The 57,671-nt window shown below is 34.6% G+C and carries 56 protein-coding genes and 2 pseudogenes; 35 read left to right on the plus strand and 23 right to left on the minus strand.

The window, feature by feature from the left end; genetic code table 11:
- Window positions 1-337: 337 nt before the first annotated feature.
- The 7 genes from OO775_RS12585 to OO775_RS12615 form a co-directional block, all read right to left on the minus strand.
- Window positions 338-562 (minus strand): hypothetical protein, encoded by a 225-nt coding sequence (locus OO775_RS12585; RefSeq protein WP_264847558.1) that lies wholly within the window; start codon window positions 560-562, stop codon window positions 338-340.
- Between the two features lie 73 nt (window positions 563-635).
- Window positions 636-1,949: an NADH:ubiquinone reductase (Na(+)-transporting) subunit F gene (gene nqrF, locus OO775_RS12590; protein ID WP_264847559.1), complete on the minus strand. Its 1,314-nt coding sequence runs from the start codon at window positions 1,947-1,949 to the stop codon at window positions 636-638.
- On the minus strand, window positions 1,949-2,662 hold the full coding sequence (gene nqrE / locus OO775_RS12595) for an NADH:ubiquinone reductase (Na(+)-transporting) subunit E (protein ID WP_264847560.1): 714 nt from the start codon (window positions 2,660-2,662) through the stop codon (window positions 1,949-1,951). The genes nqrF and nqrE overlap by 1 nt, the downstream gene beginning before the upstream one ends.
- A gap of 25 nt (window positions 2,663-2,687) precedes the next feature.
- On the minus strand, window positions 2,688-3,329 hold the full coding sequence (locus tag OO775_RS12600; RefSeq protein ID WP_264847561.1) for an NADH:ubiquinone reductase (Na(+)-transporting) subunit D: 642 nt from the start codon (window positions 3,327-3,329) through the stop codon (window positions 2,688-2,690).
- A 4-nt stretch (window positions 3,330-3,333) separates the two neighbouring features.
- Window positions 3,334-4,068 (minus strand): Na(+)-translocating NADH-quinone reductase subunit C, encoded by a 735-nt coding sequence (locus OO775_RS12605; RefSeq protein ID WP_264847562.1) that lies wholly within the window; start codon window positions 4,066-4,068, stop codon window positions 3,334-3,336.
- Window positions 4,069-4,070: 2 nt separating this feature from the next.
- Window positions 4,071-5,291: an NADH:ubiquinone reductase (Na(+)-transporting) subunit B gene (locus OO775_RS12610; protein WP_264847563.1), complete on the minus strand. Its 1,221-nt coding sequence runs from the start codon at window positions 5,289-5,291 to the stop codon at window positions 4,071-4,073.
- A 122-nt stretch (window positions 5,292-5,413) separates the two neighbouring features.
- Window positions 5,414-6,145, minus strand: a complete 732-nt coding sequence (locus OO775_RS12615; protein ID WP_264847564.1) for a DUF6261 family protein — start codon at window positions 6,143-6,145, stop codon at window positions 5,414-5,416.
- 117 nt (window positions 6,146-6,262) lie between these two features.
- Between OO775_RS12615 and OO775_RS12620 the strand changes: the two genes are divergently transcribed.
- Window positions 6,263-6,457: a hypothetical protein gene (locus tag OO775_RS12620; protein ID WP_264847565.1), complete on the plus strand. Its 195-nt coding sequence runs from the start codon at window positions 6,263-6,265 to the stop codon at window positions 6,455-6,457.
- Between the two features lie 143 nt (window positions 6,458-6,600).
- On the opposite strand, the gene OO775_RS12625 is transcribed toward OO775_RS12620, so the two are convergent.
- Both OO775_RS12625 and OO775_RS12630 read right to left on the minus strand, forming a co-directional pair.
- Window positions 6,601-7,950 carry a Na(+)-translocating NADH-quinone reductase subunit A gene (locus OO775_RS12625; RefSeq protein ID WP_264847567.1) on the minus strand — a complete coding sequence of 450 codons (1,350 nt, stop codon included), beginning with the start codon at window positions 7,948-7,950 and terminating at the stop codon, window positions 6,601-6,603.
- 265 nt (window positions 7,951-8,215) lie between these two features.
- Window positions 8,216-8,794: a DUF3109 family protein gene (locus OO775_RS12630; protein ID WP_264847568.1), complete on the minus strand. Its 579-nt coding sequence runs from the start codon at window positions 8,792-8,794 to the stop codon at window positions 8,216-8,218.
- A 250-nt stretch (window positions 8,795-9,044) separates the two neighbouring features.
- Between OO775_RS12630 and OO775_RS12635 the strand changes: the two genes are divergently transcribed.
- The 10 genes from OO775_RS12635 to OO775_RS12680 all read left to right on the plus strand — a co-directional run bounded on the left by OO775_RS12635 (window position 9,045) and on the right by OO775_RS12680 (window position 16,548).
- Entirely contained in the window at window positions 9,045-9,551 is a 507-nt protein-coding gene (locus OO775_RS12635; RefSeq protein WP_264847569.1) for a hypothetical protein, read from the plus strand.
- Between the two features lie 179 nt (window positions 9,552-9,730).
- Entirely contained in the window at window positions 9,731-10,006 is a 276-nt protein-coding gene (locus tag OO775_RS12640) for a hypothetical protein (protein WP_264847570.1), read from the plus strand.
- A 17-nt stretch (window positions 10,007-10,023) separates the two neighbouring features.
- Window positions 10,024-11,280: a sigma-54 interaction domain-containing protein gene (locus OO775_RS12645; RefSeq protein WP_373874584.1), complete on the plus strand. Its 1,257-nt coding sequence runs from the start codon at window positions 10,024-10,026 to the stop codon at window positions 11,278-11,280.
- A 48-nt stretch (window positions 11,281-11,328) separates the two neighbouring features.
- Entirely contained in the window at window positions 11,329-12,327 is a 999-nt protein-coding gene (locus OO775_RS12650; protein ID WP_264847572.1) for a vWA domain-containing protein, read from the plus strand.
- A 160-nt stretch (window positions 12,328-12,487) separates the two neighbouring features.
- Entirely contained in the window at window positions 12,488-13,039 is a 552-nt protein-coding gene (locus OO775_RS12655; RefSeq protein WP_264847573.1) for a YceD family protein, read from the plus strand.
- 3 nt (window positions 13,040-13,042) lie between these two features.
- Window positions 13,043-13,237: a 50S ribosomal protein L32 gene (gene rpmF, locus OO775_RS12660; protein ID WP_264847574.1), complete on the plus strand. Its 195-nt coding sequence runs from the start codon at window positions 13,043-13,045 to the stop codon at window positions 13,235-13,237.
- Window positions 13,238-13,378: 141 nt separating this feature from the next.
- Window positions 13,379-14,368 carry a beta-ketoacyl-ACP synthase III gene (locus OO775_RS12665; protein WP_264847575.1) on the plus strand — a complete coding sequence of 330 codons (990 nt, stop codon included), beginning with the start codon at window positions 13,379-13,381 and terminating at the stop codon, window positions 14,366-14,368.
- 62 nt (window positions 14,369-14,430) lie between these two features.
- Entirely contained in the window at window positions 14,431-14,922 is a 492-nt protein-coding gene (gene accB / locus OO775_RS12670; RefSeq protein WP_264847576.1) for an acetyl-CoA carboxylase biotin carboxyl carrier protein, read from the plus strand.
- 41 nt (window positions 14,923-14,963) lie between these two features.
- Window positions 14,964-16,322 carry an acetyl-CoA carboxylase biotin carboxylase subunit gene (gene accC, locus OO775_RS12675; RefSeq protein ID WP_264847577.1) on the plus strand — a complete coding sequence of 453 codons (1,359 nt, stop codon included), beginning with the start codon at window positions 14,964-14,966 and terminating at the stop codon, window positions 16,320-16,322.
- 52 nt (window positions 16,323-16,374) lie between these two features.
- Window positions 16,375-16,548: a TonB-dependent receptor gene (locus tag OO775_RS12680; RefSeq protein ID WP_264847578.1), complete on the plus strand. Its 174-nt coding sequence runs from the start codon at window positions 16,375-16,377 to the stop codon at window positions 16,546-16,548.
- Window positions 16,549-16,551: 3 nt separating this feature from the next.
- On the opposite strand, the gene OO775_RS12685 is transcribed toward OO775_RS12680, so the two are convergent.
- The 8 genes from OO775_RS12685 to dnaG form a co-directional block, all read right to left on the minus strand.
- The gene (locus OO775_RS12685; RefSeq protein WP_264847580.1) at window positions 16,552-16,890 is read right to left on the minus strand and encodes a DUF2149 domain-containing protein; all 339 of its coding nucleotides are present in this window, start codon (window positions 16,888-16,890) and stop codon (window positions 16,552-16,554) included.
- A complete protein-coding gene (locus tag OO775_RS12690; RefSeq protein ID WP_264847581.1) occupies window positions 16,887-17,489 on the minus strand; it encodes a MotA/TolQ/ExbB proton channel family protein in 603 nt (200 codons plus the stop codon). The genes OO775_RS12685 and OO775_RS12690 overlap by 4 nt, the downstream gene beginning before the upstream one ends.
- A gap of 22 nt (window positions 17,490-17,511) precedes the next feature.
- Window positions 17,512-18,210: a hypothetical protein gene (locus OO775_RS12695; RefSeq protein ID WP_264847582.1), complete on the minus strand. Its 699-nt coding sequence runs from the start codon at window positions 18,208-18,210 to the stop codon at window positions 17,512-17,514.
- A gap of 6 nt (window positions 18,211-18,216) precedes the next feature.
- Window positions 18,217-18,939, minus strand: a complete 723-nt coding sequence (locus OO775_RS12700) for a cobaltochelatase subunit CobN (RefSeq protein ID WP_264847584.1) — start codon at window positions 18,937-18,939, stop codon at window positions 18,217-18,219.
- Window positions 18,899-22,606, minus strand: a complete 3,708-nt coding sequence (locus OO775_RS12705) for a cobaltochelatase subunit CobN (protein WP_264847585.1) — start codon at window positions 22,604-22,606, stop codon at window positions 18,899-18,901. The genes OO775_RS12700 and OO775_RS12705 overlap by 41 nt, the downstream gene beginning before the upstream one ends.
- A gap of 82 nt (window positions 22,607-22,688) precedes the next feature.
- Complete coding sequence (locus tag OO775_RS12710; protein ID WP_264847586.1) at window positions 22,689-24,860, minus strand: TonB-dependent receptor; 2,172 nt, start codon at window positions 24,858-24,860, stop codon at window positions 22,689-22,691.
- A gap of 74 nt (window positions 24,861-24,934) precedes the next feature.
- The gene (locus tag OO775_RS12715; protein ID WP_264847588.1) at window positions 24,935-25,570 is read right to left on the minus strand and encodes an HmuY family protein; all 636 of its coding nucleotides are present in this window, start codon (window positions 25,568-25,570) and stop codon (window positions 24,935-24,937) included.
- Between the two features lie 137 nt (window positions 25,571-25,707).
- Window positions 25,708-27,678, minus strand: a complete 1,971-nt coding sequence (dnaG, locus tag OO775_RS12720; protein WP_264847589.1) for a DNA primase — start codon at window positions 27,676-27,678, stop codon at window positions 25,708-25,710.
- Window positions 27,679-27,795: 117 nt separating this feature from the next.
- On the opposite strand from dnaG, the gene OO775_RS12725 reads away from it, so the two are divergent.
- The 20 genes and pseudogenes from OO775_RS12725 to OO775_RS12815 all read left to right on the plus strand — a co-directional run bounded on the left by OO775_RS12725 (window position 27,796) and on the right by OO775_RS12815 (window position 45,482).
- Window positions 27,796-28,641: a DUF2911 domain-containing protein gene (locus OO775_RS12725; protein WP_264847591.1), complete on the plus strand. Its 846-nt coding sequence runs from the start codon at window positions 27,796-27,798 to the stop codon at window positions 28,639-28,641.
- A gap of 40 nt (window positions 28,642-28,681) precedes the next feature.
- A complete protein-coding gene (gene ypfJ / locus OO775_RS12730) occupies window positions 28,682-29,545 on the plus strand; it encodes a KPN_02809 family neutral zinc metallopeptidase (RefSeq protein WP_264847592.1) in 864 nt (287 codons plus the stop codon).
- Between the two features lie 215 nt (window positions 29,546-29,760).
- Window positions 29,761-31,278 (plus strand): F0F1 ATP synthase subunit beta, encoded by a 1,518-nt coding sequence (gene atpD, locus OO775_RS12735; protein ID WP_264847593.1) that lies wholly within the window; start codon window positions 29,761-29,763, stop codon window positions 31,276-31,278.
- 12 nt (window positions 31,279-31,290) lie between these two features.
- Window positions 31,291-31,569, plus strand: a complete 279-nt coding sequence (locus OO775_RS12740; RefSeq protein ID WP_264847594.1) for a FoF1 ATP synthase subunit delta/epsilon — start codon at window positions 31,291-31,293, stop codon at window positions 31,567-31,569.
- A 105-nt stretch (window positions 31,570-31,674) separates the two neighbouring features.
- Window positions 31,675-32,838 carry a glycosyltransferase family 87 protein gene (locus OO775_RS12745; RefSeq protein ID WP_264847595.1) on the plus strand — a complete coding sequence of 388 codons (1,164 nt, stop codon included), beginning with the start codon at window positions 31,675-31,677 and terminating at the stop codon, window positions 32,836-32,838.
- A gap of 4 nt (window positions 32,839-32,842) precedes the next feature.
- The gene (locus OO775_RS12750) at window positions 32,843-33,778 is read left to right on the plus strand and encodes a glycosyltransferase family 2 protein (protein ID WP_264847596.1); all 936 of its coding nucleotides are present in this window, start codon (window positions 32,843-32,845) and stop codon (window positions 33,776-33,778) included.
- Window positions 33,779-34,117: 339 nt separating this feature from the next.
- Window positions 34,118-34,810, plus strand: a complete 693-nt coding sequence (locus OO775_RS12755; protein WP_264847597.1) for a hypothetical protein — start codon at window positions 34,118-34,120, stop codon at window positions 34,808-34,810.
- Window positions 34,811-34,916: 106 nt separating this feature from the next.
- Entirely contained in the window at window positions 34,917-35,687 is a 771-nt protein-coding gene (locus OO775_RS12760; protein WP_264847598.1) for a polysaccharide deacetylase family protein, read from the plus strand.
- 53 nt (window positions 35,688-35,740) lie between these two features.
- Window positions 35,741-36,346 carry a Uma2 family endonuclease gene (locus OO775_RS12765; RefSeq protein ID WP_264847605.1) on the plus strand — a complete coding sequence of 202 codons (606 nt, stop codon included), beginning with the start codon at window positions 35,741-35,743 and terminating at the stop codon, window positions 36,344-36,346.
- Window positions 36,347-36,406: 60 nt separating this feature from the next.
- Window positions 36,407-37,363, plus strand: coding sequence for a signal recognition particle-docking protein FtsY (gene ftsY / locus OO775_RS12770; protein WP_264847606.1), 957 nt, complete (start codon window positions 36,407-36,409; stop codon window positions 37,361-37,363).
- 66 nt (window positions 37,364-37,429) lie between these two features.
- Window positions 37,430-39,214, plus strand: a complete 1,785-nt coding sequence (gene sppA, locus OO775_RS12775; protein WP_264847607.1) for a signal peptide peptidase SppA — start codon at window positions 37,430-37,432, stop codon at window positions 39,212-39,214.
- Window positions 39,215-39,259: 45 nt separating this feature from the next.
- Window positions 39,260-40,213 (plus strand): ribosome small subunit-dependent GTPase A, encoded by a 954-nt coding sequence (gene rsgA, locus OO775_RS12780; RefSeq protein WP_264847609.1) that lies wholly within the window; start codon window positions 39,260-39,262, stop codon window positions 40,211-40,213.
- Between the two features lie 173 nt (window positions 40,214-40,386).
- Window positions 40,387-40,977 carry a bifunctional nuclease family protein gene (locus OO775_RS12785; RefSeq protein WP_264847610.1) on the plus strand — a complete coding sequence of 197 codons (591 nt, stop codon included), beginning with the start codon at window positions 40,387-40,389 and terminating at the stop codon, window positions 40,975-40,977.
- A gap of 4 nt (window positions 40,978-40,981) precedes the next feature.
- Window positions 40,982-42,637, plus strand: a complete 1,656-nt coding sequence (locus OO775_RS12790; RefSeq protein WP_264847612.1) for a NupC/NupG family nucleoside CNT transporter — start codon at window positions 40,982-40,984, stop codon at window positions 42,635-42,637.
- 75 nt (window positions 42,638-42,712) lie between these two features.
- Window positions 42,713-43,363 (plus strand): HAD family hydrolase, encoded by a 651-nt coding sequence (locus tag OO775_RS12795; RefSeq protein ID WP_264847614.1) that lies wholly within the window; start codon window positions 42,713-42,715, stop codon window positions 43,361-43,363.
- 110 nt (window positions 43,364-43,473) lie between these two features.
- Window positions 43,474-43,584, plus strand: a pseudogene (locus OO775_RS14215) (RHS repeat-associated core domain-containing protein); the annotation flags it as partial.
- The gene (locus tag OO775_RS12800; RefSeq protein WP_507762580.1) at window positions 43,579-43,974 is read left to right on the plus strand and encodes a hypothetical protein; all 396 of its coding nucleotides are present in this window, start codon (window positions 43,579-43,581) and stop codon (window positions 43,972-43,974) included. The pseudogene OO775_RS14215 and the gene OO775_RS12800, both read left to right, overlap by 6 nt.
- Window positions 43,975-43,984: 10 nt before the next feature.
- Window positions 43,985-44,326 carry a DUF7668 domain-containing protein gene (locus OO775_RS12805; RefSeq protein WP_264847616.1) on the plus strand — a complete coding sequence of 114 codons (342 nt, stop codon included), beginning with the start codon at window positions 43,985-43,987 and terminating at the stop codon, window positions 44,324-44,326.
- An 83-nt stretch (window positions 44,327-44,409) separates the two neighbouring features.
- Window positions 44,410-45,135, plus strand: a pseudogene (locus OO775_RS12810) (RHS repeat domain-containing protein); the annotation flags it as partial.
- 221 nt (window positions 45,136-45,356) lie between these two features.
- Window positions 45,357-45,482 carry a hypothetical protein gene (locus OO775_RS12815; RefSeq protein WP_264847619.1) on the plus strand — a complete coding sequence of 42 codons (126 nt, stop codon included), beginning with the start codon at window positions 45,357-45,359 and terminating at the stop codon, window positions 45,480-45,482.
- Between the two features lie 28 nt (window positions 45,483-45,510).
- On the opposite strand, the gene OO775_RS12820 is transcribed toward OO775_RS12815, so the two are convergent.
- The gene (locus tag OO775_RS12820; RefSeq protein ID WP_264847621.1) at window positions 45,511-45,717 is read right to left on the minus strand and encodes a hypothetical protein; all 207 of its coding nucleotides are present in this window, start codon (window positions 45,715-45,717) and stop codon (window positions 45,511-45,513) included.
- 365 nt (window positions 45,718-46,082) lie between these two features.
- Between OO775_RS12820 and OO775_RS12825 the strand changes: the two genes are divergently transcribed.
- Window positions 46,083-47,105, plus strand: a complete 1,023-nt coding sequence (locus tag OO775_RS12825) for a glutaminyl-peptide cyclotransferase (RefSeq protein WP_264847623.1) — start codon at window positions 46,083-46,085, stop codon at window positions 47,103-47,105.
- Window positions 47,106-47,216: 111 nt separating this feature from the next.
- Window positions 47,217-48,524 carry a 4Fe-4S dicluster domain-containing protein gene (locus tag OO775_RS12830; RefSeq protein ID WP_264847624.1) on the plus strand — a complete coding sequence of 436 codons (1,308 nt, stop codon included), beginning with the start codon at window positions 47,217-47,219 and terminating at the stop codon, window positions 48,522-48,524.
- A 10-nt stretch (window positions 48,525-48,534) separates the two neighbouring features.
- On the opposite strand, the gene OO775_RS12835 is transcribed toward OO775_RS12830, so the two are convergent.
- Window positions 48,535-48,810, minus strand: coding sequence for an ATP-dependent Clp protease adaptor ClpS (locus OO775_RS12835; protein WP_264847625.1), 276 nt, complete (start codon window positions 48,808-48,810; stop codon window positions 48,535-48,537).
- Between the two features lie 92 nt (window positions 48,811-48,902).
- Between OO775_RS12835 and OO775_RS12840 the strand changes: the two genes are divergently transcribed.
- Window positions 48,903-50,918 (plus strand): ComEC/Rec2 family competence protein, encoded by a 2,016-nt coding sequence (locus OO775_RS12840; RefSeq protein ID WP_264847626.1) that lies wholly within the window; start codon window positions 48,903-48,905, stop codon window positions 50,916-50,918.
- Here OO775_RS12840 and OO775_RS12845 read toward each other — a convergent pair.
- From OO775_RS12845 to rsfS, 4 genes are all read right to left on the minus strand, one after another.
- Window positions 50,915-51,457 carry a thioredoxin family protein gene (locus OO775_RS12845; protein WP_264847628.1) on the minus strand — a complete coding sequence of 181 codons (543 nt, stop codon included), beginning with the start codon at window positions 51,455-51,457 and terminating at the stop codon, window positions 50,915-50,917. The genes OO775_RS12840 and OO775_RS12845 overlap by 4 nt on opposite strands.
- An 89-nt stretch (window positions 51,458-51,546) precedes the next feature.
- A complete protein-coding gene (locus OO775_RS12850) occupies window positions 51,547-54,279 on the minus strand; it encodes a PD-(D/E)XK nuclease family protein (protein ID WP_264847629.1) in 2,733 nt (910 codons plus the stop codon).
- A gap of 217 nt (window positions 54,280-54,496) precedes the next feature.
- A complete protein-coding gene (gene ftsH / locus OO775_RS12855; RefSeq protein WP_264847631.1) occupies window positions 54,497-56,467 on the minus strand; it encodes an ATP-dependent zinc metalloprotease FtsH in 1,971 nt (656 codons plus the stop codon).
- Window positions 56,468-56,469: 2 nt separating this feature from the next.
- The gene (rsfS, locus tag OO775_RS12860; RefSeq protein WP_264847633.1) at window positions 56,470-56,844 is read right to left on the minus strand and encodes a ribosome silencing factor; all 375 of its coding nucleotides are present in this window, start codon (window positions 56,842-56,844) and stop codon (window positions 56,470-56,472) included.
- A 77-nt stretch (window positions 56,845-56,921) separates the two neighbouring features.
- Here rsfS and OO775_RS12865 point away from each other — a divergent pair, with 77 nt between their 5' ends.
- The gene (locus tag OO775_RS12865; protein WP_264847635.1) at window positions 56,922-57,653 is read left to right on the plus strand and encodes a biotin--[acetyl-CoA-carboxylase] ligase; all 732 of its coding nucleotides are present in this window, start codon (window positions 56,922-56,924) and stop codon (window positions 57,651-57,653) included.
- Window positions 57,654-57,671 lie beyond the last annotated feature (18 nt).

Here is a 57,671-nt window from a genome sequence, read left to right on the forward strand (position 1 = left end):
TTTTTAATGGTGTGTATTCTTTCTTACTTTCTATTTCGAATAGGAGTAAGTTTTTCTATAACAGAGCGTTATTCGGTTGTTGAGTCTTTTTTATTTTTGATAAAATCAATAACATTATAAATTAGTTTTACTTTAAATTTTTTCGAATTGCAATAATATATTAGTATTATTATTTCCATCTACTGTTATTATAACATTTGATTTTGCTGGAATTTTTAACAAATTATCGATTCTAAGAAGAAAAATTTTTTAAAATTTGAGCGTATCCGATGGAAGTATCTGTTAATAAATAAACTCCTTTTTGATTTTGTAAAGCCGTTTTCCAAGTTAAATCTTCCTACGATAAATCTATTTTATCATAGCCAGAGAAAAAGTCATTGTCTTCGGCAGGTTTAAAAATGGTAATCGCTTCATTTGATTTATTTTTAACCATTACTTTTAGGATAACAACTCCATATCTATCAACTTTTGTTTTATCTTTCAATATCATAAAACTAACATTCTGACCAAAAGTTATTGCTGTAAATAAAAGAAAAGCCACTTGTAAAATTATATATTTCATCTTTATATAAATTAAATTTTTTATTATTAAAAAAATCCTCTCTATTATAGAAAGGATTTTTTGAGTTTTATTACTATCCTCCGAAGTCATCGAAGCGAATATTTTCATCTGGCAGACCGAAGTCTTGACCCATTTTCTGAACTGCTTTATTCATCATCGGTGGCCCACAGAAGTAAAGTTCGATATCCTCAGGAGCGTCGTGTTTTTTCAGGTATTGCTCAATCACTGCGTTGTGAACGAATCCTGTGAATCCGTCGCCCTCAGTATCGTGAATATCTTTCTTCTCTTTCCAATTGTCCTCAGGAAGCGGCTCTGAAAGTACCACGAAGAACTTAAAGTTCGGGAACTCACGCTCCAATTCACGGAAATGCTCCAAGTAGAACAACTCACGTTTTGAACGCCCTCCGTACCAGTACGTTACCTTGCGGTTGGTACGTAAGGTTTTGAACAAATGATACAAATGCGAACGCATCGGAGCCATACCTGCTCCCCCACCTACATACAGCATTTCTGCATTGGACTCGTTGATGAAGAATTCTCCGTAAGGCCCTGAAATCACTACTTTGTCTCCTTTCTTACGAGAGAAAATATATGACGAAGCAACCCCTGGATTTACGTTCATCCAGCCGTTTTTAGCTCTGTCCCAAGGCGGAGTCGCAATACGCACGTTCAGCATAATCTCGCGTCCTTCGGCTGGATATGAAGCCATTGAGTAAGCACGTTCTACCGTTTCTCCGTTTTTCATTACCAAAGGCCAAAGGTTAAATTTATCCCATTCCATTTTGAATTTGTCAGGCTCTCCTGGGTGTTCCGCTGGGTGTGCGGTGATGTCAATATCGGAATATTTAATCTCGCACGGCGGAATTTCAATCTGGATGTATCCCCCTGGTTTGTAATCCATATCTTCGGGGATTTCCACTACAAATTCTTTAATGAACGACGCCACATTATAGTTACGTACCACTACGGCTTCCCACTTTTTGATACCGAAAACCTCTTCTGGAATTGAGATTTCCATATCTTGTTTTACTTTCACCTGACAAGCCAAACGAGCTCCCTCTTTCAGCTCTTTTTTGGTGAAGTGTGGCGTTTCGGTAGGCAATGCCTCTCCACCTCCCGAAAGTACGTGGCACTCGCACTGAATACACGAACCCCCACCACCACAAGCCGATGGCAAAAATATCTTCTGATTCCCTAAGGTAGAAAGCAATGACGCCCCAGAAGGAACTTCAATTACTTTTTCTTTGTTAATCGTAATCTTAACTGGCCCTGACGGAGCTAATTTCTGCTTTACAACCAACAAAAGAGCTACTAACAATATGGTAATCACAAGCAAAGCAATCACCGTTACTGTTACTGTTCCAAATATACTACTTGATAATATCATTACTTAATTTCTTTTGTGTTATTGGCTAATTTTTCTGTTTTTTCAACTTTGTGTTCTATAACGGCATTGGCTTTGTCCTCTTCTGCTTTTTTAGAACCTCCTGTTAGCATACCACCGAAACTCATAAATCCGATAGCCATAAGCCCCGTGATGATAAAGGTAATTCCCAATCCACGAAGCGGTGCTGGTACGTTTGAGTAACGGATTTTCTCACGAATGGCAGCAATAGCAACGATGGCTAAGAACCAACCTATTCCTGATGCCAAACCATACGTAGCCGCTAAACCAATAGTAGGAATTTCACGTGATTGCATAAAAAGAGACCCTCCCAAAATAGCACAGTTTACAGCTATCAGAGGTAAGAAAATACCCAAAGAGTTATATAACGCAGGAGCGAATTTCTCTACAATAATTTCAACCAACTGAACCATCGTAGCTACTGTGGCAATGAACAAAATATAAGTCAAGAAGCTCAAATCATAGCTTTTGTACTCCTCGCCTAACCAGCCCAACGCTCCTTCTTTAAGTAGATACTCGTTAAGCACCCAGTTCATCGGTACAGTTACTGCCAATACGAAGATAACCGCTGCTCCCAGACCCACTGCTGTCGATACTTTTTTAGATACCGCAAGGTAAGAACACATACCCAAAAAGGTAGCGAATACCATATTATCTACGAAGATCGACTTAAATATTAATTCAATATATTCCATTTCTAATCTTTATAAAGGTTAATGATTATTCTTCGATAAGCGACTTGTTACGTGAACGCTGTACCCAAATCACGATTCCGTAAGTGATAAGAGCCATCGGTGCTAATAGCATAAAACCGTTGTTCTCATAACCCAAAGCATACAATCCTGTTTTCTTGATAGGGTCGCCCAATACTTGGAAACCAAGAAGCGTTCCCGAACCTAAAAGCTCACGGAAAAATGCCACGATGATAAGTGCCAACGCATAGCCGCCTCCGTTACCAACTCCGTCTAAAAACGATTTCCAAGGGGTATTCCCCAAAGCAAACGCCTCGAAACGTCCCATAATGATACAGTTGGTGATGATAAGCCCTACAAATACCGATAGCTGCTTACTAAGTTCGTACGAAAAGGCTTTCAACACCTGATCTACCACGATTACCAACGCTGCCGCTACGATCAGCTGCACGATAATTCTGATTTTGGAAGGAATGATGTTACGGATTAACGAAATCACCACGTTCCCCACACTTAATACAAATATTACGGACAATCCCATAACAATAGCAGCATTGAGCTGTGCCGTAATCGCTAATGCAGAACAAATTCCCAATACCTGAACCGTAATCGGGTTGTTATCCCATAGTGGGTCAGTAACTAATTTAGCGTCTTTTTTTGATAGTCCCATATTATTATTCGTTTAAGTTTTTAATATAATTAACATACGCCCCTACACCTCGCTGAATCATTTCGTTCACGCCGTTTACGGTAAGGGTAGCTCCTGCGATGGCGTCAATCTTTCCGTCTTCTTTACGTTTGTTCTCAGGGTCGGCGTTAGACTTTGAACCTTCCACACTTTGGAAATGCCCAGAAGCGTCCAGCAGATGCTCCCCAATGAAGTCGTCCATATAGAAACGCTCCTTGATGTTTGACCCCAAACCAGCCGTTTCCCCTTTATGGTCGAAGAAAACGCCCTGTACGATTAAGTTTTTATCCACAGCTACATAGCCCCAGATAGCGTCCCAAAGTCCTTTGCCCGAAACAGGAATGATGTAGAACGTCTTGCCGTTGCGTTCACCCACAAATAGCGGTAAGCCCGTTTCGTCTTTGCTAAGCGGATTTTCAATCAAGTTTCTTTCAGTAGCCTGTCCGTTTTCGATAACAACTTGCTTTTTGATATACTTGTTAAACTCGGCTTTGACCTCGGTTGTAGGCACGAAAGTTACGTCGCCCTCACCCAAGTTGGTGTTTTTATTACGATTCACGCCCATAGCATAGAGAACGTTCTGTTGTTTTTCAAACTTACGGTTCTCACTAATTCTATCGCTCAATGCAGTGGCAATCCCCGCGAGTAATGCCCCTACGATTACTACCATAACAATGGTAAAAATCACTGTATATGAATTACTTTCAGTTCTGTTTGACATATCTATACGGTTTTAGCTTTTAAACGTTTTTTTCTTCTGGCTACATTTGCCTGAACCACGTAATGGTCGATGGTCGGAGCAAATACGTTCATCAATAAGATAGCCAACATCACACCCTCGGGATACGCAGGATTGAAACAACGAATCATTATCGAAATGAAACCTGCCAAAAATCCGTAGATGTATTTCCCTGTATTGGTTTGCGAAGCCGTTACGGGGTCTGTCGCCATAAATACCGTACCGAAGGCAAAACCACCGATGAGCAGATGTTGCCACGCTGGCAAGCTCCACAAGGCAAAGAACTGCGTTCCTTCCATTGAAGGTGCTAAGGCATTGAAAATACTTCCCATTACCAAACCACCAAGCACCATACTTAGCATAATTCGCCAGCTTCCGATTTTAGTGAAAATAAGGAACAAACCTGCCAAGAAAATCAATAATGTTGATGTTTCGCCCACAGAACCTGGGATAAATCCGAAGAACAAATCTGTCCAAGGGTAGGTCTCGGTTTGTCCTTGTGCCAAATGCCCTAATACAGTTTCGCCCGAAATGGCGTCTAACTGAGCTCCCGAAGCGATTTCTCTGGCACGAGCCACAGCACCTTCTACCCAAATCTTATCGCCACTCATTGACGTCGGGTAGGCAAAGAATAAGAATGCACGGATAGTTAGTGCAGGGTTCAGGATATTCATTCCCGTTCCTCCGAAAACCTCTTTACCGATTATCACCCCGAAAACTACCGCAATGGCAAGCATCCACAGCGGAATATCTACCGGTACGATAAGCGGTACGAGCATTCCCGTTACCAAGTACCCTTCTTCTACTTCGTGTCCTTTGATAGTAGCGAAGATAAACTCAATTCCCAATCCTACAACATAAGAAACCACCACCAGCGGAAGGATTTTTATCGCTCCGAGTGAGAAGTTTGCCCACGTCCAAAATTCAGGATTAAAGAAGCCCAAACCTGGTGTACCTGCTATTTCGCCAGTGGCTACGTAGTGCTGATATCCCGTGTTGAATATCCCGAAGATAAGGCACGGAATTAGTGCCATAATTACGGTATTCATCGTACGTTTGAGGTCATCAGCTGCCTTAATGTGCGTTCCCCCGTGGGTAACCTCATTAGGCGTATAAAGGAACGTATGGAGGGCGTTAAAGGTTGTCTCCATCTTAGTACCTTTATACTTTTCTTTTAACAAATGTAACTTACTTTTTAAACTCATTTTTAATAAATTTTAGTCATTAGTGGGTAGGAAGCAGCGTATAGCGTATAGCTCTTAGGATTTAACACAATAGTATTATCTCCGTGGCTATTTACTTTCCACTGTTTGCTAACTCCTATTCGCTAACTTGCAGACTTATCGGTCGGTGCCGATTTCTCTGCGGATTTTTTTCCGTCTCGCTGTGCAATGGTATCTTTCCATTTGCCGAGCGAAGCGTTTAGTTTTGCCATAAAAACTTTCAATGCCTCGCTGGGTTGTAATACCTCCAATGCGGTAGCCGTTTGCTGGATTTGCTTAAAGGAAGCATCTAAATTCTTACGGATACTCTTCATATCATAGGCAGGTTGCTCAGCATACTCATCACGCCGTGTGGTGTACTCGGTGTGAAACGTATTGTTGGCAGTTTCAAGCCAATTGAGCCATTGCTCCAAGCCGATTTTTTGCACCGAAGCAAGGTATTTTTCCGAACGCAACTCGGCGATGAAATTCTGAATATCGGTGGTTTCCTTCTGATAGTTACCTCTGGTAAAATTCCCATATGTATCTATCACTATTTGCAACTTTTCAGCGGCTTTTTGCGAATCTTGGTCAAAAGAAAACACTTCCGATTGTACCCGAAGCACCAAACCTCTGTACAAATCATCGCGTTTGCCATCTAAAATCAGCAACTCTTGTGTGCGTTCGCTCTTTTTGATGAGCTTTTGAGCCTCTTTCGATTGTGTAATTTGCAATTCAAAAGCCTCTTTTAGCTTGTTCAACGGCTCTAAATTCGCTTCGGAAAGCAAATTAAGCATATCGGACATTAGTGCCAGATGTTCGGAATTCTGCAACCTTGATAAATCAATCTTTTTCATCGTATAAAATTTTTATTTATTGACAAAACCAATGTAGTAATCTCTAAAAAATTCTCCCGAAAAGCCCTTTTTGGTCAGAAAATCACCTTCGGACTGCCCCGAAAGCCATTTACAACGATGAAAATACACTTCGGAAGTTCCCGAAAGGCATTTGCAAGGCTGAAAACACGTTTCGGAACAAATTTCGATTCGTTTTTTCTCTTTTTTAGGGATTTTTCACCATTTATATTCTATTTTACCCTTGCTTCGACTTCGCTCAGCGTAACAAATTCGCTGTTTGCTTCACCAAAACTAACCATCGGCATTGGATAATCTCACATAACAAATGGCCTTACTACCTTTTATAATCTAAATATGTGTATGAACTTTTATATTTCTGTCGGAAAAGCCATTCATCTGATTTCCGTCAGCACATAAGAGCCATTATTTTCCACAGAAAAATATATCAACGCCCTCTATCCCAACTCTTGAATCATCAAATCCAATCCTTGACGGATAATTTTCTGATGTGGCTGTTTGGAAATACAAACGAACTCGGTCAAAGCGAAGTCCTCAGGAGCAATCTCGTAAGCCCCCAAGTTTTCAAGCTCGTCCAAGTCTTTGTACAAACACGCCTTCAAAAGCTGCATCGGATAAATATCCAACGGGAATACCTCTTCGTAGATGCCTGTCATCACAAAAGCACGATGCTCTCCATTGGTATTGGTGTTCAGGTCGTATTTTTTCTTCGGATTGAGCCACGAGAACGTCAATGCCCGTGTCGGAGAAATTTTGTCGAAGATAGGTTTGTTCCAGCCGAATAGTTCGTAATCGTTTCCTTCGGGAATTGCGGTAATTTGGTCATCGTAATACCCTAAGAAATCGGCTTCGGATACTTTCTTGCCCGTAAGTACATCACCACTGATGATGCGTGTATTGCTCACTTTGATATTTCCACTAACAATACTGCTGATTTGAGCCCCTGCGACTACCGAAACGTAGTGTGGTTTGTCGATGCGAGAGCCCGTCAGTGCCAATGTGCGGGTAATATTCAGGTGTCCCGATAGGAAAAGCTCCCCGATAACGAGCAAGTCTTGCGGAGTAACCACCCATACCACTTCGCCCTTGTTGATAGGACTGATGTGAGCGATTTGCGTACTTACGTTACCAGCAGGGTGCGGACCTGAGACGTTATGAAGTGTGATGTCTTTCAGGTTACGCATTGGCGACAAAGAGCTGTCTTTGAACACCGAAACGTGTACTTTTCCTGTTGTCAGTTTAGCCAATGCCGAAACGGCAGCTTGTAACTGAGGTTCTTTACCTTTGAGGGTATAGTCATAGTCAGGAGCAAGAGGATTGGTTTTACACGCTGAAACAAAGATAGCCTTGGGCTTGTCATCAGGGTTGGCAATTACGTCATAAGGACGCTGTTTGATAAACGGCCAACACCCGGCAACCAGTAAGTGTTCTTTGATTTGTTCAGCGGATAAATCCTGCACGTTTTTCTTTCCGAAGTCTTTGAACTCTTGTCCGTTAGCCTCGATACGGATTTCCAAAATCCGTCTTCTCTCGCCTCGTACAATCTCTGCTACCTTCCCACTAACGGGAGATGGGAACAAAATACGCTCATCACTTTTGGAATGAAAAAGCGCCTCGCCTGCTTTCACTTCACTACCCTCTCTTACCATAAGTTTAGGGATGATTCTATGAAAATCATCGGGTTTTATGGCATACGTTTTGGCCAGTGGGAGCTGTTTTGTAGTCTTGTCAGCCTCTCCTTCTAAACGTATGTCCAACCCTTTTCGAATGCGGATGTCGTTTGACATATCTGTAAAATTGTTAGTTAGTTTTATTAAAATTCGGCACAAATATACTATGAAAATCTTTACTAAAGAAAAGATTTGTCATGAAATTTTTGGCGCAAAATTACACTTTTTTGTTGATTTACCTTAGTTATTTAAGAGAAAAATGTCTGATAAAAAAGCGAATATCAAAATTTAGAACAATTATAAATTATTTAATCAGCCAAGAATTGTATATCCTTACAAAGCACCATATGAATAAATTATTCAAAAGATAGTTTTAGGTATATCACAGGTCGGGATTGTCTAAAAGACGCTTGGCTTCTTCAAGTTGTGCATACCATTCTTTGCCAAACCTGCGAACAAGTGCCTCTTTGACAAATTTGTAAATAGGAATTTGTAACTTTTTCCCTAATACACAGGCATCATTACAAATATTCCATCGGTCGTAATTAACCGCCGTAAAAGAAGAATAAGTATGCAACCGAATAGGATACAAATGGCAAGAAATAGGTTTTTTCCAATCAATTTTCCCATCATTATAAGCTTGTTCGATGGCACATAAGGCAGTTTGATTTTCGTTACGGATTACATAAGCACATTCACCTCCATCAATAAGTGGCGTTTCCCACTCTCCGTCTTCACCTTTTATATAAACTCCTTGTTTTTCGATAGATTCAGCTCCTTTTTCTGTCAAATAAGGTTTTACAACGGGGTAAATAGTTTCCAAAATAGGAAGTTCTTCTTGGTCAATGGGAGCACCTGCATCACCTTCTATACAACAAGCTCCTTTACAAGCAGTTAGATTACAGACAAAGTCGTAATCTAAGATGTCTTCCGAAATAATTGTTTCATCAATTTGTATCATAGGGCAAAGGTACAATTTTATATTTGATGACAAAATCTTTGGTGAAAGTTTCTCAAAAAATATAGTTTTGCCAATATTTTTCAGAAAAAAAATCAAAGAATAACAACCGAACTAAAAGTTTTTGTAATTTTGCTTTTTCAAAAAAATATCATTTTGTCATATTGCACGAACACAATATCGCGTCGTATGTGGCTACGAGGTGTGTAAAATAAAAGAATATCGCTGAACTAATCGAAATTATAATAATACGATGAAATCATTTGCAGAAGCTCTTTGGAGCAACAACAGAAGTGAGAAGATACCCGAAGCATACGATTACTTCGGAGGTTTAACAGGAGAATGGGATATTGAATGGAACGATCATCTGGAAGATGACGTACCCAGACGTATAAAAGGCGAATGGATATTTTCGTGGATATTGGAGGGGACAGCCGTTCAGGATTTGTTTATCGTACCCTCACGTGCGGAGCGGTTGAAAAATCCGCAGACTGATGCCGAATACGGTACCACGTTGCGTATATACAATCCCAAGACAACGATGTGGGATATTTTCTACGGATGTACGGGTAGTGCCTTTCGTCTGACGGCAGTAAAATCGGACGAAGAAGTCGTACTGACTGAAAACAGCGAAGGGAAGATGCGCTACATCTTTTCAGATATAACCGCCGATACCTTCAGATGGCGAAAGGAATATGCAGACTCCGAAGGTCATTGGACGGTTGTAGCAATAGTAACAGCCGTAAGAAAGAAATGTTAATCAGGTGTTGGATGTTAGGTTGTTGGGACGAAAAATTTTTCGCCCGATAATATGGAATGGTTCGCCATAATAAAATACAATAAAAATATGATAATAATGGAAAATCGTTTTCCCTACATGGGAAATTGTTTCCTCGATACTCAACACCTAAATAACAACTAATAAAAATATATCATACAATGCTTAATTATTTTCAGAACTGTTTTGCCCTTTCGAAAAAAGGGGCGCACTCGCTGGCAGAAAGAATTGTTTTTTCTGCCCTGTTGAATATTGCCATGATGTTTCCGGCAGTATTTGTGTTTATGTTTCTGACGGAATATCTCCGTCCTGTGTTCGACCCTCATAGTACCGTTACCAACGGTTTCTGGTACTATGCAGCGGTAGCTGTCGCCTTTCTGACGGTCGTTTTCGTCATTGCCCTTTGGCAATATACCCATACCTTTTTCAAAAAATAATACGATACAATAATATAATGGAGATACAAACAATAAAACAACGCTTTGGAATTATTGGGAATGACCCTAAGCTTAATATTGCTATCGAAAAAGCAATTATCGTAGCACCTACAGATATTTCAGTATTGGTTACAGGAGAAAGCGGAGTGGGTAAGGAAGCAATACCGCGAATTATTCATTCTTTATCAAATAGAAAACACGGAAAATACATAGCAGTCAATTGTGGAGCTATTCCAGAAGGGACAATTGATTCAGAGCTTTTTGGACACGAAAAGGGAGCTTTCACAGGGGCAACAGCTACACGAAGCGGTTATTTTGAAGAAGCCAACGGGGGAACAATCTTCTTGGACGAAGTAGGAGAGTTACCACTAACTACGCAGGTTCGCTTGCTTCGAGTTTTGGAAAATGGTGAGTTTATCAAAGTAGGTTCTTCTGTGGTACAGAAAACTAATGTACGAATTGTAGCAGCAACCAATGTTAATATGTTTGAAGCCATAAAAAAAGGACGTTTCAGAGAAGATTTGTATTATCGATTAAGTACGGTAGAGATTCATTTGCCTCCACTGAGGGAACGAAAAGATGATATTCATTTGTTATTTCGTAAATTTGCCTCTGATTTTGCTCAAAAATATCGAATGCCTGCTATTCATCTTACCGAAAGTGGCATTCATTTGCTAATAAATTATCGGTGGAAAGGTAACATTCGCCAACTAAGAAATGTTGCTGAACAAATTTCTGTTTTGGAACAAAACCGAGAAATTTCAGCTGAAACACTTAAAGAATATTTACCCGAAATAAATGCTAGTCTTCCTATTTCGTTACAACAGAGTAAGTCGGAAAGTGATTTTGCTTCCGAAAGGGAAATTTTGTACAAGGTTCTTTTCGATATGAAAAACGATATAAATGATTTGAAAAGCCTTACTTTGAGTTTGTTACAAGAAGGAATAGCTTCTGACACACGAAAAGAAACCCAAACACTCATTCATAAAATATATGGTAAGGAAGATTTTGCTTTCTCACCCCAAGAATCAACTTCAACAAACGAAATGACCATTATTCCTTCTGAAAAAATAACTACAATTCGACCTGCTAAAGCCAATTATGATTATGCCGAAGAAGCCATTGAAGAGCCTATTTCTTTGCAAGATAAAGAATTAGAACTTATTAAAAAAGCACTTGATAGACATAAAGGTAGACGAAAAGAAGCAGCTAATGAACTTGGCATTTCTGAAAGAACACTTTATCGTAAAATCAAACAATATGATTTGGAATAGAAAATAAATAAAAATATAGTATATGTTTAGTAAATAAATCAAATATCAATGATAAAAGAGACATTTGTAAATCCAGAATTTTTTTGGTTATTTCTAATCGTACCATTTATTACGATTTGGTTATGGGTTAGAAAGCATAGAGAAAATCCGTCTGTATTATTTTCATCAACCAAAGGGTTTCAAGGCACAAGTTCTTGGAGAATAAAACTAAAACCAATACTTTTGGTACTTAGAATTTTGGCTATTTCAGCATTGATTATAGCTTTGGCACGCCCACAATCATCATCAGAAACTACTAAAATTAAATCAACCGAAGGAATTGATATTGTTCTTTCTATTGATGTTTCATCAAGTATGTTAGCCAAAGATTTGAAACCTAATCGATTAGAAGCATTAAAGAATGTAGCTGCTCAGTTTATCAAAGACCGTAGTTCTGATCGTATTGGATTGGTTGTTTATTCGGGAGAAAGCTATACAAAAGTTCCTGCAACAAGCGATCAAAATATTATTTTGCAATCACTTAAAGAAGTTACTTATGGACAAGTAGAAGACGGAACTGCTATCGGAATGGGATTAGCAACGGCAGTAAATCGACTTAAAGAAAGTAAATCGAAAAGCAAAGTAGTTATCTTAATGACTGATGGTGTTAATAATTCGGGGTTTATCGAACCGCAAACTGCAGCCGAGCTTGCCAAAGAGTATGGTGTACGTGTTTATACAATTGGGCTGGGAACCAACGGAATGGCACTAACTCCGGTGGCTTACAATCCTGATGGTTCTTTTCAGTATGCAATGGCAAAAGTTGAGATTGATGAAAAATTGCTGAAAGAAATTTCTAAGATTACAGGAGGAAAATATTTTCGTGCAACAGATAATAAGAAATTGGAACAAATTTATCAAGAAATAGATAAACTCGAAAAGACTAAAATAGAAGAACTTAAATATTATCAATATGATGAAAAATTTCGTTTTTGGGTTATTCTTGCAATGGTTTTTCTTTTGTTAGAATTTGGCTTGCGCCATACTATTTTTAGAAGTTTTGTATAAGCATACAATTAATTTACAGAAATTTTTTAGCATTGAAAATAAACAAAATGACGTGTAAAAAAAGATTGTTTGAAGATTTTTTTTAAATTTAATTTGTTTGTTTGTAAATTCTTCATATCTTTGCACCCTCAAAAAGAGAAGGTCGATAAAACAAAAACAAATGATACATCGCAAACTTAAAGAATACGATATTTCGTTCGTAGGATTAAAACAAGGCAAGCATTTGTTTGAATATGAAATTGACAAATCGTTCTTTGAATTGTTTGATTATCAAGAATTTAATGATATTCACCAGAAAGTAACTATTACGTTGAACAAAATGAGTAATTTGCTCGAACTTTCTTTTAAAAATCGAGGTGAAGTCAATGTAAATTGTGATATTACCAATGAACCTTTTGACCTTCCTGTCGAAGGAAAACTTCATTTGGTTGTCAAGTTTGGCGAAGAATACAACGACCAAGACGAAGAATTGCTTGTTATTCCGAATGGAGAGCATACCATAAATGTAGCACAGTACATTTATGAGATGATTGTTCTTTCTATACCTGCTAAGCGAGTACATCCTGGTGTTGAAGAGGGGATATTTCATCCTGAAATTCTTGAACAATTAGACAAATTAGCACCTAAAGAACACGAAGAAATAATGGAAGATGGTCAAATAGACCCTCGTTGGAATGAATTAAAAAAATTGTTGAATAATAAAAAGAAATAAAAAATGGCACATCCTAAGAGAAGACAATCCTCAACACGAAGAGATAAGAGAAGAACACACGATAAAGCAGTTGTTCCTCAACTTGCAAAAGACCCTACTACAGGAGAAGTACATTTGTATCATAGAGCTCATTGGTTTGAAGGTAAGTTATATTACCGAGGACAAGTGTTGATTGATACAACAGAGGCTACGGCATAAGAAATTATAGCGATTGAACTCTCTCACAAAAAAGTGAGAGTTTTTTTTTGAAAAAAATTTCTCTATGTCCTGAAAAAGTAGTAATTTGCACCATTATTTTTAGCATTTAGTTAAAAAGTGTAAAATATAGCATTTAAAAATATGACTAAACTTACAGCCGCTATAACAGCTATTGGAGGTTATGTTCCTGATTATGTGTTGACTAACTCTATTTTAGAAACGATGGTTGATACAAATGATGAATGGATAATGACACGTACAGGTATTAAAGAGCGAAGAATTCTAAAAGACCCCAACAAAGGAGCTTCTTTTTTGGGAATACAAGCTGTACAAGATTTAATTCGGAAAAAAGGAATAGACCCGCAAGAAATTGATTTGTTGATTTGTGCTACAACAACTCCTGATATGCCTGTGGCTCTTACAGGACCTTATATTGCTACACAAATTGGGGCAATCAATGCTTTTTCATTTGATTTACAAGGAGCTTGTTCTGGTTTTTTGTATGGAATGTCTGTCGCAGCAAAATACATAGAATCAGGACGCTATAAAAAAGTTCTGTTAGTTGGAACAGACAAAATGTCTTCTATTATAGACTATACGGATAGGGCTACTTGTATTATTTTTGGAGATGGAGCAGGTGCTGTACTTTTTGAACCTAATTATGAAGGATTGGGTGTGCAAGATGAATTATTGTTTAGTGACGGCGTAGGGCGTGAATATCTGAAAATAGAAGCAGGAGGTTCGTTACTTCCTCCTTCATTCGAAACCATCAAAAATAAGCAACATTATGTTTTCCAAGATGGAAAAACTGTCTTCAAATATGCTGTGTTTAGTATGGCAGAAGCATCTTTTAAAATAATGGAACGCAATGGCCTTACGGGAGATGATGTTGATTGGCTCGTGCCTCATCAGGCAAACAAGCGCATTATAGATGCCACAGCACATCGAATGCAACTTCCTGAAGAAAAAGTTATGATTAATATTCATAAATATGGAAATACAACCGCTGCAACCCTACCTTTAGCTCTTTTAGATTATCAAAATCAACTTAAAAAAGGACAAAACCTTATTTTTGCTACATTTGGAGGAGGCTTTACTTGGGGAGCTTTGTATTTAAAATGGGCATATTAGTCCAAAAAATAGAAAAAATATAATATAGAAAAGAGAAACAACAACTTAAAAATCGTTATTATATGGATTTAAGAGATATTCAAAATTTGATTCGTTTCGTTGCAAAATCAGGTGCAAGTGAAGTAAAGTTGGAAATGGAAGATGTTAAAATTACCATTAAAACATCTCCCGAAGGAGTAAAATCAGAAACGCTTTTTGTACAACAACCTATTGTTAGCCAAGGAATAGCACCTGTTGTAACTTCGCCAGTTGTACAACAAGTAACAACAACAGAACCGAATGTACAAGCTATACCTAAAGAAGATGATAGTAAATATATAACTATCAAATCACCTATCATTGGAACTTTCTATCGCCGTCCTGCCCCAAACAAACCTTTGTTTGTAGAAGTTGGAGATAGTATAAACAAAGGACAAGTTTTATGTGTGATTGAAGCAATGAAATTATTTAACGAAATCGAATCAGAAGTTTCAGGTAAAATTGTGAAAGTATTGGTTGATGATGCTTCTCCTGTGGAATATGATCAGCCTTTATTTTTGGTAGACCCATCATAGTGAAGATAGATACATTGTCTAATGATAAAAATAATAAAGCAATGTTTAAAAAAATATTGATAGCTAATAGAGGAGAGATTGCACTTCGTGTTATTCGTACTTGTCGTGAAATGGGAATAAAATCAGTAGCTGTATATTCTACAGCTGATGCTGATAGCTTACATGTACGTTTTGCAGATGAGGCTGTATGTATAGGACCTCCAGCGAGCAAAGATTCGTATTTGAAAATACCTAACATTATTGCAGCTGCTGAAATAACCAATGCAGATGCGATTCACCCTGGGTATGGATTTCTTTCAGAAAATGCAAAATTTTCAAAAATTTGTGCTGAACACGGAATAAAATTTATTGGAGCTTCTGCTGAAATGATTGAAAAAATGGGCGACAAAGCTACTGCCAAAGCAACGATGAAGGAAGCAGGAGTTCCTACTGTACCAGGTTCTGAAGGGCTTTTAAGTGGAGTTGAAGAAGCTAAAAAATTAGCTAAAAAAATAGGATATCCCGTAATGCTTAAGGCAACAGCTGGGGGAGGAGGAAAAGGAATGCGTGCCGTTTGGAAGGAAGAAGACCTTGAAAAAGCTTTTGAGAGTGCTACTCAAGAAGCTGCTGCTGCTTTTGGAAATGATGGTATGTATATGGAAAAACTCATTGAAGAACCACGACATATTGAAATACAAATTGTTGGGGATCAATATGGTAAGGCTTGCCATCTTTCAGAAAGAGATTGTTCGGTACAACGTCGTCATCAAAAATTGACAGAAGAAACCCCTTCACCTTTTATGACAGATGATTTGCGCCAACGTATGGGAGAAGCAGCTGTAAAAGCAGCTGAATTTATCAAATATGAAGGAGCTGGAACCGTAGAATTTTTGGTAGATAAACATCGCAATTTCTATTTTATGGAGATGAATACGCGTATTCAAGTTGAGCATCCTATAACAGAGCAAGTTATTGATTATGACTTAATTAGAGAACAAATACTGGTAGCAGCTGGAATACCTATTTCAGGGAAAAATTATTATCCAAAGCTACACTCTATTGAATGTAGAATAAATGCTGAAGACCCATATAATGATTTTCGACCTTCACCAGGGAAAATAACAACTTTCCACGCCCCAGGAGGACACGGAGTACGTTTAGATACACACGTTTATGATGGTTATACAATTCCGCCAAACTATGATTCAATGATAGCCAAACTCATCACCACAGCGCAAACACGCGAAGAGGCTATTGCCAAAATGAAACGTGCTTTGGACGAGTTTGTTATCGAAGGGGTAAAAACAACCATTCCTTTCCATAAACAACTTATGGACAATCCTGCATACGTAGAAGGTAATTATACAACCAAGTTTATGGAAACATTCCACATGGAGCCCCCCATAGAAGAAAATTCATAGCAGAAATATAGAAAAAGAGAGGTTTTACGACTTCTCTTTTTTTGTTGAAAAGATGATTTTATTTAATGTATTGAACGAAAAAAAATATCAAATTCTTAATCCTAAAATAGATATAAAACTTGGTATTGACAATTTATTTGATAATTACTATTCGACCTATGCCAATTGGAATAATTTTCCTCAAATGGGCAGAAATATTACGCTAAACATTCAGTATTCTTTTTGAAATCTACTCAGGGACGTAAATAATTTCTCCATTTTCAAGTTGGTAGGCAGTGCCTACGCGTTTTCCTCTTTTCTGAGATGTATTTTTGGTGTCTGAAGGAACATATTTATTGATTTTTCCCCCTTCTTTGGTAATAACTTCCATATTATCCTTACCCGGATTTTTTACAATAGTAAAATCTTCTTTGGTAAAAACTTTGGTCATATTCATATGCATAACCATTGCAACCATTAGAGCTACCGCAAAAACCATCGCAACATCAAACAGATTGACCACCACTCCTAACGGGTCGCTTTCTTCGTTATTTCTTAATAAAGAGGATATTCTTTTTGTTTGTTTCATTGTTGTACATTATTTTGGTTATAAACTTGTGAAATATAGTACAGATTGTTGGAGGCTTGCAAGTGCCAACGTTGTCTGAGTTGTTGTGCAACCAATCCTATCATACTGATAACCAATCCTACAACCGTCGTAGCAAAAACAATTTGCATATTGTACGCCATTCCTGAAATATCTCCAGAGGATAGCCCTACCAAAGCTGGACTCATAGCGATAAGTGTGCCGATAAGCCCCAAAATAGGGACTAATTTGGACAACATTTTTGAAGAAGAGATGTCTTTATCTGCTTCTATTTCATAATTCGTAATAAGGAATTCTGAATAAGCAACATTGGGCTGATTGTTTAACAAATCGCGTAAATATCGTATGTAAAGAGAGTTATCCTGCGAAGGAATTAGCTCTTTTAATTCTTGAATAGTATCAAAGGATAGATTTTTAATCGTATTGTTGAGTAATTTATCATTTCGTTGCTTGACAATGAACTGATTATAAGAACTTCCTGCCAACAAGAGCGATTTTAAAAACAAATACAACAGCAAAATAATATCGGGGATTAGCAAACTATTGGCTATCCAGAAAAGTGCTTGTGATATGGTTTCCATTTGATGCGAATAATTAGATTTTTTACTTTTTAAAATGATATTTTCTTGATAAAACTTTCCATTTTAGGCGATTGGCTGCAAATCCGATGCAGAAAAGCAATGCAAAAACACCTATAATATATAATATTGATTGAAAATCAATGGATTTTTCTTTCGGAACATAAACAATATTGCCGTTGGCAGTACTGATAAGTCCTAAAAATGTTAATATTATGCTTACTAATAATAAAACTTCCAAACGAACTTCTTCTTCAGGAAGTAATAACCTCATTCCGTAGCCTAAAATAGGCAAAATTACCAAAACTACTAACGCTATTCCCAACGCAATATACAAAAAATCAACTCCTGTAAAGAGAAACATCGATTGAGTAACAACATAAAACGATGCTGGAAAGACAAGTAACCCTGCATATATCTTCAAAAACAAAAACATTTTCCCTTTTAATGAGGAATAAGCATTTTTTAATGAAAGAAAACAGAAATTAATGTATAAAAAAGCCTCAATAGTTGTCAAAATAGCGATTTTGCTTAGTACTTTTCCGTCTTCTAACCATTGCGATAGCTCTATTTGAGACTGTTCAGTAGCTATCGGATACGTATACAGTATAAATATAGCAACAAATAATGCAAATAATACCTGAAACTTTATCTTCCAAAAGCTAATTTTCAATATTGTATTGATAAAAATACTAATAATAAGTATGTAAATCAAAATTTCCATTCTAAATTAGTTTTTTCGTCTCTTTTTGATGAAAATAATTAAAATGATAAAGGCTATTATACCTCCAATACCTATCCATAATCCATTTAAATTGATTTTTTCTTTCTTATTTTCTGTATTTTCTTTTCGTAAAACTTTACTTTCTGTTGATTTATCACTTGTTTTGGATTCTTGAATTTGTTTTTGATAACTATTTTTTTGATTTTCGGGCAAACGTTTGGATATATAATCCTGCAATTTACTATTATTACCTGAAAATCCTGATGGTTCAAGACCAAAACGCTCTACTAAATCAATATATTTCTGTGTAATGACATCTAACTGATTTGATGAAGCCTTCCAGAATCCTTTTCGAGCCGTTTCAAGCATTATTGCAGTAATTTCTTGCATAGCTGCGGGGTTTTCTCGCTCAAAAAAGTCCTGAACTCCTAAATTTTCTTTGTCAATAATGTATAAATCGTGTACTTGATTCCAAAATTCATCGTCAATAACCTCAGAACGGGTCGCTTCCCAGCCAAAAGCATTCGTAACAAGCTCAGTTATGCCTTCTGCACTACTTTTTCCGCCTTTTAGTACATCTTTTATATACTTCGGATTGAAAATTGTGGCTCGTGATTCGACTCCCAATGCTTCTTTAAGTTCTTGCATACGCATATTATTGTGATTTCGATAGTCAGCAAGATAAGAGTCAGGGTCTTTTCCTGTAATTTTCTTGATAGCAGTATTCATTCCCCCCCATAAATTCGAAAACGTGGTCGAGACTTAAGGCTCCCCAAGTGTTATTTTGTCGAGGTTGTATCAAAACATCAGTATTTTGTAAAGAAGCCTCGAATAAAAGGGCTTTATGTTCTCCCCATTGGCTTTCAACACCGTAAATTGCACCCATATTATTGATATATACCTGAGCAATATCGTCTTGCGACTCCCATTTATCACTCTCGAGCATCAAATCTTTGGTTCCGGTGCTGTATCCTCCTCCAAGTCCCCCGAAAATACGTTGTTTTGATAACTCACGAGCCTCTTTTGGAGAGATTCCTTTTTCTACGAGGGTTCTTTCTATATCTTCAGAGCCTTTGTTTACTTGATTTTTATAGGTTTTATCTGTATCGGAGGCTGCAAGTTCTATAGCTTTGGTTAGTAAGAATAGTCTTGAAGCTGCTAAGTCTCTAAATTGCCCCGATGTTTGGATAACAATATCAATACGAGGTCTTTTTAGTTCAGAAATTGGAATAAGACGAATGTCAGTAATCCTTCCAAAGCTATCACGCAAAGGTTCTACGCCTAACATATACATAGCTTGTGCGATAGAAACGCCTTCTGTTTCGATAAATTCGCTACTCCAGAAAGTATAAGCTACTTTTTGAGGGTAAGTTCCGTGTTTTTTTAAGTAAGTATCTATTGTTGATTGAGCTAATGCGACTCCTTTGTCCCAAGCTACCTCAGAAGGGGTCATTTCTGCGTTAATTGAGTACAAATTATGTCCTGTTGGTAAGGATTTTGGATTAGCAATAGGGTCTCCTCCTGATGAAGGTGCTACATATCCTCCTTTTAGGGCATTAAAGATTGATTTTAATTCTAAATTAGGGCTTTGTAATAATGCTTCTTTGTATTTTACTACATTATTTATTGTTTTATCAATTTCTAAAATAGCTCTTGCTCTATCTTTTTCTTCTTTGGTAAAGGAAGGTTTTTTATTTTTTATAGAATTTTGTTGTTCAATAGGTATTTTTTCATTTTTTACTATTGTATTTTCATTTTTTATAGGTGTATTTTTATTTTTTATATGTTGATTTGTATTTTTTATTGAAAAATTTTTATCTTTTACTATTGAATCTTTGTATTTTAGTGAGAAACTTTCATTTTTTACACGTTGATTTGTGTTTTTTATAGGGAAACCTTCTTGTTTTACTATTGAATTTGTATTTTTACTGATTTCATTTTTATTTTCCCCTGTTATTTTTTGATTTTCTTCTTGTATATTTTGTTTTTTATTGAATAATTCTGATTTTTCATTTGGTTTTTTGCTTCCCATAGCAAACGACGGACGTTTTGGAGTAAGTATTTCTTTTGATTTTTCAATATCTTCTATAGAAAAACCTCCTACTTTAGCAATTAGTTGCGGAGTAACTTCTTTTCCTTGCAAAATTTGCCTAACTAAGTCTTTGGAAGGGTTCAAATACTTTTGAGAGAAGAAACTTAATTGTTTTAGTCGCTCATCTGATACTTTTCCTTGTTGTTTTTCCAGTGCAGCAAGGCTATATGCAATAGGGTCGGCAGCCATTGCAAGTACGGTAGAGGTAATTTGCTCGGGCGAATAGGGCTCTGCAGTGGTGTATAAGGCTCCGTTAATCTTTTCAGTTGTAATTTCTTCGGCAAAGTTATCCAATTTCATTATCTCTTCCTCAGTATAGGGTTTTGTGAGAATACTATCCAATCGCAAATCACGATGTAACCCCATAGACACGGCTATTTTTTTGACAAGTAACGATGTTTCATCTTTCTTATTATCAGTTGCAGTCATATAATTACGAATATAGTCCAGCAACTTGCGAAAATTATTGCGCATATCGGTTTCTGTAAATGCAGGCGTAAGATATGAAATAGTAGTAGCGTACGAACGGCGTTTAGCCATCATACTTTCACCGATGTTTGCAATCGTGTAATAATAAAAATGAGGAATAGTACCAACGAGAGCATCAGCCCAGTCATCACTGGAAAGTGCTACTTGCTTCCCTTTGGTAAATTCAAGACTTCCATGTGTACCAAAATGCAATAAAGCGTTTGCTTTGAAAGTATTTTGCACCCAGAAGTAGCTCCCTAAGTAAGCGTGTGTAGGTGGCTCATCTACTCCGTGTACCATCGTGAAATCATCTTTGCCAAGAGCAACCGCAGGTTGTGGCAGAATAACTACATTACCGAAAGATATCTGTGTTAACGCTAAATAATCTTTTCCATCTTTCTTCACAGACATATACCCCGAAGAGGCATCGCCATACGTATTTATTACACTCTCATACGAAGGTTGCGTAAGCGAATTTTTCAACCATTGGTTATATTGATTGACTTCAATAAGCGTGGCATTCCCGTTGGCGATGAATTTTTCAAAAGTTCCTGTTGCATTATCAGGAATGAGACTTCCTCTTTTGTCAAGCAATTCCTCAAACTCACGCAAAGTAGCAGGAAGATTGTCTATTTTATATCCTTCGGCTTTCATTTGTTTAAGAAAATTGAATAACGAAGCTCCTGCTTCCAAACCTTGTGCGGTCAAAGCGCGAGAACCAAAACCTTTGAAGTAATAAATAGCTACTTTTTTATCCGAAGTAGGGATATTTTTCAGTTGAATGAAGTTATTTACCAATTGAGTAAACTTCTTTAAGCGGTCAGGAATGGTTTTGAAGACGTACATTCCTTCTTTATTCTTTTCTTGTGCGATAATTACATACGGATAGATAGCTCCGTCGAGTTCTGGCATTACGATGGTCTGTCCCATAAATCCGCCAAACATTCCCATTTTGTCTTTTAACCAATCTTCTTCCAATTGGATAATCGAAATTGGGGCAAAAATAGGTATATTTTGTTTTTTTAAGTACGCTACCACGGGGTCTCCAGCTCCCATCATTACGCATCCGTGAGGGAAATAAATTACCGCATCAGGATTTATTTCTTGCAAGAACTCCAAACGTTTATTCATAGAAGCTATCGGATATACGTTCAGTTCAGCGTTTTCCAACGAACGGATAACGTTGTCTATATATGTTCTATCACCACTAAAAGGTGAGTGTATACCTGAAAGTAAAGCTACTTTAGGGGCTTTTTCTCTATAAATATTTTTATTTTTTAGATATTGCTCCAAATCAGAAACTTTTTCAAAATCTATATCTTCTCCTAAGTGAAAAAGTATATCTTGTTTACTGATAGTAGCCGGTTCAGGAGCTGTAACAAATAGTTTTTTCCCATCAATTGCCTGGCGAATATATCTCCCTAAACTTTGGTAATTTTTCTTATTTCCGCTTTCGAGATACTCGGTTACTTTTGCTGTGTGCAATGAATCTAAACTGCTGATTTTATTCTTTGGAGAAGTAACAACAAAGAAATGTGTAGGTACTTTTTTAGATATTTCCACAAATTTGCTACGTTGTTCTTCGCTTATTTTCAGTCCCATAGCCCACGTGAGTATAAAATCATAGCCATTGAGCTTGTCTATTTGGTCAATTGGAACATCTTCATATTTGACAAAACTATCTTCATTGGATAAAGCAATGTTTGATGATTGAAACGTCGGGAAGTTGACCAATGCAATTCGTGTAGGAGCAGCCCATTTACTCCACTCCCAATAGCCTATTGCTCCCAAAAGTAGCAGACTAATAATTGATAAAACTATTTTTTTGCTTTTCATTATGTTGTGTATTTTTGGTTTCTTTGATAAAAATGTACAGACGCTCTACTAAATTTGAAATATTGTGTATTTTTATTTAATTTCAATGCAAATTCCATTTCAACCCAACGAAATACGTCCTACCAGGGGAAATATTGGAATAAAAACTCGTAGTTTTCGTTTTATAATCAAATAAATTATTGATTCCTGCACTGAGATTCAGTCGGAAAGGCAACCATATTGAGGTCTGCAATCGCCAAATGGAATACCCTTCATAAGAAACATAATATTCATTGTCATTACCATCTGTGCTGAACAAATTGGACTTGCTTACATATTTTCCACTCAGAACTACATTTGGTACGTATTTTTGTTCTTTTTTAGGAATATATTCTGCTTTGAAAGTAAAGGTGTGCGGTCTGTTTCCTGATTTCCGCTTTTCGATGTTGTAATACGCATACGAACCTTTCAAATGAAATGATTTGCTCAATCGGTAAGTAGCTGAAAACTCGGAGCCTATGATACGTGTTTTTCCATTGAAATTCACATATTGAATAGTGTCACTACCTTGCGTCCACTCGTTAGCAATTTTATCTTTTACGCCTGAAATTTGGGTCATTGCCGTGATATTCCATTTGTTGGAGTTATAATCTATTGAAAAATTGAAATTATTACTTGTTTCGGGTTTTAAGTCCTTATTTCCCATAATTTGAAAACCGCCTCCCCACGGATGAAACCAATTGGTGTGCAATTCTTTAAGTGTGGGCGAACGAAATCCGCTGGAATAGCCTCCTCGAAAAGTGAAATTATCTACTTTATACATTCCCGAAAAACGGAAAGTAAAATGTTCTTTGAAAAATGAATGATAATCAAGTCGAGCTCCTGTAACGAGCGTAAATTGCGGACTTATCACCCAATCTTGCTGAGCAAAAAGCGTGTAGTTTTGAGCGTTTTCTTTGGTTTCTGTCTCCAAGCTATTAAATCGGAAACTCAGCAATTCATCTGAAAAAACTTCTGCTCCAGCAACCAATGTATGTTTTTGTAAAAATTCTCTATTATATTGTGAAGCGATTCGCCAAATGGTATTTTCGTAATTTTTTTCTTCTTCATTCAATAGCCGATAATAATTGAATTTGTTATATTTATCAAAGGCTCCTGAAACGTTTATCGACTGATTTTCAGCTAACCAGATGTTTGTTTTTGCACCCATCGTATAGTTATAATAGCGGTCACGGACTTTTTTAGATGCTTCTGTTCCGTTATTGCGTTCGCTGAAATAATAACTTGGCGTAAGTTCAAGGTTTATTTTTTTGGGTACAATGTTAAAATTCAATTTAGGTGAGATATTATAATTGGTAAATCCCGCAATATTAATCTGTGAAAGTTGTGATTCTTTAACGGTTCCGTCATTAAAAATAAGTCGGAGTGGTTCGCTATCTTCCAAAATGTAAGGCTCGCGATGTTTGTAAAAAGACGAAACGCTTAGGCTTCCCCATTTTTGCTTTGTTCCTGCTGAAAAATTGATTTTGTGGTCTTTGTTGGTATCGTAAAGATAGCCAGCGTTGAGTTCCAGCGGATTTTGTACATCTTTGGTAATAATGTTAATCACGCCACCCAAAGCATTTGAGCCATAGAGCGAAGAAGAAGCTCCTTTAATAATTTCTATACGTTCGATATTATCAAGGTCGATGCGGTCATAATCAATATTGTCAAAGGTTTCACCAGCCATTCGTTCTCCATTGATAAGAAAAAGAACGTATTTTCCGCCAAAGCCCATCATATTGATATTTGGCATTCCACCGTCATAAGTAAAGTTGATTCCTGAAAATTCGGTTTCTAAAAAATTTTGAAAATTAGTAGCTTGTGATTTACGAATATCTGATGCTGTAACTACTTGCACGGTAATTGGCACGTTTTTAAGATTTTTTGATGAACGAGTAGCTGTAACGATAACTTCGTCTATCTGAATACCTTCATCTTCACAGATAGAAAAAATAAGGTCGGTTGTGTTTTCCTTTACATTGATTTGAACAAAAGTTGCTTTGAAATCATCTTTATTCAAATGGACAATACACTTTCCTTTTGGAAGATTCTTGAACGTAAATTTTCCTTCATTATCAGAAGTGGTTTGAACGGCAAGTCCTTGTATTTCAACAGAAACATCTGCTATTGGTTGATTGGTTTTGCAATCAACGACACGCCCCGAAACCGCATACTGTCCCCACGAGCTAAAAGTCATACAAAATAATAGTAGTAAAAAATAAAATCGATTCATTTTTAATTAGTTGGCATCAAAAGCTATTGTAAAGAAACTGCCCGAGATATTTCAGGCAGTCCTTTATTATTCAATTAAAATTTTCCGTCTTGGCTAAGTTGATATTGGAAGGTTATGAATCCACTTGTGTTTTTATCGTTGTGATAACCAGTAAGTTGTATTTTAGCAAATTTCCCTGAGGCAGTTTTTACAACATACACATTTTTAGTAATTTGTACGGTAGGTTGCATACTTTGTCCTGTCGGAGGAATGTAGTTAATCCAGCCTGTTGGGTTTGAACTCGCCGCTGTACCCGTAATAGCTTTATTTACAGATGATTTAATTACGGGAGTGCCTGGCATTCCTTGAATTTCGATTTCTTCATCAAAGGTGTAGCCACTAGCAGGAGCTTCTGTAACAAGGCTAAAATCTGTTTTGAAAGAGTTAAATACGCCTCCTTGTCCACGCCCCGATGTACCTCCATTGGTTTGAACGTTTAAACGATTGAATGCAATATCCCAAGTGAGTTCATTTTTCGGGTCGGTTACATCAACTATTTTTCCTTCCGAAAAAGAAAAATACACCCATTTTTGATTGCTACTTGCATCTAAGTTTTTAACTTCGGTTGCTTTGTTATCTGTAATTATTGGCTCAGGATTATCATTCTCCTTATTACAAGCCCCTAAAACGAACGCTCCTATAAAAAAAGCTGAAAATAATTTAATACGCATAACTGTATAATTTTAAAATTCGGAGACAAAGGTATTATATTTATTTAGAATAAACAAAAATAATAACTATTTTTTTTCAACCGAAATTTAAAATTTTTTTTGAAGACGTATTGAAAGATGTTTATAAAAACTAGAAATTACCGAACAACACGCTTGGTTAGCAAGTTTTGTAAGGGGAGATAATCCGTAATGGCGAGTAATTTTTCTTTTCGTTCTTGCTCATTATCGTTCGGGGTTATAAAATAATTTTGTAGATTTTTAATAAGTTTTGTAACATACAATTCTCGCAAATTGGCTATAATTTCTGATACGCTGTATGCTATTTCGTTTTGGTCATCTAGGGCTGTAACTATAATTTCTCTTTTTTCGTTCCAATTATGTATTTGCAATTTTTCATTTTCGGCAACGATAGAAGCTACAAGCAAACTGACTTCTGGTGGTAATTCGTTAATATGTTTTGACAAATCAAAGGTTGGCTCTTCTCGGAATTTCTGCATGAGCAAATCAAAAATAGTACGGAAATCGGGCGAACTTAACTCTATTTCATCTTGTTGAAGTTCTAAAAAAATTTTTTCAAAAACGGATAATTCTCGTTGTATTTTCTCAGAATGTTCTATCCCATTTTCATCGTAAAAAAGGCGAATATCTTCAAATGTACAAACTTTCTGCCCATGCAAAACCAAATTTTTGATTAACTCATTTTCCAAAATTTCCCATCGATTTATCGTTTTTTCTACGAGATTTTGTACAGGGATAAAGGCTTGTTCTTGTGTACTTTTTTTTCGTTGTACTTCTGCTTTACGAATGTCTTGTTTGGTAAGTTGCGAGAGTGTTGAAAAAAGTGTTTCTTCTGAAACTTCCATTATGGTAGCGCATTCGCGAATATATATTTCTTGCTTGATAGGGTCAGGAATTTTGGAAATACTTCCTATCATATCGCGTACAGTTTCGGCTCGTTTTAAAGGGTCATTTTTACTTTCGCTAATGAGTAAAGAGGCTTTAAAACGAATGAAATCTTGAGTGTTTTCTTCCAAATATAAAATCAAATCTTCATAAGCCATTTTTCGAGTAAAACTATCAGGGTCTTCTCCTTCGGGAAAGGTACAGATTTTAACATTCATTCCTTGTTCGAGAATTAAATCAATACCGCGAAGAGAGGCTCGAAGCCCTGCTGAATCTCCATCATACAACATTGTAATATTCGGAGTTAATCGATGAATAAGTCGTATTTGCTCAGGGGTTAATGCCGTTCCACTGGAAGCCACAACATTTTGAATACCACGTTGATGTAATTGTATAACATCGGTATAACCTTCTACCAAATAACAATTATCAGCTTTGGCAATTGCTTGTTTGGCAAAGAAAATTCCGTATAAAACTTGGCTTTTATGATAGATTTCGCTCTCAGGAGAATTAACATATTTGGCAGCCTTTTTATCTTGTGTCAGAATTCGTCCTCCAAAACCTAACACACGCCCACTCATAGAATGTATAGGGAACATTACTCGCCCTTTGAATCGGTCAAAATATTTGTCTTCTTTAACGATAGAAAGCCCTGTTTTTTCTAAAAAACTGAGTTGATAGCCACTTTTTAGTGCTTCATCTGTAAAAGTTGTCCATTGGTCAAGTGCGTATCCTAATTGAAATTTACGAATAGTTTCTTGTGAAAAACCACGTTCTTTGAAATATGTTAATCCAATAGCTTTTCCTTGTTCATTTTCGAAGAGAATTTTTTGAAAATAATTACAAGCATATTCGCTTACCAAGTACATGCTTTCTTTTTCATCTGCTTTGGCTTTATCTTCGTTAGTTGCTTGTGTTTCAATGATTTCTATATTATACTTGTTTGCCAAATAGCGAATAGCTTCTACATAAGTAAAATGTTCATGTTCCATCAAAAAAGCAATCACATTACCCCCCTTACCACTGCTGAAATCTTTCCAAATTTGCTTCACAGGTGACACCATAAAGCTTGGTGTACGCTCGTTAGAAAATGGGCTCAGTCCTTTGTAATTAGAGCCAGCACGTTTGAGTTGGACAAAATCGCCAATAACTTCTTCTACGCGAGCAATATCATATACTTTATCTATGGTTTCTTTGGTAATCATTTATGCATAAATATTGGGCAAAGATACATATTTAAACGTTAAATAATTACTAAACAACAAAAAATCTAATTCTTTTTTTATAGCTTTGCACTTCTCAAATAAAAAAAACATTTATAGATGAAAAAAAGTATTTTAATTATTAGTTTGCTGGCATTTGGATGTTATTCATATGCACAGGTAAAAACCCCCCAAGCTAGTTTGGCGGCCAAAGTAGAGCAGGTTGTAGGGCTTACTGATGTTGAAGTAGAGTATGTACGACCTGCCAAGAAAGAACGTGAAATTTTCGGAAGTTTAGTACCTTATGGGCGTTTATGGCGTACAGGAGCGAATGAAAATACAACCATAGAATTCAGTGAAGATATTGTAATTTCCGAAAAAACACTTCCAAAAGGGAAATACGCTCTCTATACTAAACCAGAAGCAGACCAATGGACTATTTTCTTCTACAAGGAGAATAAAAACTGGGGACTTCCTAAGGTATGGAATGAAGCACAAGTAGCTCTGCAAACACGTGTAATTCCTTCCGAGTATTCTATTCAAACCGAATATTTTACCATTGAAGTAACTCCAATAGATAATGATAATGGAGTAATCAACTTGATTTGGGATAAAACATTAGTGCAAATTCCTTTTAAAACATTTACTCGTCAGCAGGCATTGGCAAGTATTGAACAAGAGCTGAATGAAAAATCAACTTCAAGAGAGTATTTCAATGCTGGAACGTATTATTTTACTTCTAAAGAAGACGTAAATAGAGCCTTAGAATATGTAGATAAAGCCATTTCAATGGAGCAAGATGTACCATATTATATGCTTCGTCAAAAATCACTTATTTTAGCCAAATTGGGAAAACGAAGAGAGGCTATCAAAGTAGCAGAAGAGTCATTAAAAAAAGCACAAGCGGCAGGTAATACTGATTATGTAAAACTCAATCAAGACTCTATAAATGAGTGGAAAAGATAAAGCAAAATTAGGTTTTTCTAAAAATTTAACTTGAAAATCGATGAAATTAGACGGAAGAAGAACAAGTTCCAATGTAGATGACCAACGAAGAGATGTAGGTAAAACCGCGACAATGGGAATAGGCGGACTTATTTTGGTAGGACTACTTACTTGGGTAATGGGAGGAAATCCTTTGGAAGCCATTATGAACAATGGAGGTAATACGTTGTCGCAAGTAACAACAAATAGCCCTCAGCAGCGAGAATTTACAGCCGAAGAGCAAAAATTAGCAACATTTGCTTCACAGATTTTGGCAGGAACCGAAGATGTTTGGACAAAAATTTTTGCCGAAAATGGAATGACATATCGAGTACCTCGAATGGTACTTTTCTCAGGAGCAACCAATAGCGGATGCGGTTCAGCAAGCTCACAAACAGGTCCTTTCTATTGTTCTGCTGATGAATCTCTGTATTTAGATTTGTCTTTTTTTCAAGAAATGCGAGACCAGTTAGGGGCTGATGGCGATTTTGCAAGTGCCTATGTTATAGCACACGAAGTAGGTCATCACGTACAGCATCTACTCGGAACACTCTCCAAAGTGCATCAGGCTCGCAAACAATTGAGCCAGAAAGAATACAATAAAGTAAGTGTTCGTTTAGAATTACAAGCCGATTATTATGCGGGTGTTTGGGCACATCACGATAATAAAATGTATAAATCAATGGAAATAGGTGATTTGGAAGAAGGTCTTAACGCCGCTCACGCTATAGGAGATGACCGCTTACAGATGAATACACAGGGATATACTGTTCCTGATGCGTTTAATCATGGAACCTCAGAACAACGTGCCGCATGGCTCAAAAAAGGGTACGAATATGGAACAATAAAAGACGGAGATACGTTTTCTCTTCCAGATCCATTGTAAAATCTTTCTATAAAAGAATAATTGAAAGAGTAGCTCTTTAGTTACTCTTTTTTTTGTAGTAAAAATAAGATTTTTATTGAAGAGAAAAATTTATTAAATTTTTGTTGAAGGGTATTGTACATATTTGAAAATATTTTTTTACCTTTGCCGTTAAAGTTTTTAATAGAAGAATAATCTCTTTAAAAAATTATATTTAATTAAAAAGATAGAAAATAATGGCTCAATACAAAGGGAAAATTTCGCAGGTAATTGGTCCTGTTGTTGATGTGGTATTTGCTTCGGAAGGAGAATTACCTAGAATTTATGATTCGTTGGAAGTTATAACAAAAGAAGGTCATAAACTTGTTTTAGAGGTTCAATCGCACGTGGGGGAAGATACTGTACGTACTATTTCTATGGACGCTACTGAAGGTCTTAGTCGCGAAATGGAAGTTATTGCTACGGGAGCTCCTATTCAAGTGCCAATTGGTCAAGATGTTTTTGGTCGATTGTTCAATGTAATAGGAGATGGAATAGATGGGTTAGGTAATTTGCCCAAAGAAGGAAAAAATGGACTGCCAATTCACAGACAAGCACCTAAATTTGAAGATTTATCAACAACAACAAAAGTACTATTCACAGGAATAAAAGTTATTGACCTTATAGAGCCTTATGCAAAGGGAGGTAAAATCGGACTTTTTGGTGGAGCAGGCGTAGGAAAAACTGTACTTATTCAAGAGCTTATTAACAATATAGCCAAAGGACACGGAGGACTTTCTGTATTTGCAGGAGTTGGTGAACGTACTCGTGAGGGAAATGATTTGCTTCGTGAGATGTTAGAATCAGGAATTATAAAATACGGAGATGAGTTTATGCACTCAATGGAACAAGGTGGTTGGGATTTAGAAAAGGTTGATAAAAAAGCACTTAAAGACTCCAAAGCTACTTTTGTTTTTGGACAAATGAATGAACCACCAGGAGCACGTGCTCGTGTAGCTCTTTCAGGGCTTACTATTGCTGAATATTTTCGCGATGGGGCAGGAGAAGATGAAGGAAAAGATGTTTTATTTTTCGTAGATAATATTTTCCGATTTACACAGGCAGGTTCAGAGGTTTCTGCCCTTTTAGGACGTATGCCATCAGCAGTAGGGTATCAACCTACACTAGCAACTGAAATGGGAGCGATGCAAGAGCGTATTACTTCTACTAAAAAAGGGTCAATTACTTCAGTACAAGCAGTTTATGTACCAGCAGATGACTTGACAGACCCTGCACCTGCAACTACTTTTGCTCACTTAGATGCAACGACTGTTCTTTCGCGTAAAATTGCAGAGTTAGGTATTTATCCAGCAGTGGATCCGTTAGATTCTACTTCGAGAATTCTCACTCCTGAGATTTTAGGAAAAGAACATTACGAATGTGCGCAACGTGTAAAAGAGTTATTACAACGTTATAAAGAGTTACAAGATATTATTGCTATTTTAGGTATGGAAGAACTTTCTGAGGAAGATAAATTAGCAGTAGCTCGGGCGCGTCGAGTACAACGATTTTTGTCACAACCTTTCCACGTAGCAGAGCAATTTACAGGTATTCCTGGTGCATATGTTGATATTAAAGATACGATACGAGGATTTAATATGATTCTTGATGGAAAACTTGACCATTTGCCTGAAGCTGCTTTCAACCTCAAAGGAACAATAGAAGAAGCCATTGAAGCAGGAGAAAAAATGCTTGCAGAAGCTCAAAATCAATAAAAAGAATAGCTTATGTACATAGAAGTCGTAACTCCTGAGGCTATTTTGTTCAAAGGAAAAGTAACAGCGGTTACATTACCAAGTGTTAAAGGAGCTTTTCAGATATTAGAAAATCACGCAGCTATTATAGCAGTTTTGGTAAAAGGTAATATAAAGATAAAAGGAAGTGTACAACCTGAAATTTTTATTGAAGAACGATTTGAAAAAGAAGGGAAAGATGAATTACTTTTATCAATAAATAGTGGTATTGTTGAACATAAGGATAATCATGCGATTATTTTAGCAGAATAGAGAATTTAACTTATAAAAAGAATCCAACTTTCGTAGAGAGTTGGATTTTTGCTATAAAATGTTTAATAAATTGATTACCTTTGCAGGGAAATAAGATAAAATTCAATGATAAAGCTATTAAAAGACTACAGATTCGTTACCATACTTTGGTCTACATTGGCTTTTGCTACTGTAATTCAGAATGTATTTGTAAGAGAGAAGAATAATAATTATTTAATATTCAAAGGAGTTTTTGCACATACGATTCAAAAGTTGTCTCTTTATGTTCCATATCCTGCAGAATACTTTGATGTGAATCATTATGGGATTCTATTCAGTGCAGTGATTGCTCCATTTGCTGTTTTGCCCAATTGGTTGGGTTGTACGCTTTGGATAATGGCTAATACGCTCTTTCTATACTGGGCAATACGCCAACTACCTCTTAAACAATGGCAAATAATAGGTATAATGCTTATTGCAGCTCACGATTTATACACAGCAGCTGCTATGCAACAGTTCAATATTAGTGTAATAGCTCTTTTAGTAGGTGCATTTGCCTTTATAGAGAAAGGAAAAAGCCATTGGGCTACGTTACTTATCGTTATAGGAACGCTAACGAAGATTTATGGCATTGTAGGACTTGCTTTTTTCTTCTTTTCGAAAGATAAAATTCGTTTTATATGGTCTGGAATATTGTGGTTAGGCATTTTATTTTGTTTACCGATGCTTTATTCCTCACCAGAATATGTACTATCTCAGTATAAAGAATGGATAGAACGATTAGTAGCCAAAAATGATTCTAATATGAACACTTTACAATACAATCTTCAAAATCTTTCTCTTTTAGGATTCTTACAACGAACAGGAATTTTTAACAATAATCTTGCAGTAATTGCCTCAGGACTTGCACTATTTGCCTTACCGTATTTACGTTTTAATCAATATAGAAATAAAGACTTCCGATTGATGTTTTTGGCTTCGGTAAGTATGTTTTTATGTTTGTTTAGTACTGGAACTGAGAATAGTACTTATATAATAGCTTATGTAGGTGTCGGAATATGGTTCGTAGCCACACCCAATCAAAATAAATGGCTTAAAATAACGCTCCTAATCCTTGCAATACTGGGTTCACTTTCACCAACAGACTTATTTAAACCGCTAAAAGAAGGTTATATTATCAAATATTCGCTTCGAGCTGTGCCAGTAGCCATACTTTGGCTGGTAATGATTTGGGAAATGTGTGTTTTAGACTATAAAAGTAAGGAATTACCCGAAAAAATAAATGAATAATCCTATGAAAACTAAGCAAATCGACATCGTAGTTCCGTGTTATAACGAATCGGGAAATATTTCGGTATTATATGAAGCGATACAGAAGGTTTTTTCTGAAAAATCTCTTGAAAACTACACATATAATCTGATATTTGTGAATGATGGAAGCTCCGATGACTCATTAGAGATATTGCAAAGACTGAGCAATCAGTATGAAAATGTGAAATACATATCCTTCTCGCGTAATTTTGGACATCAACTGGCTGTAAAAGCAGGTCTTGATGCTGCAATGGGCGATGCAGTTATCTCAATGGATGCCGATTTGCAACATCCACCAGCACTAATCCCTGAACTTGTCAAAAAATGGGAAGAAGGAAACCAAGTAGTAGCTACAATTCGAGAGTATGCCCCCAATGCAGCCAATAAAATCAAAAAATCATCTAAATATTTTTATAAAATACTGAATTTAATTTCTGATATTGAAATAAAAGATGGTGCAGCGGACTTTCGTTTGCTTGATAAATCTGTAATATCGGTAATTCGGTCAATGGATGAGAACGAACCTTTCCTTAGAGGAATGATACCTTGGGCTGGATTTAAACAAATTTACATTCCTTATATTGCACAAAAAAGACATTCGGGCGAAACGAAATACACATTGAAGAAAATGCTACATTTAGCACTTGCAGGAGTTACTGCATTTAGTGTAAAGCCTTTGTATTTTGCTGTATATTTAGGTTTTGCCTTTTCAATTCTGTCTATTTTGTATGTTCCTTATGTAATTTTTTCTTTTATAAACGGAACAGAAATATCAGGTTGGGCATCACTTATTATGACGATTGTTTTTTTTGGAGGATTACAACTTATAATTCTTGGAATAATCGGAATTTATATCGGAAAAATATTCAAACAGACTAAAAATAGACCAAATTATATCATACAAGAAAGAAAATTATAAGTAATTTGATAAAAAATGTATGTAATTGAAAAAATAATCAATGTAATTAAATAAAAATATATTGAAAAATACTATAAATTTGTTGTAATTGAATAAAAAATATTTGCAATAGATAAAAAATGATATGAAGTATAATAAAAATATTGTGAAATATAATAAAAATTAAGTGTAATTCATAATCAATATATTTCAATTAAATAAAAATAAAATACATTTTCAAAGTGAAAAAATATAGGTTCATAAAAATTTTAAAAAATAAATCGTAAAAAATTTGTTTATTAAAATAAAAATATGTAATTTAGCCTCGAATATTTCTATAACCAAATTAATTGTATTATTATGAAAGTTTCAAATAATTTAAAAAAGGAAAATTACACAGCAGTAGCTGAATTTATGTTGGTAAGTTTTGAGCGAGATTTGTCAGAATTTACAAAAAGTTTTAAAACGATAGATGAAGAGTATTTATCGAAGTTCAAAAGTGCAATAACCGATGCTAAAAGTCTCGGTTCGGCAATGGCAATTCAGGCAGAACAGAAAAATGTTACTAAAAAGCTATATGAATATGCTGACCAGCTCAAAGATATGATTGCATTTTTGAAACGATATGCCGAAAAAGCCAATTTGGAAACAACAATACTCGGTCGGATAGCTACATCGCTTCGTGCAAAGAATATAGAAAAGTCCGTAATCGATACAAGGGCTGCGCTACCTTATTTTATAGAAAATAAAGATAAGATGACTGATATGCCTGAAGGTTTTTTAGATAAAATAGAACCTATAATTGACAATTTTGAGAAGCTGAATATTTCTCAAAACTCGCTAATGAACCAACGAAAACAAATAACCAGCGAAAGTAAAGATGTATATCAAAAGCTGTACGTGTACATTAGCGAAATAGCCGATATGGGCAAGATGATTTATAAGCAAAGCACCAAAAAAGATGAATACACGATTTCAAAAATCCTTTCGCGTATGAGCTATACGGATAAAAAGAAAGAAGTGAAAGCAGAAATGCCTAAAAAAGAAGCGTAATAGTTTTTTTATTATAGATATATTACTTCTATATAGGTAAAATTAGCTAAAAAATTCAGAAAATATCTGGAAAAATTGTTATTATGTTAAAAAAATTGAATTTATAATGATATATCTTTCGTTTGATATAGAAGAATTCGATATGCCTAAGGAATACGGCTATGAAATTGACTTTCAAAGGCAAATAGCTATATCTCGAGAGGGTACAATAGCTATTTTGGATTTGTTAAAGAAGCATAAAGTTAAGGCAACTTTCTTTTCTACGGTTGTTTTTGCTCAAAATTGTCCTGATTTGATAGAACGACTTTTGGAAGAAGGACACGAATTGGCTTCACATACATATTATCATTCCGAATTTGAAATTTCACATCTGAAAGAATCGAAAGAAGCCTTAGAAAAGCAATTCCAAACCGAAGTAAAAGGACTCCGAATGCCGAGAATGGCGGAAATAGCTTCCGAAGATGTAAAAAAAGCAGGGTATATGTATAATTCATCTGTTAATCCGACTGTTTTACCTGGGAGATATAACAAAATAGGAGTGTCAAAATGTATTTTTTGGGAGAGAGAACTCTTACAAATTCCTGCGGGAGTAAGTCCATTGATGCGAATACCTCTTTTTTGGTTGTCATTTCATAATTTTCCGCAGTGGTTTTATCATTATTTGCTCAAACGAACTGTAAAATATCGGAAATACGCTACTTTATATTTTCATCCTTGGGAATTTACGGATTTACATCACAAAGAATTCAATTTCCCGAGTTATGTAATGAAAAACACGGGAGAAAAGATGATAGAACGCTTCGACAAGCTACTGAAATTCATCAATGAAAATCAGTGGAATACAAGATTGTATCGCGATTTTTTAGAAAAAACCTAAAAATAGTTGATTGAGTTAAAAGAATTTCGAATTAAATAATAATAATAAAAATTATGACAACAATAACGAATATCAATCAATTAGATATGGACGGCATTTATTCGTATGCTGACTATCTACTTTGGAAGTTTGAAGAACGAGTAGAACTTATTAAAGGAAAAATATTTAAAATGTCGCCTGAACCCAGTAGAAGACATCAAGAAGTTTCGGGGAATTTATTTGGAGAAATACATAATGTATTCAAGGGACATAAATGTAAATTATATGCTGCTCCATTCGATGTTCGTTTACCGATGTTGGCTTCCTCTCCTTTGGAGAGGACGGTAGGAGAGGATAAAATTCTTACCGTAGTTCAGCCAGACCTTTGCGTGGTGTGCGATTTGAACAAACTTGATGAGAAAGGCTGTATCGGAGCTCCGGACTTGATAATAGAAATACTTTCACCGAGCAATTCTAAAAAAGAATTAAAAAACAAATTTGATTTATACGAAGAATCGGGTGTGAAAGAGTATTGGATTGTTTATCCTAATGAAGAAAATTTGTATATCAATGTATTAGAAAATGGAAAATACAAAACATCAAGACCTATAATTGATGGTTATGTTACTTCAATTGTTTTTCCTGATTTGAAAATACATACTTCAGATATTTTTAGATAGATTATGGATAAGCAAATGCAATAGAGTACTTTTGAAATAGAAAAATTAAAATAGTGAAAGATGAATTTTTTTAAAAAAATATTTTCTTCGGAAAAGAAAGAAACCTTAGATAAGGGATTAGAGAAATCAAAAACAAGTTTTTTTGATAAATTAGGACGTGCAATAGCAGGAAAATCTAAAGTAGATGATGATGTATTGGACGAACTTGAAGGGGTATTGGTAAGTAGCGATGTCGGAGTTAGTACAACGCTAAAAATAATTGACCGAATACAAGAACGGGTTTCCAAAGATAAATATTTGGGAACAAGCGAACTTAATAAAATCCTTCGAGAAGAAATTGCAGGACTTTTATCCGAAACAAAAAGTGGTGAAGATACCGATTTTGTTATTCCAACCGATAAAAAACCATATGTAATAATGGTTGTAGGCGTTAATGGTGCTGGAAAAACAACAACAATTGGCAAATTAGCTTATCAATTTAAGAAAAAAGGATACAAAGTAGTGCTTGGAGCTGCCGATACGTTTCGTGCAGCAGCTATAGACCAGCTTCAAGTATGGGCAGAACGCGTACAAGTACCTATAATAAAACAACAGATAGGCAGCGATCCAGCATCGGTGGCGTATGATACACTATCATCTGCTGTAGCACAGAACGCCGATGTAGTGATAATCGATACCGCAGGACGTTTACACAACAAAATTAACCTGATGAACGAACTTACGAAAGTAAAACGCGTAATGCAAAAGGTGATAATAGACGCTCCACACGATGTACTATTAGTTTTAGATGGTTCAACAGGGCAAAATGCTTTTGAACAAGCCAAACAATTTACCAAAGCGACTGAAGTAACAGCTTTAGCCGTTACCAAATTGGACGGAACAGCCAAAGGAGGCGTTGTAATAGGCATTTCAGACGAGTTTCAAATCCCCGTAAAATATATAGGAATAGGCGAGGGGATAGAACATCTGCAAGTATTTAATAAATACGAATTTGTAGATTCATTTTTTAAAGACTAAATCGCTGAAAAAGAACGAAAAATATATAGAACAAAAAAATTAGTTAATAAATAAAAAAATAAAAATATGAACTTTTTAAAAAATATTTTAGCATCAATTATCGGAGTTATGATAGCCATAGGCATTTTCTTTTTCTTGCTAATCGTATTTATTTCATTGGCAGGTTCAGGTATGGAAAGCAAAATTTCGGTAAAAGACAATAGCATTTTGGTATTAAATTTTGAAGAAAAAGTAAATGATTTTGCTCAAAAAGTAATTATTGAAGATTTCGACTTCGATGACCAAGATTATAATGGATTAAATTTGATTATCAAAGCAATACAATACGCCAAAACAGATGATAAGATAAAAGGAATTTCTATAAAATCAGCAGAAGGTATTCAAGGATATGCACAACTGAAAGAACTTCGTGATGCCGTTGCCGATTTTAAGAACTCCGGTAAGTTTATATATTCATTCAATCAACAAGATATGATTTCGCAACGAGACTACTACTTACAAAGTGTTGCAGATTCGATATTTATAGGTGTAACAAGTCAAATAATGTTACAAGGATTGGGCGCTAATGTCAATTATTACAAAGATTTTCAAGAGAAAATCGGAATAAAAATGGAAGTATTCAGACACGGGAAATACAAAAGCGCTGTAGAACCTTATCTTGATAACAAAATGAGTGATGCCAATCGAGAACAAATAACAGAACGCCTTTTATCTATCTGGAACAACTATACCGAAACCATTCAAAAGAGCAGAAATATATCAAAAGAGAAACTTAATCAGATAGCAGATAGCCTTGGAGGGAGAACACCTAAGTTAGCGCTTCAAAACAAGTTAATCGATGGGGTGCGATACAGAGACCAATATGAGAAATTGCTTTGCAAATCAACAAAAACCGATAAAGTAAAAGATTTGAACTTCATCTCAATTGAAAAATACACCGAAGCTGTAGCACAAAAACTCAAAAATGAAAAGAAAAAAGACCAACGTATTGCTGTAATTTATGCCGAAGGAACAATTGTTTCAGGAAAATCAGATTCAAATGTCGTTGGAGATGAAACAATTATTGAAGCACTAAGAGAAGCACGAGAAGAAGAAAAGGTAAAAGCCATTATATTACGTATCAATTCGCCCGGAGGAAGTGCATTAGCTTCGGAACTAATTCATAGAGAAATAGAACTTACCAAAAAAGAAAAACCCGTATATGTATCAATGAGTAATTTGGCTGCATCGGGTGGGTATTACATTGCATGTAATGCAAATCGTATTTTTGCAGATGCCGAAACCATTACAGGTTCTATCGGAGTGTTTATGACCATACCCAATGTTGCTGCACTATCCGAAAAAATTGGTATAACGAACGAACAAGTAGGTACAAATCGATATTCAACGGGTATTTATCGAGGATATAATATAGAAGAAGTTACTTCACCCGAAGTAACCAAACTCATAACCGAAGGAATAGAAGAATTTTACAATACATTTGTACAACGAGTAGCCGAAGGACGTAAAATGTCCCCAGAAGCAGTCAATGAAATAGCACAAGGACGTGTATGGACTGGTACAGATGCACTCAAAAATGGACTAATTGATGAAATAGGTTCTTTACAAGATGTTCTATCGTATGTAGCCAAAGAACATAATATAAAAGAATATTCAACCAATGTTTATCCTGTCTTTAAACTTAATTTTAAAGAATTATTGAAGAAAAAATCTCCTTTTTCAATCAATACAGAAGAAATTATAAGCAATGAAATAGGAAAAGAAGCTTACAAAACACTCAAAAAAATTCAACAAATGGGACAAATAGAAGGATTACAAGCCCGTTTACCATATGATATAGAAATAAAATAAAATAGATAGATTGTAAGAGAGTATAAACTTCGCTAGTAAGTGTGTATGAAAGGAATTGTTTACAAATCAACAGGTAGTTGGTACGTGGTCAAAGGCGAAAATGGACTATTTTACGAATGTCGAATAAAAGGAAAATTCAGAATACAAGGTATAAAGAATACGAATCCCATTGCAGTAGGTGATTTTGTTTTGTTTGAATTAGAAAAAAAAAGTGCAATAGAGCAGGGAGTTATCTATGATATTTTGCCGAGAACGAACTATATCATTCGTCGTTCGGTAAATCTCTCCAAACAAACGCATATCATCGCATCGAATATAGATTGCGCATTCTTGGTAGTTACATTGAACAATCCGCCTACGCATACCTTATTCATAGACCGATTTTTGGCTACCGCCGAAGCATACTCGATACCTACGGTGCTGTTATTTAACAAAATAGATACGTACAATCCCGATGAACTTGTTGAAATTAAATATCTGGCAGCAATGTATCGACAAATAGGATACAAATGTATTGGTATATCGGCTACAACAGGCAAAAATATTGATCAAGTAAAAGAACTAATGAGAGAAAAAACCTCTCTTATTTCAGGACATTCGGGTGTAGGCAAATCAACGCTTATCAATGCTATTTCACCAGCACTTAATTTGCGTACAGCAGCCATTTCAGAACAACATATGCAAGGACAACATACAACAACCTTTGCCGAAATGTTCGATTTAGACTTTCAAGGACGTATAATTGACACACCAGGTATAAAAGGATTTGGTATCGTTGATATACAAAAAGAAGAAGTAAGTGATTTCTTCCCCGAATTCTTTGCACTAAAAAATCAATGTAAATTTAACAATTGCTTACATATTGATGAACCACATTGTGCCGTAAAACAAGCTCTTGAAAATGATGAACTATGGTGGAGTCGCTATCGAAGTTATTTGCAAATACTTAGTGGAGAAGACCAACCATATCGACAAGACCCCAATGTTAAAAATCAATAATGATATAGGGCAATAATTTTTAATTCTACAAAAGAAATAGCTATTTTTTTCTTCTATAACAAAAAAAAGATTGTTAAATAAGAAGAAAATGTGATATAATTCAATATTTTTGAACTCAAATAAAATAAATCACTTGGCTAATTCATTTTTTTGTAATAAATTTGTTTCTTAGTATGAGTTTAGTTCGATTATATATAAAAGGAATATCATATAGCCAAACGCAAGGTAGTACGTATGCTCTTATTTTGAGTGAAATGAACTCAAAACTACACCTGCCTATTATTGTTGCAGCTTTGGAAGCACATGCAATAGCCGTTGCATTAAATAAAGAAGAAAAAAAACAACCACAACTAACACACGATTTGCTCAAAAACATTGTTGATACGTTTCAAATACATATCAAACAAGTTATTATACACAAATTTTCTGAAGGAATTTTCTATACAACTATGATATGCGAACGTCAAGGTGAAGAACATTACATTGAAGCACGACCAAGTGATGCGATTGCTTTGGCTATTCGTTTTCAAGCGCCAATATTTACATACAAAGATATATTGAGCCAAGCAGGAGTTGTATTAGCATTTGATAATCAAGATGAAATACAACAAAAAGATACTAAATCTGATTCTTTTGACAAAAAAGAATGGAAAAGCTATCTTACAGATGAACTAAAATCACTTCTAAACGAAGCATTACAAAAAGAAAATTACGAAATAGCAGCTCAAATAAGAGACGAAATAACTCGACGTAAAACAATATAATCGTATGAAAACTAAATTAGTAACATGGCTCTTTATCATAGGAGCTGTATTGACAACTTCGGCACAAAGTATTGAAAAAAAATGGACGTGGAATCAAGAAAATTATCTTGAATTTAATCAAGGTAATTATAAACTCATTATCCCACAAGATTCTATAAACGACACCGGGAATTATATAGAACAAAATAAGTTTTTAGTGTTATTTCCTCAACAAAAAACAACATCAATCCCGCTCAATATCCAATCTTTGACCGATAGTACACTACATTTTTCATTAAATGGAAAAGAAATCTTAGCAATAGCACAAAAAGAACTTAAAAAAATTCCACAAAATGCAGAAAATACATTAAAGCCCAGTGTAGGTCTGACTTTATCGGGTGTTATTCGAGGTATTGTAGGTATGATAGCACTACTACTTATTGCATATCTTTTCAGTAGCAATCGAAAACGAATAAATTGGAAAACAGTCGGTATAGGACTTTCTTTACAACTGCTTTTAGCCATCGGAGTACTACGAATATCTTGGGTACAATGGATTTTTGAAAAAGTAGGAAGTGTTTTTGTTCTTATTTTGGACTTTACCCGAGCGGGAAGCGAATTCTTACTTGGAGGATTGCTCGATACATCTACCTTCGGATTTATTTTTGTATTTCAAATACTTCCAACAATTATTTTCTTTTCGGCATTAACTTCTTTATTATTTTATTTTGGAGTGATACAAGTTATTGTAAAAGGATTAGCTTGGGTACTGACTCGTTTTCTGGGTATTTCAGGAGCTGAAAGCCTTTCGGTAGCAGGTAATATATTCTTAGGACAAACCGAAGCCCCTTTGATGATTAAAGCCTATTTAGCCAAAATGAATAAAAGTGAAATTCTATTGGTTATGGTAGGAGGTATGGCAACTGTAGCCGGAGGTGTATTGGCTTCATACATTGGTTTTTTAGGTGGAGATGACCCTGCAATGCGATTAGAATTTGCCAAACACTTATTAGCGGCTTCTGTAATGGCTGCACCAGGAGCAATCGTTGTTTCCAAAATGTTATATCCGCAGACAGAAAAGATTGAATCAAAAATAGAAGTATCGCAGGAACAAATAGGGGCTAATGTATTAGATGTTATAGCAAGTGGAACAACCGAAGGGCTTAAACTTGCAGCTAATGTTGGAGCAATGTTGCTCGTTTTTGTAGCGATGATAGCTATGGTTAATTATATTTTCGGTTGGGTAGGCGATCTTACTTATCTGAATGGAGTTATAGCATCACATACACCTTATGATAAGTTTTCTTTAGAGATGTTTTTAGGCACTATTTTTTCCCCGTTAATGTGGATTATTGGAGTGGCTCAAGAAGATATGATGCTTATGGGACAATTATTGGGAGTAAAATTAGCTTCATCAGAGTTTGTAGGTTATACACAATTAGCTGTACTGAAAGATGCAGCAAATCCGATTCATTTTACGTACCAAAAATCAGTTATTATGGCAACATATATGCTTTGTGGATTTGCTAATTTTGCTTCTATTGGAATACAAATAGGAGGAATAGGCTCGCTTGCTCCTTCACAACGAAAAACTCTTTCCGAATTTGGAATTAAAGCTGTTTTGGGAGGAACATTAGCTTCATTATTATCGGCAACTATCGCTGGAATGATTATTGGGTAAAGGCATTTTTACTGAATTATACTACAAAAATAAATTATGAAATAACAAAAAAATAGTTTTACCATTTCATTACATATGAAAAAATATTTTATTTTTGATATGGATGGGGTTTTAGTAGATAGCGAACCTATTCATTATCAAGTAATGAGCATAGTTTTTGATAGGTTACAACTCAGTTTATCTGAAAAATATAGACATACACTTACAGGAATGGCTGGAATACCTATGTGGTCTAAGATTGTTAAAGATTGTCATTTACCAAAATCTCCATCTGAATATCTGGATTTTCATAGAGATATTTTCTTCGAAGAGTTACCTAATAAAAATATTCCTGAAGTGAAAGGAGTAAAAGATCTATTATTTTGCCTTAAAGAAAATGATTACAAATTAGCTTTGGCTTCTTCTTCAACAATGAAATTGATAGATATTTTTACAGAACAATTACAGATAAAATCTTATTTTGATACGATTGTAAGTGGAGAAAATTTGCAACGAAGCAAACCATTTCCCGATATTTTTCTAAAAGTAGCGGAAAATTTCAATACTGCACCAGAATCTTGTATTGTATTGGAAGACAGTACCAATGGTGTTCTTGCTGCCAAAAGTGCAGGAATGACCTGTATTGGTTTTGCAAATCCTAATTCTGGTAAACAAGACCTCTCCAAAGCTGATGTAATTGTAAAATCAATGGACGAAATTACTTCTGAAATGTTAAGGACTATTTGATATTACAATTCGATTATTAAGTATTATAAATTCATTTTTGTTAAAAAATTATTCCGCTCTGCCAGTCTTAAAATGTCTCTGAAAACCCCACGAGCTGTAACAGCCGCTACAGATACTACAACCCAAGTACTGGAGCATACATAAGCCAAGACCCGATAGGACTGGCAGGGAATAACCCAACATTGTACGGGTATGTCCACGACCCGAACAGTTGGATTGATGTATTTGGGTTAGAAGAAAATGTAACAACCCCTATTAGTGAATTACGTTCAGCAGGGTTAAAAGATGCACACCATGTAATCCAAGATGCAGCAGTAAGAGATTTGCCAGGATATGATACAAATAAAGCTCCAGGAGTTCAATTAGAAGGTCCCTCTACAAAAGTTGGTAGTCCTCACTATAATGCAACACAAGCTCAAAGAGTATCAGGAGGAGGAACATATGGTGCTAAAAGAAGAATTGGATATAGAGCATTAAGAGAAGCAGGTTTTACACGTGAGCAAACACGGGCAGCGATTTTTGAAGCGGATAAATATTTTGAATCTATCGGCGTTACAAAAGAAACTGTAACACGAAAACCGGGAAATAGAAGAAAGAATGGATGTGATTAAATTTGTTAATATGAAATTACAACTTAAGCATTTTGAATCAATAATAAAGGAAATAGTATACAATATTTCTGTTAATAATTACGAAGCCATTAAGCTTAATAGGCAAAACGGCAGAGTTGATATAGATGATTTGAGAAGAGTAATTAAAAAATATGGTTCTATTATAGTTCCATTACCAGACGAAGCGTTTACAAAGGCCGAAATTTATGATGTAAAAGATGAAAATAGACTTGATGTTTATATCCCTTTATGGACAAAAGAAGAAGGTAGAAGTGATTTGACATTATCAGTATCCTGTTATATTACCAATGAAATGGCAAAAGTCGAAATTAATGATTTAAGGGTTTTATAGGATAACGTGTTCTATATGAAAGGTAATGCTCCGGCTTGAGAGTTCTGATTGTAACAATCAGATAACCGGTTGTAAGTTTTACGTACGATGCTTTTGGCAGACGTATAAGCAAAAGCTACGGCAACCGCGAATTTTTGTATATTTGGGACGGCAATGTACCGTTACACGAAATAAAAAAGGAGGGCAAACAGGAAGATGAAATAACAACGTGGGTGTTCGAAGGCTTTACCCCGACGACAAAGCTTGTAAACGGTAAATCGTACAGTATTATAAGTGATTACTTGGGAACACCTTTACAGGCAATAGACAGCGAAGGAAAACTAATTTGGGAACGAGAGCTTGATATTTACGGTAGAGTCCGTAAAGAAAAAGGTGAAAAGGGTTTTTGTAATATGCTTTATCAAGGTCAATACCTTGATATTGAGACTGAACTGGTGTATAATTACAAGCGTTATTACAGTCAAGAGACAGGTGCTTATATATCGCAAGACCCGATAGGGTTAAACAGTAGAGTGTATAATCTCTATTCTTATGTGTCTGATTCTAATTCAATTATAGATGTATGTCGGTTGGATTGTAAAAATCATGTAGATTCTGATTTTAAAAATGGAGCTTCATTTTTGATTACAGGCGATAATTATGAAAGATTCATTAAAGGTAAGAAAATAATAAGCAGAGCAGATGGACAATTTGTAGCTCCCGCTAGCCAAATAAACGATTTGATAACAAAAGCAAACGGAGGTATTTTTGTAATAGAAAAAGCATTAGGTATTCTAAAAGGAGATTGGCAAAATGTAGTCAAAAATTGAAATAAACCTCCTGATAAGGATTCGATTATAGAAATGGAAAAACTAACAAATATATAAGAATAATGGATAAGATTGAAGAATAGATAAAAAATGATTCTGGTATTTTTGGGAAAATAATATCGGTTGTTTGTCCCGTTTTTGGAATATGCCTGATTGTAGGTGCTGTCAAAGATTAGGATTGGCTGTATGCTGCCGATAAGCATTATCAGAATAACTGGGGAATGGGACAAGTAAGCCGTTATTTGGGGCGTGGTAACGCCCGCATAATAGGAGGAGTGGGTGGTATAATATTTATTGTTATAGGTTGTATTTTAATTTATGGTGCTTTTTTCAAAACGAATGCATAAAGAGCGATATAAAAACTTGGCTTGAATACTATGAAAGCATTATGAAGCCGTTTTTTGAGGATTGTTTAGCCCCTAAAACTACATAATATCGCTGAGCATCAATAGGTTTTCCATAATCAACAGCTTTATTCCTCCAACCCTTATTGCCCATTATTTGCGAATTGCCTGTAAGTGCGTGATTGATCACAACAAGCAGTGCAGTACCAAGTTTTTGCCCAAAAATCTGATACTGCAAGCGTATTTTTTATAATATTTCCCCGAAAGAGTCGAAAAATCGGAAATATCTATGTATGAAAGCTTTGTTTTATTAAGGTCTGAATTGAATAAAATTATATTTTTTAAAAAATTAGTATTTAATTATTAAATATCTATATTATAATATTTTTATAAAATATTTTTGTATTTGCAATAATTGGTATTATTGTTTATTTAGGTTATAATAGTAAAAAATAGATAAAAATACTATGTTTTTTATATTATAAAAATTTTTTCTTTATTTTTTATTATATATAATAAAATATTATATTTATTGGAAATGTATTTATAGAGGCCATGAATTAATAGTTTATTGTGTATTTTTGTAAAAAATATTTTAATGATATGAAATTGTTATTAGCACTTGTTTTTACTTTTTTTTTGATGGCTTGTAATACTACAAAATCAGCATATTCGATTGATATTTGTGTGAAAAATAAAAAAATACACTGCGGAGATACTATTCTTATTTCTGTAAAAAATCAAAAAATGTTACTGGAAAATCCTTTTTTAAAAATAAATGGAAATAAACTTATTGAAACAGAAAAAGGGTATATTATTTCTACTGAAAAATTAGGAGAACATTTTATTGAATTATTAGTTGATAATCAGGTTGTTGCTCGTGAAAAAGTAATTATTTATGCTTCTTTTCCACCTAAGTTATATACGTATCGTATTATAAATCAATATCCGCATGATATATCATATTATACACAAGGTTTTGAATTTCAGGGAGATACACTTTATGAAAGTACAGGGTTGAAGGGAAAATCTTTGATTGTTAAAATGAATCCTTTTTCACGAAAAATTTATCAGAAAAAAAGTCTTGAATCGCGTTATTTTGGCGAAGGAATTACTGTTTTGAATGATAAATTATATCAACTCACTTGGCAGGAAGGAATAGGTTTTGTCTATAATACAAAAGATTTGAATAAAATAAAAGAATTTGTTTACCGAAAAAGTAAAGAAGGTTGGGGACTTTGTAACGATACAAAACGAATTTATAAAAGTGATGGGAGTAAATATATTTGGATTTTAAATCCTGAAACACTTGTTGAAGAAGAAAAGCTAACTATTTGTTCTGACCAATCAACTTTTTCTCAAGCCAATGAATTGGAATATGTAGAGGGAATTATCTATATGAATATGTATGCCAAAGATGAAATAATGATGATTGATGCCCAATCGGGGGCTGTTGTAGGAATTGTTGATATGAAGGGAATAAAAGAAAAACTAACTCAACATGCTGAAATAGATGTACTTAATGGAATTGCATATCATCAAAAACGAAAAACATTTTTCATTACAGGGAAGAATTGGGATAAAATTTTTGAAGTTGTTTTTGAAATTAAAAATAATTGGAGATAGAATATATTCTCTTATACTAAAGATTTTAAAGAAGTTTTTCTAAAATAAAAAAAATTGTTATTTTTGCCTTTCGATTTTCACTTCAAAATCGGTATAAACCATATAATATAAATGATTTCTACGATTTTATTTATTTTACTACTGACCATAAGCGTTGGATTATTTGTACAAAATAGTAAAAAATTGTTACGTAATATTCGATTGGGACAATCTGTACAGATATTAGGTACTCGTTCAGAGCGTTTTCGACGTATGCTTTGGTTGGCATTTGGACAAGGTAAAATGACCATTCGACCTATTGCAGGTATACTTCATATTGTGGTGTATTTTGGTTTTTTGGTTGTTAATCTGGAAATGATCGAAATTATTTTAGATGGAATAATAGGTACTCACCGAATTTTCAAATTTTTTGGTGGATTTTATACATTTCTTATCACGAGTTTTGAGATTTTAGCCTTGTTGGTAATTATTTCAGTAACTATCCTTTGGATTCGTCGTAACTTATTGAAAATAAGTCGTTTTCAAAAAAAAGAATTACGTGGTTTTGCCCAAAAAGACGCCAATATAATTCTTTATTTTGAAGCTATTCTGATGGGACTTTTTCTATTGATGAATGCCTCAGATTTACAATTACAACAATTAGGAATCTATCCTACGATAGGAAAATTTCCTATAAGCCAATATGTAAGTTTTCTATTTACGAATATGTCGCCAAAAGTTATTTTTCTGATAGAAAGAGCTTGTTGGTGGTTACATATTATTGGAGTTTGTGTCTTTCTAAATTATTTATATTATTCAAAGCATTTGCATATTTTGTTAGCATTTCCTTATACTTTTTTTACTTCAATAAAGCCAAAAGGTCAGTTGGATAATTTAGAATCAGTAACAAAAGAAGTAAAATTGATGCTTGACCCTACGGTAAATCCTTTTGAACAATCTGTTGATAATGAGCAACTTCCTGCTAAATTTGGTGCATCTGACGCCATAGACCTTTCGTGGGTTCAAATTTTGGGAGCTTATACTTGTACTGAATGTGGACGCTGTACCGACGAATGTCCTGCTAATATGACAGGTAAATTACTTTCTCCGAGAAAAATAATGATGGATACTCGTGATCGTATTGAGGAAATTGCAAAAAACATTGACAAAAATGGAAGTTTTGTTCCTGATGGAAAACAATTACTCAATGACTATATTACACCCGAAGAATTATGGGCATGTACTACGTGCAATGCCTGTGTTGAAGCCTGCCCGATAGAATTAAATCCACTTTCAATAATAATGGATATGAGGCGTTATTTGGTTATGGAGAAATCGGCAGCGCCAGCACCTCTTAATACAATGATGATATGCTTGGAAAATAATGTAGCTCCTTGGGCATATAATCCTTCCGATCGAATGAAGGTATTTGATGAATAAAAAATATAATTTACTGAATTTCAGCACTTAATCCTCCATTTAGAAGAGCTGCACAACGAGGTTCTAAATCTTCATATGAACCTGATTTGACACAACATTTTCCTTTGTAATGGACAATCATAGCACATTGTTCTGCCTGTTCGGGAGAGTGATCGCAAATAGAAATCAGCATATCAATTACATAATCGAACGTGTTGACATCATCATTGAATAAAATAATTTTGTGTTCGTACTCTTGTGCAGGCAAGGTTTCTACATCATATTCTTCTTGTTCTTGATAGTTCATTTTTGTAATTTTAAAGGACAAAAATAGAATATTTTTATAATTGTACAAAATATTTTTGAAGCAGGAAGATTTTTTCTTCAAAAAATGTATTTTTGCAAAAGAAAATTGATATTATGCGCTTAAAACCATTTAATACAACCTTAGCAATCATTACATTAGCGATTATTGTTGGAATAGTTTTTCAAGATAATTTACATCTTACATTCTCCATAATTGTATCTCTTATGGGAGTGAGTATTCTGGCAGGAGTTTTACTCTTTTTTCGATTTGAAAAAATAGCTTTTTTGGGCGTATTCTTAATGTCTTTTTGTTTAGGAATGCTTATATATGCCATTCATTATCAGCCTAATAATAAAAATCATTACATTCAAAAATTACAATCGAATCAGTTTTATACACTTAAGGGTAAAATAATTGAAATCAAAGATAAAAAAGCAATAATTGATTTACAAAACTTCGATAATCAGAAAGTTACAGGAAAAGTACAACTTTCTTTTTCAGATACACTTTCAATAGAAAATTTAGGCAAATCTCTTTTATTTCGTACGAAATTAAATCCTATATCAAAAGTTAAAAATCCGTATCAGTTTGATTATCAGAAATATATGTCTCGGCAAAATATTTTTTGGGCAGGCTATGTTACAGATTTTCAGATATTTCCTGCAACAGATTTTTCTTTAAGAATTTTTGCTACTCGTTTGCAAAATAAAGTAGCCTCTTCGTTAAATAATTATCCCTTTTCAGTTGAAAGTCAGGGAATTATAAAGGCTTTGTTATTAGGTATTCGCCAAGATGTGTCAGAGGAAATCTATCAGCAATACATTGATGCAGGTGCCGTACATATTTTGGCCATTTCGGGGCTTCATATCGGAATTATTGCGATGATTTTATCATATATACTTCATTTTATTTTCCGAAATAAAAAATATAATGTACTTATTCTTAGTGTTTTAATTATATTTTTATGGGCGTATGCACTACTTACAGGGTTATCGGCTTCGGTAGTGAGAGCCGTTACGATGTTTAGTTTTCTAAGTGTTGCTTTGGAATTGAAGAAATACCAAGGAGTATATGATAATCTGATAGCTTCTATTTTTATTTTATTGATTATCAATCCTTTATATTTATATGATGTAGGTTTTCAACTCAGTTATTTAGCAGTTTTTTCAATAATGACATTTCTACCTATTTTTAATCGGTGGTGGTTTCCTGAAAATAAAATAATTAGATTTTTTTATGGTATTTTAGTAGTAAGTTTTTCTGCACAAATAGGAGTTTTGCCTATAAGTTTGTATTATTTTCATCAGTTTCCAAGTTTATTTTTTATTACTAACTTGTTTGTATTACCTTTTTTAGGAATTATTTTAGGCGTAGGAATTTTGGTTATTACATTAGCTTCATTGAATATACTTCCATCATTTTTGGTTATTGGATATGATTTTTTAATTCGACAGATGAATGGTGTTATAGGCTTTGTATCATCTTTTAATGACTTTATTTTCAGACAGATATATTTTGATGAAAAGATGTTAGCTATAGCTTTTACAGGAATTATTTTATTGGCATTCTGGTTACATTTTAAGAAAATTCAGTTTTTGTACGGAATGTTAGGAAGTATTTTTATTTTTCAAGCAATTCTTTTTTATAATAAATATGAAATAGAAAAAACAGCTGAACTTATTGTTTTTCAACAATATAACACTACTTTGTTAGGAGTAAGGCAAGGGGAAAAAATGTCTTTTTTCTATGGTGAAAAGGATAAGCTCCCTCAGAAATATATAACAAATTTTACAACTCAAAAAAATATAAAAAATATTGATTATCAGAAAATTACAAATGTATTTTCTTTTAAAGGAAAAATTTTTGTAGTTTTAGATGGCATTTGGTATATTGATAATTCTTTTGCGAAAATAGATTACCTGATTTTGCGAAATTCTCCAAAAATTCATTTAGATAAATTGTTACAACTAATTCGACCTCAGGTTATTATAGCTGACGGGAGCAATACCCCATGGCTTACAGAAATATGGAAGAAAACTTGTGAAAAGAAAAATATCCCTTTTCACTTTACAGGCGAGAAGGGATATTTTCAAGTAAAAAGTAACTAATCTTTAAATGTACCTTTAAAATTCTTCAAATATGAGTCGTATTCAGCTTGGGTTTTGACTTTTAAATAAGTATCGTCTCCCAGGAGTTTTATCATTGGTTCGAGTTGAGTAGCTGTATAGTAACCAGTTATCGGAAATAAGACTTCTCCTTTTTCATTGAGAATAATCATAGTAGGATATGCTCTAATTCCCAATGCTCCAGCAAATTCGTGTGGAGAATTACGTGTATTAGCTTTGGCAGGGTCATATTGTGGATTTTTGTAAGTTCTATTTTGGTAAGTAACTTCTTCATTTCCTTCTCCATTAAATTTTACGGCATAGAACTTATCATTGATATATTTGGCAACATCTTTGTTTTGAAATGTATTTTTTTCTAACATTTTACAAGGACCACACCATTCGGTATATACATCAATAAATATTTTTTTTGGATTTTTCTTTTGAGCAACAAGCGCTTGATTTAGCGACATCCATTTGATTTCTTGTGCAGAAGCTACTCCCACCCAAAGAAATAGCATAGTGATAAATAATCTTTTCATTCAAATAATTTTTTTAAGTTAAAAATATACTAACAAAAACTATGCCAGAGATAAAAATGAAGAAAAAAATTTAAGAAAAAAAATTAAAACTAAATCTTTTTTTCTAGGAATGGTATATTTGGGTCAAAGATTTCGAGTAACAATTCTTTGAGTTTTTCTTCAAATCGATTATTTATTAAATCGGTAATAGCCGAAGGTGTTTTATCGTTTTCATTGCGAAATCCCAAAAAGTTACTTTCGAGATTTTTAAATGAATAATTTCCTGCAAATATTTCATTATCAGTATGTTGATTTTCTTTTTTTAAAATATAGGCATACATTAGTAGTTGAAAAGCTTTATTATAATTGAAATCAGTTATTAGTTTCTGCCAACCATTTTCGTTAAGAGTTATATTACGTTGTTCTACTTTCCCCGTTTTATAATCAACGATATATAGTTGCCCATTGCGCCTTTCAATACGATCGGCAGTTCCTCTTAGACATATGTCGAAATCAAATTCAGGAAAACGTACCGAAGTAATTAAATCCTTTTCCAAAGCTAAAATCTCAATTGTTGTATGAGAAATTGTTCTTTTTTCCATTTCTAAGAATTGTTCTATATATTCTTGTATTACACTGAAAATCAATGTGTTTTTACCCAAATTCTCTTCTTCTTTATACAATTCTTTAAAATATTTATCTATTAAAAAAGGCACATTTTCTTTCATTGAATGGATGGATTCAATAGTTAAAATTTTGCCTAAATAGGGAGAAAAAAGTGCTTCAAGTGTAGCATGAACAATGTCGCCAAAAGTACGAGCCTCCATAATTTCTTCTACATCGCGCTCTTCTCTAGCTTGCAGAATATTTTGTTTGTAAAAATCAATTGGGTTACGAATATATGTCGTTAGAGCCGAAGGAGAAAAACCTCGTCCAGATGCAATTTCTTTTAAGCGAGTCATTACATTTTCGTCTTTTTCAATAATCATCAAATCAAATTGTGAAGCGATAACCTGTGGAGTTAATATAGTTTCAGTAATATGTAAATTATCTGCTTGTTGCGTAAGAAGTTGCAAAATGAAACGACTTTTTTCACCACCTTTAAAACTATCAGTTTCAGTATTATAGACCAAATGAATATTTTTGGCACGTTGTAATAATCGATAGAAATGGTAGGTAAAAATCGCATCTCGATGCTTGTAAGTAGGTAGCCCCAAGTTATTTTTTACATCGAAAGGAATAAAAGAATTGACACTTTTGCCAGCAGGTAAAATACCTTCATTGACCGATACTATGATAACGTTTTCAAAATCTAAATTTTGACATTCAAGCATTCCCATCAGTTGTAATCCTTGTAGTGGTTCTCCTTGAAAATCAAGTGTTTGCTTAACCAATAATTCATTATATAAATAGTAAAGTGTTTTGGGAGTTATCAAAAAAGAATATTGATTTTCTAAATCGTATAGCTGATTGAATAATTCATAAAAACGATACAAATATTCTAATAAAAGAGCATTGGTTTCTTTTTCTTCTTCCAATTTATTTTTGAGAATAAAAATTAAATTAAAACATTGTTCAATCAATAATTTAGCAGTTATTGATTTCGAATCTGAAAAAAGAATATTTATAATTTCTTCGTCTTCTAAAGATAATTGCTCAACAAGTTGATTTTTAGAAATATAAACCCAGTTTTTATGACGAATATGTTGTGTGATTTGCTCAATAGAATCCTTTGACAAAATACGCTGAATAAGAGGTTGTTGCAACAGATTTTCAACATCTTTGTAGTACCAATTATTTGATGTATATAATTTAAAAAAAGCACTAAAAAGACTACTTGTAGAGGTTTGTTTCAAAGGATATCCCATAGTAATATTCATAGGGAGTTTATTCTTGTTAATAGACTGAATAACAGGTAGTAATAGGTTTTCGTCAGCAAGAATAATAGCTGTATTTTCCCATTGAAAATCAGGTATTTGATTGACTAATTTTCCTACGTAATGCGCTTGATTGACACTCTTGGGAACCCCTACAATATTTATATTTTTTTCAGATGAAAAATCATCTCCTTCCCATTTTCGTTCTCTATTGTTATAATATTTCCATCGAGAGAAATATTGTCGAATGAAATATCCTGCATCATGCTGATTATCAGATAGAAATGTCTTGTCAATATCCCAATAAATTTCAGAAGTGGTAGAAAGTAAAACAGACTCAATAAGTATTTCTTCCGATTGCGTTAAAGCATTGAACCCTGCGAAAATATGTAATTTGTCTTTTGATTTTTCTATATATGAATTTATTTTTTGAGTGGCTTTTCGATATACAAAACCCCGATACCCTTGCTTTTTTAGAGTTAATTTTTCCGAAAAAGCACGATAATAAAGCCCCAATGTATTCCAAAAAGCCAAATGTTTCTCTTGCATTGGTGTAAGTTCTTGGCTTAACGACCAGTGTTCCACTTCTTTAATTGCTTTTATGTATGGAAAAATATCATTTGGGTTAATAAGATATTGGTCTATTTCGTTAAAATCTTGTAGTAAAGTTTGTCCCCAACCCACAAAAGTTTCAAAATCATCGGGTGTGTCGTTATTAGCTAAATAAGTATTATACAATTCAAAAAGAAGCGACATATTGGGCATTATTTGATATTGCGCAATCTGTTCAACCCACGATTCCATACTTAAAAAACGAGGAGATTGACAGATTTTGCCAATGTGTTTTGAAAAATATTTTTTCAAAAACAAAGTAGCTCGTTTGTTCGGAACAACAAAAATCATTTTTTCTGGTGAAAAATCAGGATATTTTGTCAAAACATCAATTACAACTTTTTCTAAAAACATATTGATACAAGTTGAGTAATTTATATAAAAGAAATATTATCGTTTTAATTAAAAGTATAATTTATTTTCGAGCAAAGATACTATATTTATTGCTATTTTAAGTTGATTGAGTTAAAAATATTTTCCTTTTTTCTCGAAAAATAATAATACGAAAAGGCAAATAAAAATCCCTCTTAAAGTTCCATTTTAAGAGGGATTTTGTATGTAAAAAATATTTTTATGAATTCTCTTTCTCTGAATTGATATTTATTTCAGAGTGATGATGTTCGTCTTCGTTTGCAAAAGGACGTTTTCCGAAAATAGCTACCAAATCTTCTTTAAAAATGACCTCGCGTTCAAGCAATAGATTTGCCAATGTAGTTAATTTATCTTTGTTTTCACTTAGAATAGATAAAGCTCTTTGGTATTGTTCTTCAATAATTTTGTTGATTTCTTCATCAATTATTTGAGCGGTTTTCTCACTATATGGTTTGGTAAATCCGTATTCTTCACCCGAGGAGTCATAGTAAGTTAGGTTTCCAATTTTCTCATTAAGTCCATAGATAGAAACCATTGCACGCGCTTGCTTAGTTACTTTTTCAAGGTCACTTAGAGCACCAGTTGATATTTTCCCAAAAATAATTTGTTCGGCAGCACGTCCACCCAACGCAGCACACATTTCGTCCAAGATTTGTTCAGTTCGGACAATTTGACGTTCTTCAGGCAGATACCAAGCAGCACCAAGAGAACGCCCTCGCGGAACGATGGTAACTTTAACAAGTGGAGCAGCGTGTTCTAACAACCAACTAACAGTTGCGTGTCCTGATTCGTGGAAAGCAATCGCTTTTTTCTCTTCTGCTGTAATTATTTTATTTTTCTTTTCAAGACCGCCAACAATTCTATCAACAGCATCTAAAAAGTCTTGTTTGTCAACAGCATCTTTGCCTTTTCGAGCTGCTATAAGTGCAGCTTCGTTACATACGTTGGCAATATCAGCTCCTGAAAATCCAGGTGTTTGTTTTGCCAAGAAATCAATATCTAGCGTTTCTTTGGTTTTTATAGGACGAAGATGTACGCCGAATATTTCTTTTCGTTCGTTCAAATCTGGCAAATCAACATAAATTTGTCTATCAAACCGCCCAGCTCGCATAAGAGCTTTGTCCAGAACATCGGCACGATTAGTAGCTGCCAATACGATAACATTGGTTTTTGTTCCAAAGCCGTCCATTTCTGTAAGTAGCTGATTTAGTGTATTTTCTCTTTCATCATTAGCTCCAGTCATACTATTCTTTCCTCTTGCTCGTCCAATAGCATCAATTTCATCAATAAAAATAATAGAGGGTGATTTTTCTTTCGCTTGACGGAATAAATCCCTCACACGTGAAGCACCTACACCAACAAACATTTCTACGAAATCAGAGCCCGAAAGCGAGAAAAAAGGAACATTTGCCTCACCAGCAACCGCTTTTGCTAAGAGCGTTTTTCCTGTACCTGGAGGACCGACAAGCAAAGCTCCTTTCGGAATTTTCCCTCCCAGAGAAGTGTATTTTTCTGGATTTTTTAAAAATTCAACGATTTCTTGTACTTCTTCTTTTGCTCCTTCCAATCCAGCTACATCTTTAAAAGTAACCTTTGATTCTTTATTTTCGTCAAAAAGTCGAGCTCTTGACCTTCCGATGTTAAAAAGTTGTGTACCACCGCCAGCACCACCACCAGCACGACGCATTATGAATATCCAAAATCCAACCAATAAAAGAATAGGCAAAAGCACAGAGATGAAAATATCACCAAAGAAATTCTGTTCTGTTTTATACAAAAGCTCCGATTTTGACAGATTATTTTCAGTAGCAATTTTATTGAAACGATTTTCAAAATTTTCTAAAACACCAACTTCTAATTTGTATTGGGGTACTTCGGCGCTTACTCCACGTTTGAATAAGGTACTATCAACTCGTACATCTTTGTGTTCTTCTTTTTTTATAGCCTCAGGAGTTAAGAAAATACGTGCTTCGTGTTTATTAACTACAATTACTTTTGAAATATCACCATCGAAAAGGAATTTTTCAAACTCGATTTGCGAAATTTCTTTGGGTTGTTTCCATAAACCTGCTTCTGACAATGGATTCAGTATAAAAAATAAAAAGAGTGCCAATCCTCCGTAGAACCAAAAAGCAGAGAATTTAGATGATTTATTGTTATTATTGCTCATAATCAGTAATTTGTTTCTATTTGTGTTATTTTAGCATCGCCCCAGAGTCCTTCTATATCATAATATTCACGAGTGCTTTTTTGGAAGATATGAACTACAACATCTATATAGTCCAACAAAATCCATTCGGCATTTTGTTCGCCTTCTATATGCCAAGGTTTCTGGTGCGAATTACCTTGACTTACCATTTTTTGTACAGCTCCAGAAATCGCTGTAACTTGTGTATTGGAGCTACCTGTACAGATAATAAAATGGCTACAAACAGCATTTTCAATAGTGCGTAAATCCAAAATTGTAATATCCTGTCCTTTAACTTTTTGAATGCCTTCCAATATATCGGCAATTAGTAAATCTGTATTGTTTTTTTGATTTGTCATTAAAAATTAGTTATTTTGCACAAGGCGACAAATTTATAACTTTTTCTTGAATAAAAACGATTTATTGAATTAACTTTATGAAAATTATCAAACTTAATGCCATAAATTCGACAAACACTTATTTGAAAGAAATTTTGAAAAAAGAAAATGTACAGGACAATACTGTGGTTTGGACACAAAATCAAACAGAAGGCAGGGGACAACAAGATGCAAAATGGGTTTCTGAGCCTTATAAAAACCTTACTTTCAGTATCTTAAAAAGATTTGATGATTTCTTATCAGAACATCATTTTGTGCTAAACATGGTAGTTGCTTTGAGCATTTTTCGATGTTTAAAAAAATTACATATTCCTGATTTGTCATTGAAATGGGCAAATGACATATTGTCAGGAAATAAAAAAATATGTGGCATTCTGATTGAAAATTCTATAAATAATCAATACATAACAACAAGCGTAATAGGAGTAGGGCTTAATGTGAATCAGTTGAATTTCAATGAATTGACAAAAGCAACTTCTTTGCAGAAAATAACAGGAATTCATTATAATCTGGAAGAAATCATTCATTTGGTACTAAAAGAACTTCAAGTGGCTTTTCAAAAACTATATGAAACTACTCCAACTGAAATTTATAACCATTACCATAAATATCTATACCGTAAGGATAAACCCTCTACGTTTCAAGATATATACGGAATGCGTTTTATGGGATTTATTCGTGGAGTAACAGCGCAAGGAGAGCTTTGTATAGAACTAGAAGATCAAGTTCTCAGAACATTCCGATTGAAAGAAGTCCAGCTACTTTATTGATAACAAAATTATATATTT

Origin of the sequence: Capnocytophaga catalasegens (genome assembly GCF_026005215.1) — a bacterium.
Lineage (GTDB): Bacteria > Bacteroidota > Bacteroidia > Flavobacteriales > Flavobacteriaceae > Capnocytophaga > Capnocytophaga catalasegens.

Bases quoted from the DNA above. Each gene is read 5' to 3' on its own strand.
- OO775_RS12630 (WP_264847568.1), bottom strand. From the start codon at position 8,794: ATGATACAAATTGATGAAACAATTATTTCGGAAGACATCTTAGATTAC.
- OO775_RS12585 (WP_264847558.1), bottom strand. From the start codon at position 562: ATGAAATATATAATTTTACAAGTGGCTTTTCTTTTATTTACAGCAATA.
- OO775_RS12865 (WP_264847635.1), top strand. From the start codon at position 56,922: ATGAAAATTATCAAACTTAATGCCATAAATTCGACAAACACTTATTTG.
- rsgA (WP_264847609.1), top strand. From the start codon at position 39,260: ATGAAAGGAATTGTTTACAAATCAACAGGTAGTTGGTACGTGGTCAAA.
- dnaG (WP_264847589.1), bottom strand. From the start codon at position 27,678: ATGATTACCAAAGAAACCATAGATAAAGTATATGATATTGCTCGCGTA.
- atpD (WP_264847593.1), top strand. From the start codon at position 29,761: ATGGCTCAATACAAAGGGAAAATTTCGCAGGTAATTGGTCCTGTTGTT.
- accC (WP_264847577.1), top strand. From the start codon at position 14,964: ATGTTTAAAAAAATATTGATAGCTAATAGAGGAGAGATTGCACTTCGT.
- OO775_RS12705 (WP_264847585.1), bottom strand. From the start codon at position 22,606: ATGAAAAGCAAAAAAATAGTTTTATCAATTATTAGTCTGCTACTTTTG.
- accB (WP_264847576.1), top strand. From the start codon at position 14,431: ATGGATTTAAGAGATATTCAAAATTTGATTCGTTTCGTTGCAAAATCA.
- OO775_RS12700 (WP_264847584.1), bottom strand. From the start codon at position 18,939: ATGAATACTGCTATCAAGAAAATTACAGGAAAAGACCCTGACTCTTAT.
- OO775_RS12655 (WP_264847573.1), top strand. From the start codon at position 12,488: ATGATACATCGCAAACTTAAAGAATACGATATTTCGTTCGTAGGATTA.
- OO775_RS12825 (WP_264847623.1), top strand. From the start codon at position 46,083: ATGAAATTGTTATTAGCACTTGTTTTTACTTTTTTTTTGATGGCTTGT.
- nqrF (WP_264847559.1), bottom strand. From the start codon at position 1,949: ATGATATTATCAAGTAGTATATTTGGAACAGTAACAGTAACGGTGATT.
- OO775_RS12745 (WP_264847595.1), top strand. From the start codon at position 31,675: ATGATAAAGCTATTAAAAGACTACAGATTCGTTACCATACTTTGGTCT.
- OO775_RS12625 (WP_264847567.1), bottom strand. From the start codon at position 7,950: ATGTCAAACGACATCCGCATTCGAAAAGGGTTGGACATACGTTTAGAA.
- OO775_RS12665 (WP_264847575.1), top strand. From the start codon at position 13,379: ATGACTAAACTTACAGCCGCTATAACAGCTATTGGAGGTTATGTTCCT.
- OO775_RS12680 (WP_264847578.1), top strand. From the start codon at position 16,375: ATGATTTTATTTAATGTATTGAACGAAAAAAAATATCAAATTCTTAAT.
- OO775_RS12715 (WP_264847588.1), bottom strand. From the start codon at position 25,570: ATGCGTATTAAATTATTTTCAGCTTTTTTTATAGGAGCGTTCGTTTTA.
- OO775_RS12615 (WP_264847564.1), bottom strand. From the start codon at position 6,145: ATGAAAAAGATTGATTTATCAAGGTTGCAGAATTCCGAACATCTGGCA.
- OO775_RS12640 (WP_264847570.1), top strand. From the start codon at position 9,731: ATGCTTAATTATTTTCAGAACTGTTTTGCCCTTTCGAAAAAAGGGGCG.
- OO775_RS12605 (WP_264847562.1), bottom strand. From the start codon at position 4,068: ATGTCAAACAGAACTGAAAGTAATTCATATACAGTGATTTTTACCATT.
- OO775_RS12610 (WP_264847563.1), bottom strand. From the start codon at position 5,291: ATGAGTTTAAAAAGTAAGTTACATTTGTTAAAAGAAAAGTATAAAGGT.
- rsfS (WP_264847633.1), bottom strand. From the start codon at position 56,844: ATGACAAATCAAAAAAACAATACAGATTTACTAATTGCCGATATATTG.
- ftsY (WP_264847606.1), top strand. From the start codon at position 36,407: ATGAATTTTTTTAAAAAAATATTTTCTTCGGAAAAGAAAGAAACCTTA.
- OO775_RS12795 (WP_264847614.1), top strand. From the start codon at position 42,713: ATGAAAAAATATTTTATTTTTGATATGGATGGGGTTTTAGTAGATAGC.
- OO775_RS12695 (WP_264847582.1), bottom strand. From the start codon at position 18,210: ATGGAAATTTTGATTTACATACTTATTATTAGTATTTTTATCAATACA.
- OO775_RS12645 (WP_373874584.1), top strand. From the start codon at position 10,024: ATGGAGATACAAACAATAAAACAACGCTTTGGAATTATTGGGAATGAC.
- OO775_RS12685 (WP_264847580.1), bottom strand. From the start codon at position 16,890: ATGAAACAAACAAAAAGAATATCCTCTTTATTAAGAAATAACGAAGAA.
- OO775_RS12635 (WP_264847569.1), top strand. From the start codon at position 9,045: ATGAAATCATTTGCAGAAGCTCTTTGGAGCAACAACAGAAGTGAGAAG.
- nqrE (WP_264847560.1), bottom strand. From the start codon at position 2,662: ATGGAATATATTGAATTAATATTTAAGTCGATCTTCGTAGATAATATG.
- OO775_RS12740 (WP_264847594.1), top strand. From the start codon at position 31,291: ATGTACATAGAAGTCGTAACTCCTGAGGCTATTTTGTTCAAAGGAAAA.
- rpmF (WP_264847574.1), top strand. From the start codon at position 13,043: ATGGCACATCCTAAGAGAAGACAATCCTCAACACGAAGAGATAAGAGA.
- OO775_RS12690 (WP_264847581.1), bottom strand. From the start codon at position 17,489: ATGGAAACCATATCACAAGCACTTTTCTGGATAGCCAATAGTTTGCTA.
- OO775_RS12790 (WP_264847612.1), top strand. From the start codon at position 40,982: ATGAAAACTAAATTAGTAACATGGCTCTTTATCATAGGAGCTGTATTG.
- OO775_RS12760 (WP_264847598.1), top strand. From the start codon at position 34,917: ATGATATATCTTTCGTTTGATATAGAAGAATTCGATATGCCTAAGGAA.
- OO775_RS12600 (WP_264847561.1), bottom strand. From the start codon at position 3,329: ATGGGACTATCAAAAAAAGACGCTAAATTAGTTACTGACCCACTATGG.
- OO775_RS12805 (WP_264847616.1), top strand. From the start codon at position 43,985: ATGAAATTACAACTTAAGCATTTTGAATCAATAATAAAGGAAATAGTA.
- OO775_RS12835 (WP_264847625.1), bottom strand. From the start codon at position 48,810: ATGAACTATCAAGAACAAGAAGAATATGATGTAGAAACCTTGCCTGCA.
- OO775_RS12850 (WP_264847629.1), bottom strand. From the start codon at position 54,279: ATGTTTTTAGAAAAAGTTGTAATTGATGTTTTGACAAAATATCCTGAT.
- OO775_RS12725 (WP_264847591.1), top strand. From the start codon at position 27,796: ATGAAAAAAAGTATTTTAATTATTAGTTTGCTGGCATTTGGATGTTAT.
- ypfJ (WP_264847592.1), top strand. From the start codon at position 28,682: ATGAAATTAGACGGAAGAAGAACAAGTTCCAATGTAGATGACCAACGA.
- OO775_RS12750 (WP_264847596.1), top strand. From the start codon at position 32,843: ATGAAAACTAAGCAAATCGACATCGTAGTTCCGTGTTATAACGAATCG.
- ftsH (WP_264847631.1), bottom strand. From the start codon at position 56,467: ATGAGCAATAATAACAATAAATCATCTAAATTCTCTGCTTTTTGGTTC.
- OO775_RS12650 (WP_264847572.1), top strand. From the start codon at position 11,329: ATGATAAAAGAGACATTTGTAAATCCAGAATTTTTTTGGTTATTTCTA.
- OO775_RS12845 (WP_264847628.1), bottom strand. From the start codon at position 51,457: ATGAAAAGATTATTTATCACTATGCTATTTCTTTGGGTGGGAGTAGCT.
- OO775_RS12755 (WP_264847597.1), top strand. From the start codon at position 34,118: ATGAAAGTTTCAAATAATTTAAAAAAGGAAAATTACACAGCAGTAGCT.
- OO775_RS12815 (WP_264847619.1), top strand. From the start codon at position 45,357: ATGGGACAAGTAAGCCGTTATTTGGGGCGTGGTAACGCCCGCATAATA.
- OO775_RS12620 (WP_264847565.1), top strand. From the start codon at position 6,263: ATGAAAATACACTTCGGAAGTTCCCGAAAGGCATTTGCAAGGCTGAAA.
- OO775_RS12830 (WP_264847624.1), top strand. From the start codon at position 47,217: ATGATTTCTACGATTTTATTTATTTTACTACTGACCATAAGCGTTGGA.
- sppA (WP_264847607.1), top strand. From the start codon at position 37,430: ATGAACTTTTTAAAAAATATTTTAGCATCAATTATCGGAGTTATGATA.
- OO775_RS12785 (WP_264847610.1), top strand. From the start codon at position 40,387: ATGAGTTTAGTTCGATTATATATAAAAGGAATATCATATAGCCAAACG.
- OO775_RS12710 (WP_264847586.1), bottom strand. From the start codon at position 24,860: ATGAATCGATTTTATTTTTTACTACTATTATTTTGTATGACTTTTAGC.
- OO775_RS12765 (WP_264847605.1), top strand. From the start codon at position 35,741: ATGACAACAATAACGAATATCAATCAATTAGATATGGACGGCATTTAT.